Source organism: Actinomyces acetigenes (genome assembly GCF_031296635.1).
Classification (GTDB): Bacteria; Actinomycetota; Actinomycetes; order Actinomycetales; family Actinomycetaceae; genus Actinomyces; species Actinomyces acetigenes.
Map to the genome: position 1 here is coordinate 1 of NZ_JASPFC010000005.1, position 57,671 is coordinate 57,671.

Below are 57,671 nucleotides of genomic sequence, written 5' to 3' on the forward strand. Positions count from 1 at the left end.
CCCCGCGGGGGCCGCGGTGGTCGCGGTTCCACCCAGGGCGCCTTCGGGCGTGGTGGCGGCGCCCCGCGGGGACGCAAGTCCAAGCGGGCCAAGCGCCAGGAGTTCGAGCAGCAGAGTGCGCCGTCGATCGGCGGTGTCATCGTCCCGCGCGGTGACGGCTCCACCCCGGTGCGCGTGCGCCAGGGGGCCACGCTCACGGACCTGGCCGAGAAGATCAACGCCAACCCCGCGGCCCTGGTGACCGTCCTGTTCCACCTCGGTGAGATGGCCACGGCCACCCAGTCCCTCGACGAGGACACCTTTGCCCTCCTGGGCGCCGAGCTGGGCTACAACGTCCAGATCGTCTCGCCCGAGGACGAGGACCGCGAGCTCCTGGAGTCCTTCGACATCGACCTCGAGCCCGACGAGGACGACGCCAACCTCGTGCCCCGGCCCCCGGTGGTCACGGTCATGGGTCACGTCGACCACGGTAAGACCAAGCTGCTGGACGCCATCCGCTCCACCGACGTCGTCGCCGGTGAGGCCGGGGGCATCACCCAGTCCATCGGCGCCTACCAGGTGCGCGTCAACCTGAACGACGAGGAGCGCCCGATCACCTTCATCGACACCCCCGGTCACGAGGCCTTCACGGCCATGCGGGCCCGCGGTGCCGAGGTGACCGACATCGCCATCCTCGTCGTGGCCGCCGACGACGGCGTCATGCCCCAGACCGTCGAGGCCCTCAACCACGCCCAGGCGGCCAACGTGCCGATCGTCGTGGCGGTCAACAAGATCGACAAGGAGGGCGCCAACCCGGACAAGATCCGTGGCCAGCTCACCGAGTACGGTCTGGTCCCCGAGGAGTACGGCGGCGACACGATGTTCGTGGACATCTCCGCCAAGCAGCGTCTCCACATCGACGAGCTCCTCGAGGCAGTCCTGCTGACCGCGGACGCCGCCCTGGACCTGCGGGCCAACCCGGACACCGAGGCCCGCGGCGTGACCATTGAGGCCAAGCTCGACAAGGGACGCGGCGCCGTGAGCACCATCCTGGTCGAGCGCGGCACGCTGCGGGTCGGCGACCCGATCGTGGCCGGAAGCGCCTACGGGCGCGTGCGCGCCATGTTCAACGAGCACGGGGAGAACCTCACCGAGGCCGGACCCGCACGCCCGGCCCTGGTCCTGGGGCTGACCAACGTGCCCAGCGCCGGCGACTCCTTCATCGTCGCCCCCGACGACCGTACGGCCCGCCAGATCGCCGACAAGCGTGAGGCCGCCGAGCGCGCCGCCATGCTGGCCAAGCGCCGCAAGCGGGTCTCCCTGGAGAACCTCACCGACGTCCTCAAGGAAGGCAAGGTCGACACCCTCAACCTCATCCTCAAGGGCGACAGCTCGGGTGCGGTCGAGGCACTGGAGGACTCCCTGCTCAAGATCGACGTCGGCGAGGAGGTCGCCCTGCGCGTCATCCACCGCGGCGTGGGTGCCATCACGCAGAACGACGTCAACCTGGCCACGGTGGACTCCGCCGTCATCATCGGCTTCAACGTCCGGCCCGCCGAGCGCGTCTCGGAGATCGCCGACCGCGAGGGCGTCGACATGAAGTTCTACTCGGTCATCTACAACGCGATCGAGGACGTCGAGGCCGCCATGAAGGGCATGCTCAAACCCGTCTACGAGGAGGTCGAGCTCGGCACCGCCGAGATCCGGCAGATCTTCCGCTCCTCGAAGTTCGGCTCCATCGCCGGCTCTATCGTCCGCTCGGGCGTCATCAAGCGGGGCGCCAAGGCCCGCTTGGTGCGCGACGGCGTCGTCATCAACGGCGATCTGTCCATCGAGACGCTGCGCCGTGAGAAGGACGACGTCACCGAGGTCCGTGAGGGCTACGAGTGCGGTATCAACCTGGGCTTCAAGGACCTCGCCGAGGGCGACGTCATCGAGACCTGGGAGATGCGCGAGAAGCCTCGCGACTGAGAACGTCCGCGTTCATCAATGGTGGCCGGTCGCCCCGCACTGGGGTGGCCGGCCACCATCGTCAGTGACGGGCGCGCATCGGACGCCCACGACAATGCTCGAGCGAGATGAGGCCGTCAGATGCGCGCGTTGACGTCCTGGTACCCGGAGTCCTCGCGGGTTCCGCCCATGCCGTCACCGACCTCGCTGTAGTGACGGATCAACGTCACCGACCGGACCCACTTGATCATCTTGTACCCGTGGCTCGTCTCGCAGCGCAGGCGCAGCGGAGCGCCGAACATGCCCGACAGCGGCTCGTCATTGCGGTCCCAGGCCAGGATCGTGTCATCCTCGAGGGCCATGTCCAGAGGCAGGCACGTGTAGTACGGCTCGACCGGGCGCCCGTCGTGCATGTGCTGGGCCATGCCGAAAGACTCGAACATCTAGGGTCAGAAGGGGCGTCGTCGTGCCTTACTAACAGGGGCGAGGCACTTGCCGTGCGAGCAAATTGTGCTGTTCATTCTCGGTTCTCTGTAGGGGTCATGACGATGAGTTGTGATCAAGACTTAATACAGTGAGGCAAAGTTATGCTATCCGTACTTAAATAAGTAACGATAAAGTTGTTAAAATAGTTGATGTCGTCAGGATTGCGCCATTCTACGTGTTGAATATAGACGGAGAGAATCTAAGGAAATGGGGCTGATCGGTCGATATATCGACGGAGAAGTCCTGATTGGTTCCGTTAGTAAGCCTCGTGAGGCTTGTACGGTGGCTGTGACGACGCGGAAGACGTCCGCCGTCTCCTGAGATGTCCGGAGGTAATCTCATGTCATCGGCTGCTGCGGCTGAAGGGACGGATTCCCGGCGAGCCCGCCTCATCGGCAAGGGGTGGATCCAGGGCGTTGCTCTAGTCATGCTCTTCGGATTCACCGTCATGGGTCTACTGGCCTACCGCACCTACACCAATTCCATGCCTCAGCCGCAGAAGGTGGTCACCGAGAGCGGCGAGACCCTCTTCACGACACAGGACATCACTGAGGGGCAGAAGCTCTTCCAGGCCAGAGGTCTCATGGAGTACGGCTCCATCCTGGGGCACGGCGGCTACCTCGGTCCCGACTTCACCGCCGAGTACCTTCGCATGGAGGCCACGAGCGTCAAGGAACAGCTCGCCGCCCAGGGGGTCACCGACCCGGCGGCCGCGACCAAGGAGATGATGCGGACCAACCGCTACGACCCCTCCACGGGAACTCTGGTATGGACCGATGAGCAGGTCAAGGCCTACAACGAGGCCGTCAGCCACTACGCCAAGATGTTCGGGCCCGATGCCCGCAGTCACGGCCTCAAGCCGGATCTCATCACCGATCCCGTCCAGGTCAAGCAGGTGACAGCCTTCTTCGGCTGGACCGCCTGGGGCTCGTCCGCGCAGCGTCCGGGCCACGACTACTCCTACACGAACAACTGGCCCGCCGAGTCCCTGGTCGGCAACGCGCCCACCGGCGACCTCATGATCTGGTCGGTCCTGTCGCTGATCGTCCTCATCGGTGGAACCGGGGCCATGTTCGCCATCTACGGCCGCTGGAGCCAGAAGATCGGCTGGCACTCCGAGGAGGCCCCGGCCCTGTCCTTCCGACAGCCCGAGGAGGTTGGGCTGACCAAGTCGCAGCGGGTGGTGGCCTGGTACGTCTTCACCATCGCCGCCCTCTTCCTCGTCCAGACGCTCCTGGGAGCCCTGGCCGAGCACTACCGGGCCGACGTGCTGTCCTTCTTCGGCTTCGACCTGGGCCGGCTTCTGCCCTTCTCCCTGGCGCGCACCTGGCACGTCCAGCTCTCCTTGTTCTGGACCGCCATCGGGCTGCTCGCAGCCGGTCTGTTCCTGACCCCGTTCATCGCCAGACGTGAGCCGAAGAAGCAGCACCTGCTGGTGTGGACTCTGTTCATCGCGGCCACGGTCGTCGTCGTCCTGTCCTGCCTGGCGGAGGGGGCCAGCCAGCACGGCCTGAGCTGGGCCAAGGGGCCGCTGTTCGCCCAGCAGTGGGAGTACCTCGACCTTCCCTTCGTCTTCCAGGTGCTGCTCACCGTGGCCCTATTCGTCTGGGTGTTCATCATCTGGCGCGCCATGCGCTCGCGCCTGAGCAATGAGCACGTGGCCAACATGCCCTGGCTGTTCATGTTCGCCGCCCTGGCGATCCCCGCCTTCTACGCCGTGGGGATGATGGCGCGCACCGGAACCCACGTCACCGTCGCCGAGTTCTGGCGCTTCTGGGTGGTGCACCTGTGGGTTGAGGACTTCCTCGAGCTGTTCACCACCGTCATGGTCGCCTACGTCTTCGTCCTGCTGGGCGTTGTCCGCGAGAGGATCGCACTGGGCATCATCTTCATGGACATCATCCTGTACTCCGCCGGCGGCGTCATCGGCACCATGCACCACCTCTACTTCTCCGGCACGCCGGTGGAGCACATGGCGCTGGGCGCCTTCTTCTCAGCCGCCGAGGTGATCCCCCTGACCTTCCTGACGGTGGAGGCCTGGGCCTTCATGCAGCTGGGCGCCAACCGCCACGGCAAGGAGGCCGGTCCCTTCCCGCACCGCTGGGCCGTCATGTTCCTCATGGCCGTTGGCTTCTGGAACTTCCTGGGGGCCGGTGTCTTCGGATTCCTGGTCAACCTGCCCATCGTGTCCTACTACGAGATCGGGACCGCGCTGACGGCCAACCACGCGCACGCCTCCATGATGGGCGTCTACGGCTTCATGGCGCTGGCGCTGGGGATGTTCGCCCTGCGCTACCTGGTGCCGGTCGACAAGTGGCCCGAGAAGCTCGCCAAGACCTCCTTCTGGAGCCTTAACATCGGTCTGGCCTGGATGTGCTTCGCCACCCTGCTGCCGCTGGGCATCCTCCAGCTGCGCTACTCGGTGGGCACGGGCTACTTCGAGGCCCGCCAGCTCACCTACGTCACCAACTCGGTCAACACGATCATCGAGTGGGGGCGGATGCCCGGCGACCTCATCTTCATCCTCGGCGGAGTCCTGCCCTACCTCTACATCGCCTTCCTGGGACTGAGGAACTGGCGCCGTGGCCGGACGGTAGACACCTTCGCTGAGGACGCCCTCTACGAGGAGATCCCGGGTGGGCGCAAGGCCTGGCACGGTGAGCGTGCGGAGCTGAACGACTGATGGACTCACCCGACCTGAGCGTGTGGCTCATCGCCGCCTACGCGCTCATCATGCTGGCCGCTGCGTGGGCCGTGGACGTCCTCGGCTCGCGTAGCGCCCGGCACTCGATGTCCTGGCGGCACTCGGACTTCATGTACCACGACGACGTCGACGGATGGAGATGCCACGAGGACCAGTGGCTGTGGCCCACCGCCTTCGACCCGGACAAGCGCGTCATCCGCTACGAGGGTGCCCACGCGATCTGCGGGCGCTGCCCGTCCAAGGACAGCTGCTCACCCACCCCCGGCCCGCGGGAGATCACCCGGCCCGTCGACCCGTGGCCCTACTCCGACGCCGGACGCTTCCACCGCGGCGTGGGTCTGGTCATCGCCTGCGTCGGTGTCTTCATCCCGATGCTGCTCATGGTGGCCTTTCACGCCACCGGAGACCTCATCGTCCTGGGCACGACTACCGTCGTCGTCATCGTCGTCGGAGTCCTGCCGCTGGCCCGTCATCTGTGGAGCACCCCCGATAACGCGCCCGCCCACCTGCCCCACGTCGGCACTCAGGAGTACCGGGAGGCCGAGGCGGCTCGTCGCTCGGCGAGCGTAGGTCCCGTCCCCGTGTCGATCAGCACACGCCCCTCGGGCTACCGCTCAGTGCGTGAGGCGGCTGAGGCGATCGCCGCCGCTCAGGCGCGTGCGGCCGCAACGGGGCGCACCGTGCGTGTCTCCTTCCTCGCCGACTCCGACGGTGCCAGGAAGGCGGACAGCGGGACTGCAGCCTCCGCGGAGCCGGAGCTGCGTCGCGTCACCGCCCTGCGTACCCGCAAGCGAGTCCCGGCCGCCATGGCCGAGCCCGGGTCGGATGGCTCCCGCGGCGGGGCCCGGCGCTCATGGTCCTCGGCGTGGAATGAGGCCACCGACACCACAAGCAGATGATTCGACCCCAGTCCTGAGCCACCTCGCCCCATCTTCCTGAAGGATCCTCCATGACTACTTCCACCACCGCCATCGTGGCCCTGGCCGTCCTCGTCCTGCTCGCTCTGGTCCTCTCGCTCAAGATCATCACCCAGTACGAACGGGGCATTGTGTTCAGGCTGGGGCGCCTGCGACCCGTCTACGAGCCCGGCCTGCACCTGGTCGTCCCCTTCCTTGAGCGCCTGGTACGGGTCGACACCCGAGTGGTCACCCTGACCATCCCGCCCCAGGAAGTCATCACGGAGGACAACGTTCCAGCGCGCGTCAACGCCGTCGTCCTGTTCAACGTCACCGACCCGGTCAAAGCCGTCATGGCAGTGGAGAACTATGCGATCGCCACCTCCCAGATCGCGCAGACCACACTGAGGTCCGTTCTCGGGCGGGTCGACCTGGACACCGTGCTCGCCCACCGCAGCGCCCTGAACGCCGACCTGCGCGACATCATTGAGAACCTCACCGAGCCCTGGGGCGTGGAGGTCAGCGTCGTCGAGATCAAGGACGTCGAGATTCCCGAGCAGATGCAGCGGGCCATGGCCCGTGGAGCTGAGGCCGAGCGTGAGCGCCGCGCCAAGATCATCAACGCCCGCGGTGAGCTCCAGGCCTCTGAGGAGCTGCGCCAGGCGGCGGACACGCTCTCGAAGTCACCGGCCTCCCTCCAGCTGCGCTACCTGCAGACCCTCCTGGAGCTCGGTGCCGACCAGAACTCCACGGTCGTCTTCCCCCTGCCGATGGACATCATCGGACCGCTCCTGGAGCGCTTCGGCCCCCAGGCCGGCCTGCCGGAGGCTAACGAGGACGAGGACGGCGAATGAGCTGGCGCACTGCGTCGCCGATGAAGACCGCGACCGCCGCCCACACCAGCACCATGGCCGCCCAGCGGGCCGGAGAGATTCGCTCATGGAAGGCTCCCCAGGCCAGCAGGAACTGGATGGTCGGAGCGATGTACTGACTCATCCCCACCACCGACAACGGCACACGCCGAGTCCCGGCGGCGAAGAGCAGCAGGGGCACCGCCGTGACCGGGCCGGCCACCACGAGCAGCGCCATCATCGGCCAGCCCTGACCAGGAGCCTGCCAGGCCGACTGACCCTGCCAAGCCATGTGGCCCAGGTAGGCGAGCGCGGCTGGAGCCACGACGGTGCTCTCCACCGTCAGCCCGGTCAGAGCGTCCACATCAGGCCCGAGCTGCTTCTTGACCAGCCCGTACAGGGCGAAGGAGAAGGCCAGCGCCAGGGAGATCCACGGCAGCGAGCCCTGAAGCAGCACGAGAAGGGCCACTCCGGCGCCCGCCAGCGCGATCGAGACCCGGTGTGCGGGGCGCAACCGCTCATGCAGCACCAGTGAGGCCAGGGCCACCGTCACCAACGGGTTGATGAAGTAGCCCAGGGCGGCGTCGGCCGTGCGCGCGCTGTTGACGCCGTAGACGTAGACGAGCCAGTTGACCGAGACCAGCAGCCCACAGACGGCCAGCATCCCCAGCAGGCGCGGTGAGCGCACCACGTGGACCAGCTGCGCCCAGCGGCGCCGCAGCGCGGTGAGCATCAGGCAGGTCACGAGCGTCCAGAGGATCCGGTGACCGATGATCTCCACGCTGCCGGCGGCCGAGAGGAGGTGGAAGTAGAGGGGGAAGACGCCCCACAGGGTGTAGCAGCCGATGACCAGAGCCATCCCAGTGCTATCGAGCGTCCCTGACGCCGAGGTCGCCGCGGCGTCAGGAAGGGCCGGTGGCGTAGCGGTGGGGCCGTCTTTCGAGGAGGATGCACCGGGGGAGGAGCTCATTGTGATCTGTTCCTGATCCGTTCGCGCTCGGGGATGGCTGCAGTGACCGTGTCGCCGCTCCGCGTAGCATAGTGAGGCGCACTGGACCGCCTCGGAAGGGTTCGCTCTTTCTCGGGCGAGGACGGCGCGCCGATCGGTCCCGATCGCTCAGCCCCGGGCTTTACAGGCCCGGACCCCGCACATGAAGGAGCTCCGCCATGGCCGACGCCGCCCGCGCCCGCAAGGTCGCCGACCGTATTCACGAGACGGTGGCCCGTCTCCTTCAGGGGCGCATCAAGGATCCGCGCCTGGGCTTCGTCACCATCACCGACGTCCGCGTCACCGGGGACCTCCAGCAGGCCACCGTCTTCTACACCGTCTACGGTAGCGATGAGGAGCGGGAGGAGACGGCCAAGGCGCTGCGCTCAGCCAAGGGACTCATCCGCTCCGAGGTCGGCAAGGCGCTGGGTATCCGCCTGACCCCCTCACTGTCCTTCCAGCTCGATGCCCTTCCCACCACCGCCAAGACCCTGGAGGACGCCCTGGCTCAGGCCCGGGTGCGCGACGCCCAGATCGCCAAGGTCGCCGAGGGGGCCACCTACGCCGGTGACGCCGACCCCTACCGCCACGATGAGGAGGATGAGGAGGCCGAGGACGGCGACCGTGAGGCCGAGGAGGTCGACCAGGAATCCGCAACGGACGCCGAGGACCTGTGACGGCCTCCGAGCGGTTAGATCTGGTGCACAGGACGGGCCCCGATAGCGGCCACGAACACGCACGTCGTCGCCCCGACGTCCCCCGCGGCGCGGTCACGGCCGCCGACGGGGTCCTCGTGGTGGACAAGCCCCAGGGACTGACCAGCCACGACGTCGTCGGCGCCACCCGCCGCCTGGCCGCCACCCGCAAGGTGGGGCACGCCGGCACCCTCGACCCCATGGCCACCGGCCTGCTGCTGCTGGGCATCGGGCGCGCCACCCGCTTCCTCACCTACCTGGTGGGGGCCGACAAGACCTACGAGGCCACCGCTCGCCTTGGGGCGGAGACCACGACGGAGGACGCTGACGGGAAGATCACCGCGACCCGCGGCTGCCGGATCGAGGACCTGCCCGAGGACCGCCTCCAGGAGGCGCTCACCGCCCTGACCGGGCCGATCCAGCAGGTGCCCAGCGCCGTCTCCGCCATCAAGGTCGACGGCGTGCGAGCATACCAACGCATCCGTGACGGGCAGGACGTCGAGCTGCGGGCCAGACCCGTCACCATCCACGAGCTGCGCCTGACCGGAGAGCCCCGCAAGGCGATCGTCGACGGTGACGGCGCCTGGGGCGACGGCTCAGGGACGGTGGAAGCTGTTGACATCGACATCCTGGTCTCCTGCTCCTCCGGCACCTACGTGCGCGCCCTGGCCCGCGACCTGGGGCGGGCACTGGGCTGCGGAGCTCATCTGACCGCGCTGCGGCGCACCGCAGTCGGCCCCTTCGATATCGACGAGGCCCACACCCTGGCGGACCTGTCCGCCCAGGTCGAGGCCGACGCCTCGGCCCCCGAGCCTCACGGGGTCACCACGGTCCCGTTGGAGGAGGTCGCCCGGCGCTGCTTCGAGCGGCTGGTCCTCAGCCAGGACGAGGCGCACGCACTGCGTTACGGCCGGCCTCTCGACGCCGCGGTCCTGAAGCGGGCCGAGGCACCCGAGACCCGGTGGCCGCAGGCCTCCCCGGGGGCGGCTGAGCAGCGTGTCGTGGCCGGATTCGCCTCCGGTGGGCGCCTCGTGGCACTGTTGAGGCACCAGGGTCCGCGTGCGCGCCCGGTGCTGGTCCTGGACCCGGCCTGAGACGCGTACACGGGCCACCGGCCAGTCCGGCGCGAGCACACTCGATGAGCACCATTTCGTGAGGAGACATGATGAGCCAGACCGGCGGATGCCGCTGCGGATGCGGCGGGCACGGCAAGCGCAATGAGCAGGACGAGCGGGCCGCCGCTCCCGCAGTCGCCCAGCCGGTGGGTGAGGGCTACCGGCCCGAGCCCGCGCAGACCTCCTCGGAGGCCATCGACGCCGTCGCCATCGCCTCCGCGGTGACGACGGCGCTGGGGGCGGGGGCGCCGCAGGGCGTCACTCCCGGGCACAAGGCCGGCAACCTGCTGGGCCTGCGCGACGTCTCCGCGCCCACCTCGAGCGGCGGCGGCTGCGGCTGCGGAGGCCACTGACCCGGCCCCGTCACACGCTGCGGCGCTGGAGGGCCTCGGTGATCGTCTCCAGGCGCGAGGGCCCCTTGACCGCCTCGTACCTGCCCAGGGAGAGGTCCTCCATGATTCGCCCGTCCACGAGCACCAGGACCCGGTCCGCCCGGGCCGCCACCTGGGAGTCGTGGGTGACCATGACCAGAGTCGTTCCCGAGGCGTGAATCTCCCCGAGCAGGTCGAGGATCTGCAGGGCGGTGGTGGAGTTGAGCGCACCGGTGGGCTCATCGGCGAAGACGATCCCGGGGTCGTTGATGAGGGCCCGGCAGATGCTGGCGCGCTGCAGCTGGCCGCCGGAGACCTCGGTGACGCCGCTGGCGGCCAGGTCGGCGATCCCCATGCGCTCCATGAGCTCCTCCCCACGCGACGTGACCTCTGAGCGCGGACGCAGACCCGCCAGGAACCCGGGCAGGACGATGTTGTCCAGCAGGCACAGGGTGGTCATGAGGTGCGCCTGCTGGAAGACGAATCCGAAGCGCGTCAGTCGCAGCGCCGCCAGCTCCTTCTCATTCAGGCTCGTGATGTCAGTACCGCCCAGGAGCACCGAGCCGGCATCGGGCCGGTCCATGCCGCTCAGGCAGTGCAGGAGGGTGGACTTCCCGGACCCGGAGGGGCCCATGATGGCGACGAACTGCCCCTGCTCGACCTCCAGGTCGAGGTCTCGCAGGACGGGGGAGTGGTAGCTCTTGGACAGGTGCCGGGCCCGCAGAGCGGGTTGTCCGTCGCCTGCGGGGCCGGCCGGCTGTGCGACTGCTGAGCCGGTGCGCGGTGGGGTGGAGGCGCGCATTGTGTCTCTCCTTACTCGTTACTCGCCGGTGGTCAGGGTTATGGTCAGGGGCATGGCGCGCAGGCGCGTGAGGGCCAGAGCGACGGCGCCGGCGACGGTGGCCAGCAGCGCCGCGGGAAGAGCCAGCCCCACTAGCCACGGGTTCGGTAGGAGCTCGAGGTCGGGGGCTCCGCGCGTGGCCATGAGCGCCCCGATCGTGGAGCTTCCCAGCGTGAAGGCTGCCAGGAGTCCCAGCGCGATACCGGTCAGGGCCAGGACGCCGAAACGGATGAGGTACTGTCCCGCGATGTCTCGTCGGGTGGAGCCCAGTGCCATGAGGACACCGATCTGAGGCCGCTCCCTCGAGACGATGAGCACGGTGAACAGCACCGTGATGAGGAAGGACAGCCCCAGTGCGATGACGCAGGCCATTGTGGTGATGAGTCGGACCTGGGAGCCGGTGGCCCCGAAGAACTGGGAGGCGTACTGGTTCATGCCGATCGCCTGAACTCCCGGATACTCCTGCCGCAGGTCCCGGGCGACGGCACTGGCCTGGTCGGAGGAGCGGAAGTTGGCGTAGATGATCTGCCACAGGGCGGGAGCACCATCGTCGAAGGTGGCCTTGGCGGTTTTCCCGTTGTTGGTGATGTCTTGGTAGACGCCGGTGACCGTGAGGTCCTTCTTCCCGTCGGCGGTCTGGACGGTGACGGTGGATCCTTCCTTAGCGCCTGTGACCTGGGCCTGGCTGTAGGACAGAGAGATCTCGTCGTTCGTGGTGGGGCCGTGCCCGGAGAGGTACTTCATGGGGAAGGCCTCGTGGTCCCCGATATCGATGAGCACCGTTTCCCAACCGCCGGCGGTCGTGGCCATCTTGTAGCTACGGCGCAGTATCGTGGCGTGCCGGGTGACGCGAGGGTCGGAGTCGATCCTCTTCTCCACAGTGGCCAGGTCCTGAACCCCGGAACGCACGTCGATGCGCAGATCTGCTTGGCCGGCTCCCAGATAGGTGGCGATCTGCGGGTTGCTCAGAGTGGTGGCGACATTCGCCGGCAGCACCATGGTGAGGGTGCACAGAGCCAGGACGCCGAGCAGCAGAGCGTTGGAAGGACGCAGCGCCTCACGCGCGCCAAGCCACACCTGGACCGGAAGACGGCGTAGCCCCGACAGCCTCCAGCGTTGCCGGCGCGGGCGCAGGGAGGCGCTGGTGCCGCTGCGCAGGGCCTCAATGGCCGAGATGCGTCCGATGCGTCCCAGAGCCAACCAGGTGAAGCCGATGACTCCGAGGGTCAGGACCAGAACTGTGAGGATGGGCGCCCCTACGCTCCAGAGGGTTGTCGGAGGCCGACCCAGATAGAGGGTTGTTGGGGTCTCCAGGGCGGCGGCCAGGGGCTGGCCGGCCGCGTAGCCCAGGGCTGCCCCCAGCGCTGACAGAGCCAGGTACTTGACCACGTAGAGACGGCGTATCCGGCTCAACGGCGCCCCGATCGCCTTGAGCACGGCGATCTGCGCCAGGTCCGTCTCGATGGCCGCCAGGGCCGCGTAGCGCAGGGCGAGAATGGCGACAACGGCCAGAACGATCGCCACCACCAGGGCCACGGCCACGATGAGCATGACGTTGAGTGAGTTCATGAACTGGATCATCGAGGCGCTGATGCTGACGCCGGTGCTGGGCAGGCCCGCCTCCTCGTAGGCGTCGATGACTCTGCCGGGACGGGCGGAGTCGGTCAGGGTGAACTCGATGAGGTACTCGGGCTCAGTGAGCCGCTGCTCCAGAACGGAGAAGTCCTCAGGTGAGACCACGAGGCGCTTGGAGGGGATCATGGCGGCATTCATCTCGGCGTCGCGCGCGAAACCCACCACAGTCAGCGTCGTCGTCCTGCCTCCGGCGGTGACGGTGACGGCGTCACCGACGTCGGCGGCCTTGATCACCCGGTAGTGGATCGGCAGGACCACCTCCCCCGGCCCCGGGTCCACGGGGTTGCCGTCGTCGTCGAGCAGGAGGTCGAAACGCTTGGGGGAGGTGACGAAGGCGGGCTCGTTGTAGGACTCGGACTGGTTGACGCCGTTGATAGACAGCTCCTGGCGCGCCACCGGCAGGGTCCTGATGACCTCGTGGTCGGTGACGTCACTGCGCGCCTCAGCCCAGTGGTCGATGGCCTGCAAGGTGTTGTCGTCGATCCGGCCGGTGTGCATCTGCACCAGGTCCGGCAGCCTGGCCCGCTGGGAAAGCCGGTGCGTTGCCGACAGGCTGTCCACGACCAAGGACGTTCCGGCCGACATCAGTGTGGCCGCCAGGGCGATGAGGGCGGTCAGGGTGGCGGCCACAACGGCGCCGCGCGCCAGGTCCGCCTTGAGAAGTCGCATCAGCATGACAGCATGCCTCCTTGGGGGCTCTCTCCGGCCTCGCGGCCTCTTTCCCAGATGCGGGAGCGGTTCTCGACGTTATTCGACTGACAGTCGGTGCTGAGAATAGACCGACGGTCGAAACGCGTCAAGGCGTGTCGAGGCGGCCGGGTCGCATTCGGCGCCGCCTCCGTGGCAGGGTTGTCCCGCACAAGCGCCTCTCCCGACCCGGCGGGGCGGGCAGGGGTGTGCGGGTGCGGATGCAGACAGGGGCGCGGTGCGCCCCGCGGGCCGATGAGAGCAGGGACAGCGACAGTGGAGGTCTGGTACGGCGCCGAGCAGGTGCCAGCGAACCTGAGCGCTCCGGGAGGACCGGGTTCCGTGGTCACCATGGGCATCTTCGACGGCGTCCACCGCGGGCATCAGGCGGTCCTGGGACGCGTCGTCGAGCTGGCCCACGAGCTCGCCCGCGGCGGTCGGCGGCCCCTGGCCGTCGCGGTCACCTTCGACCCCCACCCTCGTTGCGTCCACCAGCCGGGCCTGGACCTCCCTCTCATCACCTCCCTGACCGACCGCCTGGCCTCCCTGGAGGACCTCGGCCTCGACGCGGTCCTGGTCATCACCTACACCCTCGACTTCGCCGCCCAGAGCCCGCAGAGCTTCGTGCGCACCTGGCTGGAGGGTCTGCTCGGTGCCCGCGCGGTCGTCGTCGGGGACGATGTGCGTTTCGGGTGCCACAACTCCGGGGACGCCGCCACCCTGGAGCAGCTCGGTCGCGCCGACGGCTTCGAGGTCGAGATCGTCTCGAAGATCCGCTCCGACGAGGGGAGGCGCTGGTCCTCGACCTGGATCCGTCAGTGCCTCAAGGACGGGAACATGGGGCAGGTCAGCCGGATCCTGGGCCGTCCCCACCGGCTGCGCGGCGTCGTCGTGCGGGGTCTGCGCCGCGGCCGCGAGCTCGGGTTCCCCACCGCCAATCTGGAGGCCGCCACCGCCGGCGTCGTGCCGCCCGACGGGGTCTACGCCGGCTGGCTGATTCGCGGTGGTGGAGACGGGGGCGGCGTCCAGCGGCTGCCCGCCGCGATCTCGATTGGCACCAATCCCACCTTCGACGACGTCCCCCAGCGCACCGTCGAGGCCCACGTCCTGGGGCGAGCCGACCTCAACCTCTACGGCGAGGAGGTGGGGATCGAGCTCGTCGAGCGCCTGCGCCCCATGCTCGCCTTTGATGGGCTCGATGCGCTCCTGGTCCAGATGCGCGCCGACATCGAGGACACCGCCCGGATCCTGGACGTCCCGGTCCCCGAGCCGATCCGTCCCGAGGACGTCACCGCGCAGTAGCTCCGGTGGGCACGCCGAGCCTTCGGGGAGGGCCCGCCGTCGGAGCCTGACCGCCGCATCCCGCTTCAGGCCTGTCACTGTGCCGGTTCACACAGCCTCTGGCGCGATCGGAGGGATGCGGCGCTGGTAAGGTTGGCGGGCCGTCGATCGGCCACGGATACCTCATGCCCGGGAGAACCTGCCCCGGCGCTCCGTGCAACGAGACCCGAAGGAGTCCGCATGTCGGTTACCGCAGAGCGCAAGCAAGAGATCATCGCCGAGTACGCCACCCACGAGGGTGACACGGGCTCCCCGGAGGTCCAGGTCGCTATCCTCACCGAGCGCATCTCCAACCTCACCGAGCACTTCAAGGGCCACGCCCACGACCACCACTCGCGTCGTGGCCTCTACCTGCTCATCGGTAAGCGCCGTCGCCTGCTCGACTACCTCATGAAGGAGGACATCGAGCGCTACCGCGCCCTCATCGCCCGCCTCGGCATCCGTCGCTGAGTGCGCTGACAGCCTCGAGCCGTGCGGCCCGGCCCCTCTGGAGAGGAGCCGGGCCGCACGGCGTTTGAGTTTGAGAGGCGCTTCGTCCGCGCTCAGAAGCAGTGAGGCGGAGAGCGCCTTGATGTCGTCTCGGGGCGCGGGGCGCGTGCCCGCTTCGTCTTGCCGTTGGCCACCGCTTTGTCACGATCAGGCGAGGCCGATTCGGGAAGTCATCGGTTGCGCGCGTCCCATCTCACGCGGCACCCGGCGGCGCTGATCGGCATCATGAGGCCGCGCACGATAGAATCTGCGCGGCTGTGCCCTCGTGTACTCGCCGGCTCATTGATGCTCTCCCAGCGTGCGAGCCGGCCAGGAGTACGCAGGTGGCGCAGTCCGCCCCTGGGAAGAGACCCGGGGAGCGGCCGGCCCCGTCGGTTTTCGGTGGTGGCCTCCGGAACCGCGCTCGCGCCGTTGGATCATGGAGATCTGCGTGTGGCTGGACTCGGCTCCGTGGGCCTCGATCGAAGGCCACGGACCCGGCACGACGATCGCGAGAAAGAGACTTCATGTTCATTGACGACCCCGAGGTCACCGCCGCCGAGGCAGTGATCGACAACGGCTCCTTCGGCAAGCGAGTGGTGCGCTTCGAGACGGGCCGCCTGGCCAAGCAGGCCGCTGGAAGCGCCATGGCCTACCTCGACGGTGAGACCGTCGTCCTGTCCGCCACCACCGTGGGCAAGCACCCCAAGGACCAGTTCGACTTCTTCCCCCTGACTGTGGATGTCGAGGAGCGTCAGTACGCCGCCGGCCGTATCCCCGGCTCCTTCTTCCGCCGTGAGGGCCGCGCCGGCACCGCCGCCATCCTGGCCTGCCGTCTCATCGACCGTCCGCTGCGCCCCTCCTTCGTCAAGGGCCTGCGCAATGAGGTCCAGGTCGTTGAGACCGTGCTGGCCATCCACCCCGACGACGACTACGACGTCCTGGCCATCAACGCCGCCTCCATGTCCACCCAGATCGCCGGCCTGCCCTTCTCCGGGCCCGTGGCCGGTACCCGCCTGGCCCTTATCGACGGGCACTGGGTGGCCTTCCCCCGCTATTCCGAGCAGCAGCGCGCCACCTTCCAGATGGTGGTGGCCGGCCGCGTCCTGGAGTCCGGCGACGTCGCCATCATGATGGTCGAGGCCGGCGCCACCGAGCACGCCTGGGAGCTCATCAACGCCGGGGCCGTGGCCCCCACCGAGGCCGTCGTCGCCGAGGGCCTGGAGGCCGCCAAGCCCCACATCAAGGCCCTGTGCGAGGCCCAGCTCGAGGTCGCCCAGCACGCCTCGAAGCCCACCGCCGAGTTCCCCCTCTACCTGGACTACACCGACGAGCAGTACGACGCCGTCGAGAAGGCCGCCGAGGCCCACGGCCTGGCCGCCGCCATCGCCACCGAGGGCAAGCAGGCCCGCGACCTGGCCACCGACGCCGTGCGCGACGAGGTCCTGGCCGAGCTCGCCGAGTCCTTCCCCACCGAGGAGGACACCAAGGCCCTCAAGGCCGCCTTCCGTTCCGTGACCAAGAAGATCGTGCGCCACCGCACCCTCACCGAGGGCGTGCGCATGGACGGTCGCGGCCTGAAGGACATCCGCACCCTGGCCGCCGAGGTCGAGGTCCTGCCCCGCGTGCACGGCTCGGCCATCTTCGAGCGCGGCGAGACCCAGATCCTGGGCGTGACCACCCTCAACATGCTGCGCATGGAGCAGCAGGTGGACGACCTCTCCCCGGTCACCCACAAGCGCTACATGCACAACTACAACTTCCCGCCCTTCTCCACCGGCGAGACCGGCCGCGTGGGCGCCCCCAAGCGCCGCGAGATCGGCCACGGCAACCTGGCCGAGCGGGCCCTTGTGCCGGTCCTGCCCACCCGCGAGGACTTCCCCTACGCGATCCGCCAGGTCTCCGAGGCCCTGGGCTCCAACGGCTCGACCTCCATGGGTTCGGTGTGCGCCTCCACCCTGTCCCTGCTCAACGCCGGTGTGCCGCTGCGCGCGCCCGTGGCCGGTATCGCCATGGGCCTCATGCATGAGGTCATCGACGGCGAGACCAAGTGGGCCACCCTCACCGACATCCTCGGCTCCGAGGACGCCTTCGGGGACATGGACTTCAAGGTCGCCGGAACCCGTGACTTCATCACTGCCCTCCAGTTGGACACCAAGCTCGACGGCCTGCCCTCCGAGGTGCTGGCCGGCGCGCTCGGCCAGGCCCGTGACGCCCGCCTGTTCATCCTGGACGTCCTGGCCCAGGCCATCGACGCCCCCGACGAGATGGCCCCCACGGCCCCGCGCGTCCTGGCCGTGCGCATCCCGGTGGACAAGATCGGTGAGGTCATCGGTCCCAAGGGCAAGATGATCAACCAGATCCAGGAGGACACCGGCGCGGACCTGACGGTCGAGGACGACGGCACCGTCTATATCGGCGCCTCCGACGGCCCCTCGGCTGAGGCCGCCCGCGACGCCGTCAACGCCATCGCCAACCCGCAGATGCCCGAGATCGGCGAGCGCTTCGTGGGCACCGTGGTCAAGACCACGACCTTCGGCGCCTTCGTCTCGCTGACCCCCGGCAAGGACGGCCTGCTCCACATCTCCCAGATCCGCCGGCTCGTCGGCGGCAAGCGCGTGGAGAACGTCGAGGACGTCCTCAACGTGGGGGACAAGGTCCAGGTCGAGCTGGCCGAGATCGACCAGCGCGGCAAGCTGAGCCTGCACGCGGTCCTCACCGACGAGCAGCTCGCCGCCGAGGCCGAGGGCAAGGCCTCCCGTGAGGGCGGCCCGCGCCGCGAGGCCAAGAACGAGGACGGCGAGCAGCCGCGCCGTGAGCGCCGTCCGCGCCGTCGCCGCATGCGCAGCGCCGAGTCCTCCGAGGAGGAGTGAGCCCCGTTCAGCGGCCCTAGCCCACTGACGCATCTCCCCGGTGTCCCCGTTCGGTCCTCTGGGCCGGGCGGGGACACCGCCGTCATCGGGCAGGGCGTTCGCTGCGCGCGGCAGGACGCGGCCTGGTGCGGGAACGACAGTGGGCCCGCTAGCCCGCTAGTCTTCGCGGGTGACCAACCCAGACATGCGCGCCGGCTCAGCCCGGCCGGCGGCCTCTCAGCCCTCCTCGACCCCCGCGACCGGGCAGTCCTCGAGCCCGACCGACTACGCCGAGGTGGATCTCGGGCGCGGGCGGCCCGGCCGTGACGGCACCGAGCTGACCCTGCACGATGACGGTGCGCTCACTCGCCGCTCCGTCCTGCCCGGTGGGGTACGCGTCATCACCGAGTCCGTGCCGGGGCTGCGCTCGGCCTCGATCGGTATGTGGTTCGGTGTCGGCAGCCGTGACGAGGTACCCGGTCAGGAGGGGTCCACCCACTTCCTGGAGCACCTGCTGTTCAAGGGCACCGCCACGCGCGACGCCCACGACATCGCCGAGGCCTTCGACATGATCGGCGGGGAGTCCAACGCCGCCACCTCCAAGGAGCACACCTCCTACTACGCCCGCGTGCTCGCCCCGGACTCCATGTCGGCCCTCGACGTGCTCGCCGACATGGTGACCTCCTCCCTCCTGGAGCCCACCGACGTCGAGACCGAGCGCGGCGTCATCGTCTCCGAGCTCGCCGACGCCGCCGACGACCCCGCCGACGTCGCCCAGGAGGCCTTCGCCCGCGCCGCCTTCGGTGAGGACACACCACTGGGCCGACCCATCGGCGGCACCAACGAGACCGTCACCGCGGTGCCGCGCGACGCCGTGTGGGAGCACTACAAGCGCACCTACGCCTCCGACACCCTCGTGGTGGCGGCCGCCGGCGCCGTCGACCACGACGAGGTCTGCGAGCGGGTCCTGGCCGACCTGGCCACGTCCGGCTGGGACGCCTCGCCCGACGCCGCCCCGCGCGAGCGCCGCTTCGAGATCGAGCCCTTCGCGCCCCTGGACGTCCACGACATCACCGTCCCGCGCGAGAGCGAGCAGAGCCACCTGTACCTGACCTGCCAGGGCATCGCCGTGCGCGACGAGCGGCGCTGGGCCATGAGCGTGCTCACCACCATCCTGGGCGGGGGCATGTCCTCACGCCTGTTCCAGGAGGTGCGTGAGAAGCGGGGCCTGGCCTACACCACCTACGCCTTCGACACCTCCTACGCCGGTGCCGGAGCCTTCGGGCTCTACGCGGGCTGCGCCCCCGGCGACGTCGACGAGGTGTGCGCCGTCATGATCGGCGAGTTCGAGAAGCTCGCCGAGCGCGGCGTCACCGAGCGGGAGATGATGCGTGCCCGCGGTCAGCTGCGCGGGGCCATGGTGCTCGGGGGAGAGGACTCCCTGGCGCGCATGGGTCGCCTGGGGCGGGCCGAGGTCGTCACCGGGCGCCTGCGCTCCATGAGGGAGAACCTGCGCCGCCTGGAGGCCGTCACCCCTGAGGAGGTCCAGGAGATGGCCGCCTGGCTGGTGGAGCAGAAGCGCGCCCGCATCCTCGTGGGCCCGGTCGACTGACGGTAGCCGACAACCGACGGGGCCCATGGACCCGTTCATGGAGCACCGCCGGAGCCAGAAGAGGGGCACCAACAGGCTGATTCCAGTCGTTGTCCCCAGGTGATGACGGGCTCGGGCAGGCTGTTGGTCAGCGGCGGAAGCCGAAGGCGGCACCGATGAGCTGATCGAAGGCGCGGTCGGGCAGGATCCGGCGCGCGGCGATGAGGGGCCCCGCCATGAAACCCACGGCGTAGCGGGTCCGAGGGTGACGGGCGGTGACGATCTTGCCGATGGTGCGGGCGATGACCACCGGCGGGGAGAAGCGCCGCTGGTTCGACTCGCTGCGCATGGCTCCGGCCACAGCCCGGATCTGATCGGCGTAGGCGCTGCCCTCGGCTGTCGCCTCCAGGTGGTCGGCGGCGATCGACCACCAGGCGGTGCGGATCGCGCCGGGCTCGACCACGACGACGTCGATGCCGAAGGGGCGCAGTTCCATGCGCAGGGCGTCGCTCAGGGCCTCGACGGCGTACTTGGTGGCGTGGTACCAGCCGCCCAACGGTGTGGTCAGCCTTCCGCCGATGGAGGAGATGTTGATGATGGTGCCCGAGCCCTGGGCACGCATGTGCGGGCTCACCAGCTGGGTCAGGCGGGCCAGACCGAAGACATTGACCTCGAACTGGCGACGGGCCTCGTCGATTGGGACGTCCTCGATGGCCCCGTGGGAGCCGTAGCCGGCATTGTTGACCAGCACGTCGATGCGGCCGGTCTCCTCCAGGATGCGGTCCACGCCGGCGGTCATGGAGGCGTCGTCGGTGACGTCCATGGTCAGCGGACGGATGCCGTCGGTGGCCAGGGCCTGGAGGCGGTCGGTGCGGCGGGCCGCCCCGTAGACGACGTAGCCCAGTGCCTGGAGCTTGCGGGCGGTGTCCTCGCCGATGCCGGAGGAGGCGCCGGTGACCAGCGCGGTGCGGGTAGCACCGCGGTTCGCAGCGCTTGCGGGAAAGGTCTTGGTGGAGGCCGTGGGAACGCCTGTGGGCGTGGTGGTGGTCATCAGAGCGCTTCCTCTCGCTAACATGAATCATCGTTCAAGTACTATCGTGAATGCAGATTCATCTTCGTGCAACTGAGATGCTCGGCGCGGTATGGAACACGACGGGAGGATGAGGGGTGTGCCACGGGCGACGCATGACGCGGGCGAGCAGGCAGCGGTGCCAGCACAGGGCGCTACTTCGAGGCGCGCCGACGCGGTGCGCAACCGCACCGCCATCCTGGGGGCCGCCAGGCAGCTGGTCACCGAGCAGGGCACTGAGGTCGCCATGGGGGAGATCGCCCGGGTGGCCGGCGTGGCCGTGGGCACGCTCTACCGGCACTTCCCCAACAAGGCGGACCTGCTCGCGGCGGTCGTCAACGAGTACGTCGAGGCCCTGGCCGATGACGCCCAGGGCGCCTGGGAACGCGTCGAGGCGGGCCGGTCCGACGCCGACCAGGAGCTCCTGGGCTTCCTGGGACGGGCCCTGGAGATGATCTCCCGGAGCCATGCCGCCAAGAGTGTTGCTCGGGCGTTGGGGGCGGAGGTGGAGTACGCCGAGCCGGAGACTCGCGCCACCGAGGCGCTGGGGCGCCTCATCGAGGCGGGGCGCTCCAGCGGCCGGCTGCGACGCGACCTCACCGTCTCCGACCTCTACATCCTCATGGTCTTCTACCCCGGCGAGGGCTCCGCCGAGGTCCGGCGGCGCTGGCTGGAGCTCATCCGCCCCGGTCTGCTCGGGGACGGTCAGTAAGACGGCCCACGCCGTGGGCCGGCCAGTCGCTAGGGTGGGGCCATGACGATTCGCGTAGCTGTTGTGGGCGCCGCCGGGCGCATGGGATCGACCGTCTGCAAGGCGGTGGAAGACGCCGAGGGCCTTAAGCTCGTGGCCCGCCTGGACGTGGGGGACGCCCTCGACGCCGAGCACCTGGCGGGCGCCGACGTCGCCATCGACTTCACCGTCCCCAGTGTCACCGAGGCCAATGTCCACGCCCTGCTCGACGCCGGAGTGGACGTCGTCGTGGGCACCACCGGCTGGACCGAGGAGTCCTACGGGCGCGTCCGCGAGCACCTGGCCCGCCCCGAGGCCGCCGGCCGCAGCGTCCTCATCGCCCCGAACTTCGCCCTGTCCGCCGTGCTGGCCATGAGCTTCGCCGCGAAGGCCGCCCCCTACTTCGAGTCCGCCGAGGTCATCGAGCTCCACCACCCCAACAAGGTTGACGCGCCCTCGGGCACTGCGGTCGCCACCGCCCAGGGCATCGCCGCGGCCCGCGCCGAGGCGGGCCTGGGTGCCATGCCGGACGCCACCCAGGCCGACCCCGACGGCGCTCGCGGGGCGGTGGTCGACGGCGTCCACGTCCACGCCGTGCGCCTGCGGGGGCTGACCGCTCACGAGGAGGTCGTGCTGGGCAACCCCGGTGAGCAGCTGACCATCCGCACCGACTCCTTCGACCGGGCCTCCTTCATGCCCGGCGTAGTCCTCGCCGTGCGACAGGTCTCCAACCACCCCGGCCTGACCATCGGCCTGGACGCCCTGCTCGACTTGTAAGTTTAGGGGTCGACTTCCTATCGTAGTTTGCGCTCTTTCTTTGATGCGTGGCTCAAAAGATGACGCCGTTCAAACGCAGAATGCGGGAGGATGATTCTCAAATCCTCGGATAAGGCATGGAGAAAATATTGCCGTTCATACCCGAGTAAGGTTGCTGGCGGTTTAACTATAGTAATATGGTCACTTCTGGGTTTCAGTCAGATCTGCGGCGCTCAGTCGTAGGTAATGATTATGGTGGCGTACTCACTCTCGGCTCTCAAGGATCAGCGCAGTAAGCACTTGATGGATCCTGCACAGACTGCTTGCGGATCATGGGTGTTGTTCTTGATTGCCATCAGCGGTGTCGTTCCTACCTTGCTTTACAAGGAGGACGTGCTCACGCCGATATCGACCGCTGTGTGATCGATGTCATACGCGTGGCTACCTCTGTATTGGATTGGGCAGTTACTATAATATCATGGTTTCTTCTGGATCGTCTTTTTCCAAATCAGCCTGCGAGGCTAGATTCCTTGATGCCTTGGTCAGCGACACGTCATGGGTGTATCGAAGAGTTGAAAAGGTAACTGTGTTGGATCAGGAGCGCACCGTGCGGCGGGTGTCGCTAGATCTCGATTTAGTCAGTTTACGAAAAATTGCGTCTCAGTGTGGGCTGTCATCTCAGCCAGTACTCCCGGTTCCGTTGTTTGTTTGGCGTCGGGAGGCAATGGTTGAATTTGATGCGGTGGAGTCGAACACGCCTATCTCATTGAGGTGGGGGGAGATGGATGTGTCGCCGTGGGACCTCATAATTGCTTCGCGCCTGATGCCGGAACAATCTAGCGGAGCAAGTGAGCTGGATGAATGCATAGAGTCTGTTAGTGGAAAAATCAATACTCGAATGAAGCAGGATCGTGGAGGTTCGTTAAATTCTCCTTCGGGCTTGCCTGGAAGTGGCGAAAGTTCGGGTCAAATTGACTCGATGATTGAATGTGCGGCAGAGAACTACATTGCTACCGTAAATCTTGATGTGTCGGGTGCGTCTGAACACACTATTGTAAAGTATTCCATTACGACTGCTGTGTCAAGTTCTCCGAATGCCATGAGTGAGAGAGTCCGACCCGAGGACGGTGATGGGGAGCGCCGAAGTTCTTCATGTGAACGGAGCCAAAAAAAGGAGCGTCGAGGATTTCGTCTGCTGTGGAGGCGAAAAGAACGGTATGCAATGAAGCTGGGAAATATTAAAGGACAACTTCATTTCCTGCTTCCCTCATTTCCCTGCGCGCGGGAGCATTATGTTAAAATAATGTGCCCTGACGGCGTGGATTTTGCGGATTCTATGGTTCTTGAGGTCAGCGATTCTTGTCGTCATTCGCCAGTCAAAGCAACGATGACCCCTGAGCAGGCGATCGTGTCACATAGGGGGGAATCTGGCCTGCTGATAAGTGATCAAAAGTATGTCATATCAAAGTCAAGTGACTTGTATTTGGGGGTGAGAGTTTCTAATCCAGGACTTGAGCGAGCTCTTATTGTTACTAGTATTCTAAATTTGGTGATTTGCTTCACTGTATTTTCTCATCTCGTAACCCACAAGATCGATGCGTCCTATAATGTCGCTGCTTTGATTACAGTTAGCTTAGCGGCGTGGTCTATTTTCTCATCGTTCGAGAAGATTGAAAAAGGGCGTGTTGTCCCCGTCGGGCTGCTGGCGAGCCTGAGGAGTGCTGTTGATCTTTCGTTTTTATTCTTGCTGGCGGCGAATGTGTTTTATATGGCCAACCTGTTCCTTCTGGCGATGATCGCAATTTTGATTGTGTTGGCCACAGTAGGATATGCACTTGTGATGTTATGTCGGATGCGTATTCAGAGGCATTTGGCATCAGATGCGATGAGCGAGGGAAAGGTTCGTCCCGATATTGTGTTTAGCTAGGGTGGTAAGGTATGGGTATTAATGATGTGGCGGCCCACCTCGTCCCTCTGGAGGAAGTGAAGACGAGATCTGTATTCTTGGATGTGTGTACGACTGGGCCTAAAGATATGTTTTCGGCTTATGGCTACGAGTCGGCAGTGCTGGCTGGGTATGTTGATGAGTTTGGGCACTGTGTGGGTGTCGGAGATGGGGATGTTGCTGATGTGACGTCTTTACTTCGGTGTCTGATGTCTCAAAGAAAGTTAGGGGTGGTAGCGGAAATTACTGCCCCTGCGGGTGTTTTCAATGCCATGTCCGAGCTCTCTGAATGTTCTGTTTCCTTGGTTTTGCGTCCATGGATCTGGCTATGGCATGAGGATGGGGCGGAGTGTTGCGAAGTGCTCCAAGAACCGGACGTCTCTGACTATTGTGATATCTCTGAGATAGATCCCAAGAAATGGTGTTCTGATATTGAAATAGTGCTTCGCTGTGCGTTTCCGTCGGCATCAGTATGGCCGCGTGATTCAAACGCTCTATGTTGGTTTGGGGCGTTCGAGCGAACGGGTCGCATGATCGCCGTCGTTTGTGTCGACTCGCCTTGGATCGGCGAGTGCCCGAGAGTGGCCTCGTTGGCTGTGCTCCCCGATGCCCGTGGGAAGCATGTGGGAAGCGCACTTCTCATTCGCGCTGCAAAGGCGGCGGAGAAGTTGTCGGGAGTTTCGGGGCGTCGCGTTGTTGAAGTCTCCGCATATGTGGAGGAGGGTCGAGTTCTCTCCCTGTATAAAAGGCTAGGATTTCAGCGAGGTGCGTACGTCGAAACAATTCGAGTTTCGGGTGGTAGTGATGTGTGATCTTGAAGGTTATTCAAAGGGGTGTCTGGCGCGCCTTTTTGTGTGGCGTGGTTGGGTTCCTTCTCTGTGCCGGCGACTTCTTAGTGGCCTTTCTTGCGCAGGTGAACTCGCGACGCCTTACTGGAATTTGGTCAAATGAGGCTTATTCGTAGGGCTAGCCGACGCCAGCATCTGCACAGGTCACAGAACCTTCAATGGGTGCGTGAATAAGTCTCAATGAATGCGGCTGGATTCACAGCGAGGCCGCCCAGCAGTCCTCTGTGATGCCCTCGCCGACACCGAGCACCCGGTGCGCCCCGGTGGGTGCCATGCCGACCGAGGACAGGAGCCGGCTGACCGACTGATCCCCGCGCACCGCCCAGGCCACGAGCGCCCTGGCGCCATCCTGCCGGGCCAGGTCCACGGCCGCAGCCAGGAGCCGGGAGCCGTGCCCGCGGCGCTGACTGGCCGGCTCCACGCCCAGGGCCGTGACCTCCACGGCCCGTACCCCGGCCTCGTCGACGTGCCCCTCGGCGTCCATGGACTGGGTGGGGGCCAGGCCCAGCAGACCCACCACCGTCCGGCTCGCAGCATCCGCCTGGGCGGTGGTGGCCACCAGGACGTGGTGCTCGGGTGAAGGCGGCTCAGTCACCGCCGTCTCCCAGCCCGCCGCGATGACGGGGGCGGCGATCATCGCCCGCACGCCCTCGGGCAGCGGGGCACTGTGCTCGGCGGTGTGGCCGGCCTCCAGGGAGGCGAGCATGGTGGCGGCCTGGACCTGCCCGATCGCCGTCAGGTCCGCCGCCCTAGCAGGGCGCACGAATCCCCCTGGTGCCTGGGAGTCGTCGTGATCATGCAGGTCATGAGTGCCGGGGGAGTGCTGGTGAGGTGCGCGCGTGTTCAGGTCGGAGCCGAGTCCGGCCAGCGGATCAGCGCCCAGAACAGAGTCGTCCCGGCTGCCGGAAGGCGAGAAGCTTGCGGGGGTCGAGGAGTCCATGACTCGAGCCTAGGACCTTGTGCATATCGGTGTCGGAGGCCCGGGCGCCGTGGGCACAAGGCCTGGAGAATGCTCGGTGGCAAGGCGCGTGGCGGGAAAGTGTCCGAATGGGACGACTTTGACTGGAGCGTTTCACGGAGCCAGATTGCGTTTGTGCAGGTCGGAGGGGTTCCGACCCAGCAGTGGTGAGGGCCGGGGACTTCAAAGTCGTCCCATTCGGACATAATCGGCCTGTAGTCTGTCCGCTGCCCGCCTATCTGACAGATCGTGAGAACGCATCTTCCGTACGCCCGGTCCGCGTTAGGGTGGCGCCATGAGCGCAGCCCCCTCCCGCAGCTTCGGTTCCGTCGGCGTCGCCATGGTCACCCCCTTCACGCCCAGTGGGGAGGTCGACTTCGACGCCGCTCGTGCCCTGGCGGTCAGCCTGGTCGATGACGGCGCCGACCTGATCCTCCTGTCAGGCACCACCGGTGAGTCCCCGACCACCCACACCCCGGAGAAGCAGGAGCTGATCCGTCAGGTCAAGGACGCCCTGGCCGGGCGCGCCATGGTTATGGCCGGCGCCGGCTCCAACGACACCGCCCACGCGGTGCGCATCGGCGTGGCCTCTCAGGAGGCCGGCGCCGAGGGCCTGCTCATCAACGCCCCCTACTACAACCGCCCCAGCCAGGAGGGCGTCTACCGGCACATCAACGCCGTCGTGGAGGCCACCGACCTGCCCGTCATGGTCTACGACATCCCCGGGCGCACCGGCGTGAAGATCACCGAGGAGACCCTGGCGCGCCTGGCCGAGAACCCCCGCGTCAAGGCCGTCAAGGACGCCACCGGTGACGTCGAGCAGGGATTCCGCCGCATGGAGTCCACCGGCCTGGAGTACTACTCCGGTGACGACGGCCTCAACTTCGCCTGGCTCACCCACGGCGCCTCCGGCGTCATCTCCGTGGCCGCCCACGCCGATGCCCACTCCTGGCGCCAGATGATCGGCGCCGTTGACGCCGGGGACCTGGCCAGCGCCCGCACCCTCGCCCGGAGCCTGCGCCCCTTGGTCCACGCCATCATGGGTGGCGGGCAGGGGGCCGTCATGGCCAAGGAGGCCCTGCACCTCCAAGGACGCCTGCCCAGCCCTTCCCTGCGCCTTCCCCTGGTGCGCGCCGAGGAGACCGAGGTCGCCGCCCTGCGTGAGGTCCTGGTCGCCTCCGGGCTGCTCTGAGAACTAGCAGGGCGCGCCCGCGATGCGCATGTGGTCGCTGCACCCGAGCCACCTGGACCGTGCGGGCCTGGTGGCCTGCTGGCGCGAGACACTCCTGGCCCAGGCGGTCCTGGCCGGACGCACCCGCGGCTACCGTAACCACCCCCAGCTCGAACGCTTCCGTGCCGCCCCTGATCCGGTCACCCCGGTGGTGGCGGTGGGCGCCTACCTGTGGGGGCTGCGCGAGGAGGCCGTCTGGCGCGGCTACCGCTTTGACACCACCCGTATTGACGTCCCTGAGCCGGAGTGCGTCGGCGTCAGCCTGACGGTCACCGAGGGGCAGATGGACCTGGAGCGCAGGCATTTGGAGGCCAAGCTGGCTGGACGTGCCCCCGAGCTCCTGCCCCTGCCGGAGCGGCTTGAGGCGCACCCGATCTTCCGGGTCGTCCCCGGCGACGTCGAGCCCTGGGAGCGGGCGCTGGCCCTGTAAGCCCCGGGTGGGCTCAAAGGCGACCGGTACCGCGGCTGCTCAGCCCTCTTCCGCGGCTCTTTCAAGCACCCGCTCGCGCACGACGCGACGCAGGATCTTGCCGATCTGGGAGCGCGGCATCTCCTTGACGATCTCCAGGCGGTGCGGCAGCGCGTAGCGCGGGACCGTCCGCTCGGCGTGCTCCCGCACCGCCTCCAGGGTCACCGACCCCGGCGCGGTCCCCTCGGCGAGAACCACGGCGGCGCACACGAGCTCGCCCATAGCGCCGTCGGGAAGCCCCACCACGGCGACGTCGGCCACGCCCGTCATGGAGCGGATCGCCGTCTCCACCTGACTGGGGTAGATGTTGAAGCCGCCGGTGAGGATCAGCTCGCGCTTGCGGTCGGCCATCCACAGGAAGGAGTCCTCCCGGCGCACGATGTCGCCCGTGCGCAGCCACCCTCCTGGCAGGATCGCGGCCTGCGTGGCCGCCTCGTCCTCCCAGTAGCCGGCGAAGACCTGGGGGCCGCGCACCAGCAGCTCGCCCGGCTCGCCGTCGGGAACCTCCCGGTCGGGGTCCGGGTCCTCGGGGTCCACGACGCGCACGTCCGTGGACGGGAAGGGCAGCCCCAGAGCGCCCAGGCGGCGCGAGGGCCCCATGGGCGTGCCCGCGACGATCGGGCTCGTCTCGGTCATGCCGTAGCCCTCGATGAAGAAGCCGCCGGTCGCCTTCTCCCATCGGGCCCCGACCTCCGGCGGCATCGGGGCCGCCCCGCACACTCCGTAGCGCAGGGTGCCAAGGTTCGTGCCCCGCTTCTGAGCGCCGTCGAGGATCCGCTCGAACATGACCGGCACGCCGACGAAGAAGGTGAAGGGGCGCCGCTCGTGCGCCGCGAGCACCTGACCCACCGAGAACTTCGGCAGCATCACCTGGGTGGCGGCCTTCTGCACCGCGCAGAAGAGGTTGAAGGTCAGCCCGAAGGCGTGGAAGAAGGGCAGCAGGCACAGGAAGTTCTCCCCGCCCTCGTGCAGCATCGGCACCCAGGCGATGGCCTGGTTGGCGTTGGCCCGCAGATTGGTGTGCGTGAGCATCGCCGCCTTAGGTGTGCCGGTCGTCCCGCCGGTGTGCAGCAGGACCGCCACGTCGGAACCGGCCGGGTAGGGGAAGCGCGAGGGGATCCGGTGAGCGCCAGCCACCTCCTTGTCCCAGGAGCGCACCCCCGCAGGCAGGCTCTGGGCCCGGAAGGCGGCCCGCTGCTGGCGGGCCCGCTCCACCGGGAGACGCAGCGCGGCGCGCAGGCGCACCGGCATCGCTGCTGACAGATCCACGCTGAAGACCGTGCGCCCCTGGAGCACGTCGCCGGAGCGCGAACCAGCGGCCGCATCCGTGACGAGATCGATGCCCTTCTCCCACACGATGACGACCCGGGCCCCGTGAGCATCCAGCTGGGAGCGGATCTCCTCGGCGGGCGCCAGCGGATTGTGCTCGGCCACGACCGCACCGATGCGCAGCGCCCCGTAGAGGGCCACGGCGTGCTGCGGACAGTTCGGCATGATGAGGGCCACCCGGTCGCCCCTGTGCACCCCCGAGGTCCGCAGCACCTGCGCCGCCCGCTCCGAGGCCTCCAGCAGCTCGCGGTAGGTCATGGCCGCACCCAGGAAGTCGATGGCGACCCGGTCGGGGTAGAAACGCGCCGCCGTCTCCAGCAGCTCGCTGAGCGGCGCATCAGGAACCTCGATCGCCGCGGGGATACCGGGCTGGTAGTGCGGGCGCAGGTAGTGGCGGTGGTCCTGGGTGGCCTGCGGTGGCGAGGCGGCGGCGTTGGTCGTGCTGTCAGTCATGTCTGTGGAGTCGAATCGGGCTGTGGGTGGGAGCAGTCGGGTGATCTGGAACGGCTGCGATCTGAAGTCGGGCCCTCAGCGGGAAGCTGTGTTGTTATGCGGCCCGGCCTTGCCGTCCTGGCCGCCCTCCTGCTGACCGCCGTCCTTGCGCTCACCCCTGCCGGGGAAGTGCTCGACGATGGACACGGCCGCCGCCGTCGCCGCCCCGGAGGCGGCCTCCCGGGCCGCCAGGAGCTCGTCGCGCACCACGCGCCGCAGCACCTTGCCGATCTGGGAGCGGGGCATCTCGGTCAGGATCGCGATCTGGCGCGGCAGGGCGTAGTTGGACAGGTTCTTGGCCGCCCACTCGCGCACCTGCTCCAGGGTGACCGTCTGGCCCTCCTTGGGCAGGATCGCGGCGACGACGGACTCGTTGCCGGCCTCGGCCGGCAGCCCGACGACGGCGACCTCCTCCACCTGCGGCATCGAGCGGACCGCTGCCTCCACCTCCGTGGGGTAGATGTTGAAGCCCCCGGAGATGATGAGCTCTTTGCGGCGGTCGGCGATGACGTAGAAGCCGTCTGCCTCCTGGCGCACCAGGTCGCCCGTGCGCAGCCAGCCCCCGTCCAGCAGCACCTCGGCGCTCTCCTCGGGGTTGTCCCAGTAGCCGGAGAACACCTGAGGGCCGCGGGCCAGCAGCTCGCCGACCTCCCCGGGGGCCACCTCGCGCTCGACGTCCTCAGGGTCCACCAGGCGCACCTGCGTGGAGGGGTAGGGCACCCCCAGGGTGCCGGGACGACGTGCCGGCGAGATCGGGTTGCCCAGGATGATGGGGGAGGACTCGGTCATTCCGTAGCCCTCGATGATGGTGCCGCCGGTGGCCTCCTCCCAGGCCTGGGCCACCGCCAGCGGGTTGGGGGCCGCCCCGCACACGGCGATCTTGCAGGAGGACAGGTTCGTCCCCGTGGCCCGAGCCCGGGTCACCAGACGGTCGAACATGACCGGCACCCCGGGGAAGAAGGTGGCCGGGCGCCGCTTCCAGGCGGCCAGCACCAGGTCCGCCCCGAACTTGGGCAGAACCACCTGGGTGGCGGCCAGCCCCACCGCGCACAGCAGCGACAGGGACATGCCGAAGGCGTGGAAGAAGGGCAGGACGGCGTAGAAGGTCTCCTTGCCCGCGCTCGTGGTGCCAGACGCCCAGGCCAAGGACATCTCGGCGTTGGAGCGCAGGTTCTCATGGGTCAGGCACACAGCCTTGGGCGTGCCCGTCGTCCCGCCGGTGTACAGCAGAGCCGCCGCCTCCGAGACGCTCGGCAGGGGGAAGCCCGTGGCCAAGGGGATGGCGGAGGCGGCCAGGTCGTCCCAGGAGCGCACCCCGGCAGGGATCCTGCCGCGCAGCTCGCGGCGCTGAGTGCGGGCGGCGGCCACCGGCAGCCTCAGGGCCAGGCGGCTGCGCAACGGAAGATGACGGGACAGGTCCACCGAGTACACGCTCAGACCTCCCAGGCCCGCCGCCTCCAGGGAACCCACCGCCGCCACGAGGCGCTCGAGGGTCTTCTCCCAGGCGATGATGACGCGCCCGCGGTGAATGTGGAACTGCTCGCGCAGCTGGGCGGCGGGCGCCAGTGGGTTGTGCTCGGCCACGATCGCCCCGATGCGCCAGGCCGCGTAGGCCACGACCACGTGCTGAGGGCAGTTGGGAAGAATGACCCCGACGACGTCCCCGCGCCCGACCCCCAGGCCCCGCAGGGCCTCCGCGGCCCGCGCCACCTGGGTCTCCAGCTGGGAGTAGGTGGTGGTCGCGCCCAGGAAGTCCAGGGCCACCCGGTCCGGGAAGTCCCGGGCGGCGTCGCGCAGCATGCAGGACAGGGGCTCTCTGACCGCCGGGATCGTGGAAGGCACCCCGGCCTGCCGGTAGACGGATTGAAGGACCTCATCGTCAGAGGCGTCCAAGCCGGCCACCGATGCGGTGTCGTGCGTGAGTGCGGGTGCCGACGTGCGCGAAGCACTCATGGGTCTTCCCCCTTGTCTGTCGTGAGCCTTCCCCTGACAGGGAGGGCCTCGTCCGCCACGGGTGCCGCCCGGTACGACGACGAGAACTCAGGAACAACCGTAACCTACGGTGGCGTAACCTGCGTGGTTGGTGGCGGTGACGGCCGTGTGCGATCCGGCTCACCGGCCGGAGGAACGCGGCTCCAGGCCCCGGGGCAGAGGCCGACGACTGACCACCCGCAGGCGGCGCGTGGGGCGAGTCATCGCCACGTACAGGTCGCCTGCGCTGCGCTCACCGACGTCAGCCGGGTCCACGAGCACCACGACGTCGAACTCCAGCCCCTTGGACAGCACCGGGTCGACCACCAGCAGCCGCGAGCGCAGCACGTCGCCTCCCGGAGCCTCCATTGCCGCAGCCAGGCCCGGGTCCTCGCGCAGCAGCGCCTCAGTGCGCCCGGGGGAGGGGGAGATGACCGCGATGCGTCCGACGCCGGCACCCACCTGCTCATCCAGGCGGGCCGACTCCTGGGCGACGACCTCACGCAAAAGACTCGCCCAGGCATCGGGCTGGGCGCCCTGAGGGGACTGCGACAGGTCGGTGACCTCCAGACAGCCGGGCAGGTCGCGCACCGAGCGCACCGGGTAGACCGGCGGGTGGCCCAGGTGCGTCACCGTCTGCTCAGCCACCTCCATGATCGTGGCCGGCGTGCGGTAGCAGACGCTGAGCGCCTCCTCGCACAGCGGGGTCGAGCCTGCGCGCGAGCGCCCCGACTGGCGGCCCTGCCGCGAGCGGGAACGGGCCCGGTGACGGGACTGCGACCGGGACCGGCCCTGGGCCTCCGCGGTATCCTCAGCCGACGCCGTCCCCAGGGCGGTGAGCACCTCGCCCCAGCTGCCGGGGGCGTGGGGGCCCGAGTACTGGGCCAGGTCTCCCACCACCGTGAAGGAGCGCACCGGGCAGCGACGTGCCAGCGCCCGCCAGGCCATGGTGCCCAGCTCCTGGGCCTCATCGACGACGACGTGCCCGTAGGTCCACGTCCGATCCGCCCGGGCCCGCTCGGCCAGAGTGAGGGTGGGGCCGCCCTGGGAGACCCGGTCGGCCAGCATCTCGGCGCTGACCATCCCGCCGCCCAGCTCCTGGGACTCGATCGCCTGGGCCGCGTAGGCCACCAGGTCCTCGCGGCGGCGGGCCTCCAGGCGGGCGCGCCGGGCCTGGGCGTCCTCACTGGGGCCCAGCAGCTCGGCCAGCTCGTCAATGAGCGGGATGTCCGCCGCACTCAGGGCGCTTCCCGGCTCACGGTGCAGTAGCGCGCGCTCCTGCTCGCTCAGGGACGGCGCCACCTGCTCCAGGAGGGCGGGCCGGCTCCACAGCCGCTCCAGCAGCCCCTGGGGCGTCGTCGGCATCCAGCACAGGTTGATCTCCCGGCGGGCGTCGCGGGCGGTACGGATGTCCTCCCGGATCCAGGCGCGCGTGTCAGCATCCGAGGCGTCCTGGTTCGTGGCCGCCGCGTACTGGTCGGTCAGGCGCTCCAGGAGCCAGATCACGAAGGCCTCACGGGCCAGGTTGTGGGGCTTGCCGCCCCGGCGGGCCCGGGAGGCCGCCTCACGCACGTCGTCGGGTCTCAGCGACAGGCGCACACCCTGGACCTCGATCTCACGGGGAGCATCCGGGACGCGCTGCAGGCCCCGCACCGCCCGCTCCAGGGCCTTGACCCACACGGAGCGCCCCTTGAGCTCGGCGACGCGGGCGTCCTCCTGCGCCGTGGCCCGTACCCCGGGAACCAGGTCGCCGATCGTCGTGGAGACCACCCCCGTCTCACCCAGGGAGGGCAGGACCTGCTCCACGTAGCGCAGGAAGGTGCGAGACGGCCCCACCAGGAGCACGCCGGAGCGTTCCAGGCGCTCGCGCTCGGAGTAGAACAGGTAGGCCACCCGGTGCAGCGCCACCGCCGTCTTACCCGTCCCCGGGCCTCCCTGGACCACGAGCACACCGCGTCCCGAGGAGGTGACGACCCGGTCCTGCTCGGCCTGGATCGTGGCCACGATGTCACCCATGCGGCCGTCGCGGGCGCTGGACATCGCGGCGATGAGCGCCCCCTCGCCCTGCAGGTCCCCGGCGGCCACGGCGGCCCCGGACGAGCCGGACGGGGCCTCGCCGGCCTCCAGGGCGGCCAGGTCCAGGACCTCGTCCTCCACCCCGAGCACCTGACGGGCCCGGGTGTCGATGTGTCGCCGGCGCACCAGCCCCATGGGGCGGGAGGCCGTGGCCTGATAGAAGGCCCGGGCAAGAGGGGCGCGCCAGTCCAGGATCACCTCACGGTGCTGAGCATCCTGCAGGCCGATACGGCCCACGTAGTGGCGCCGCCCCCCGTCAGTGACCGGGGAGGAGCCACCCGTACCCCGGCCGGAGCCGGTGGCGGAGGCCTTCCCCGAGGGCCCAGAGTCCGGCGCGTCATCGGCTGACCCGCTCATGTCCATCCGCCCGAAGACCAGACGGTCCTCGACCCCCTCCAGGGAGGAGACCAGTGACGAGTAGTGCACGGCGTAGGCGTCCCGCTCCCCGCGGGACTGGTGGGTGCCGCTGACGCCCTGGGCCTCGGTGCGGGCAAGGGAGTGACGGGCCTGAGCCAGCTGACGGTCCAGCTCGCTGTAGGCGAGGTCAACGACAACCTGCTCACCGCGCATCTCGCGCTCGCGGACACTGCCCGCATCTTCCTCCACCCGCGACGGCGCCTCCTGCTGGGAGTGCGGTGGGCGAGAGGGGATCGTCTGACTCACAAGGCCTCGCATCGGTTCTGGTTCTGGCCGGCTGGCGCGTGGGGCGCGCTGGTCGGCTCTGGCTGACGCTGACGGGTACTGGGGTCGGTGATGGCTTCAGTACGGTCGACCCATTATTCTCCTGCTGACGCCCCGACGGGGACGCCGAGGGCGAACAAGGCGCCCGAACCCGGCGCGGGCGGGAACATCGACAATCCAGAAGGTGTTGGCAGGAGTGCCCAGGACGCTAACCGCTGTTCCCGGGCACTCACCCGGACGAATCCTGATAAAACGCCGAATCGCGTCACTGAGCCGAGGTCACTCGACATTGCTCGACCAGGAAGCGACTCAGACGGGATCGCACCGGGCGCTGAACCCAGACCATGCTGAGACCATTGCACGACACGGACACGCCCTCCCCGGCGCCGTCGGTCTCGTTCGCCCGTCAGGGCGGGCGAGCGCACCAACGGACCGATGCTGCGGGAGGATGAATCAGACCAGACAGGAGGAGACGGGCTTGTGAGACCACTGTTCACCATCCAGCACCCCGCGGATCAGCCGATCTCCCCGAGGGTCCTCATCCACCACTTCGAGGGCGCCATGGACGCGGGCAACGCCGGCGCCCTGGCCGTCGACCAGCTGCTCATGACGCTTCCCAGCGAGCGTGTCGCCACCTTCGACATCGACGCCCTCGTGGACTACCGCGCCAGGCGTCCCACGATGACCTTCGTCCACAACAACTACTCCTCAGTCATCATGCCCGAGCTGGTCCTGGACCTCCTCCATGACGACGACGGCGAGGACGTCCTCCTGCTCCACGGCAGCGAGCCGGACTACCGCTGGGACGAGTTCGTCGGAGCCGTGGCCCACCTGGCGGTCTCCATGGGCGTGAGCCAGGCCGTCGGCATGAGTGGCATCCCCATGGCCGTACCCCACACGCGCCCGACCTACGTCCACCACCACGGCAGCCAGCCCGACCTGCTGCCCAACCAGCCCGAGCTCTTCGGGCACGTTGAGCTGCCCGGGTCGATGTCGGCCTACCTCGAGCTGCGTCTGGGTGAGCTGGGCCTGGACTCCCGGGGAGTCTCGGCCGCGATCCCGCACTACGTGGCCCGCGACGAGTTCCCGCAGGGAGCCTCGGCGCTGCTGACCGCCATCGTGCAGGCCACCGGCCTGGCACTGCCGGTGGGGGACCTCGAGGCCGCCGCCAGCATCAACCGCGCCGAGATCAACGCCGAGGCCGCCCAGCAGCCGGAGGTCAGCGCCGTCGTCTCCGCCCTGGAGGCCCAGTACGACGCCATGGCCCCCAGGATCGCCATCGATGAGGTCGACACGTCCGCGCCGATCCTCAACCTGCCCAGCGCCGAGGAGATCGGTGCCCGCCTGGAGGCCTTCCTGGAGGCCAACGACTCCGGGGACCTGGGGCCCCAGGGCTGGAACCCCGGCCACGGGGGCTGAACGGCACTGGGCGGTGCTGGGAGGCCCCGAGCCGGCTTCGCCGGTCAGCCGTCTCATACGCCTCATACGGGGGCTAGTCGCCCTTGGGTCGCGGAACCGCTGCGTCGTCGAGCGACCAGGTGCGCACCGGCAGCGGCAGACGGCGCACCGCGCGCTCGACCTCCTCGAGCTCGCCCGCCGTGAAAGAGGTCTGGCGGGCCACCAGCACCAGGTTGCCCCGACGCCGGCCACGCACCGCAGCGGGGTCGGCGACGATGACTGCGCGGGAGACGTCCCCACCCAGGGCCCTGGTGAGCGCCGCGATCTCAGCGCCGGCCCGGGCGCGCGGCATGGAGGCGGTGTTGACCAGCAGCAACCCGTCAGGCGCCAGCGCCCTCAGGCAGGAGTCGAGGAACTCCTGGCTCCTGCAGGAGGCCGGCACACTCCCGCCGTCGAACACGTCACGCACCGCAACGTCCCACTGGCCGGGCCGCAACCCTGTGACCACCTTGGCGGCGTCACCGACCCGGATTCTCAGCCTGGGGGATCGGGGCAGGTCGAACCAGGTCCGCACCTGGCTCGCGAGAATCTCATCGATCTCGACGGCGACCTGCTGGGAGCCGGGGCGGGTCACGTCCCACGCCCTGGCCAGGGCGCAGCCCGCCCCGCCCAGGTGGAGCGCCCTGAGGGGGCCGCCCTCGCCGCGCAGCGCCGTGAGCACCGCGTCCATCTGCTGGTGGTACTCGAAGTCCAGGTGGGAGGGGTCGCGCAGGTCCAGGAAGGAGGACTCCGCGCCATCGAGCATGAGGAGGATCCCGGTGTCTCGCGCCACGAGCTCGGCCGTGGCCAAGGAGGTGCGCACCGGGCCCTGGGGCAGGCCGGTCAGCGCCGGGGCCCCGGAGGTCCTGCGTCTACGTGTCACAGCCCCACGGTAGCCTGAGAGGAGCGCGGGCGGACTCCTCCGGTCCCGTCAGCCGGTGAACCTGCCGCGGTCGTCGAGGAGGTGGAGATGAGCAGGGCGCCCCGTTCCCAGGCCGCGCGCCGGTCCTGGGGGGACGATGACTCGGCCACCCCCATCATCCACGTCGACATGGACGCCTTCTTCGCCTCGGTCGAGCTCCTCGAGCACCCCGAGCTGGCCGGCTGCCCTGTCATCGTCGGCGGCCGAGACGGCCGGGGCGTCGTCTCGGCCGCCTCCTACGAGGCCCGAGCCTTCGGCGTCTCCTCGGCGATGTCCATGGCCGAGGCCTCCCGCCGCTGCCCCCAGGCCGTGGTCCTGCCCGTGCGCCACGGCCTCTACTCCCGGGTCTCCGCCCAGGTTATGGCCGTCCTGGCGGAGGTCACCCCCGTCCTGGAGAAGGTGAGCATCGACGAGGCCTTTCTGGACGTGACCGGGGCCAGGCGCCGCATGGGCTCCCCGGTGACCATCGGCCGCTGGATCCGCGCCGAGATACGCCGGCGAGTGGGCGTTCCGGCCTCCGTGGGCATCGCCTCCACCAAGTTCATCGCCAAGCTCGCCTCCTCCCACGCCAAGCCGGACGGACTGCTCCTGGTGCCGGCCGCCTCCACGCAGGACTTCCTCAACGTGCTGCCGGTCGGAGCGCTGTGGGGCGTGGGCACCCGGACCCAGGAGATCTTGGCCAGGTGGGGGATCCAGGACGTGCGCACCTTGGCAGGCACCGACGTGCGCCGCCTGGAGAAGATCCTCGGCCGGGCCGCAGGACACCACCTGCACGAGCTCTCCCACGGCGTCGACCCCCGCCGGGTGGAGCCGGTGCGCGAGGAGAAGTCGGTGGGCACCGAGACCACCTTCTTCGAGACCCTCACCGAGCGGGAGCACGCTCGGCGGGTCCTGCTGGACCAGACCCACCAGTGCGCCGCCCGCCTGCGCGCGGCGGACCTGCGCTGCCGTGTCGCCGTCCTCAAGGCCCGAGGGGCCGACTTCACCACCGTCACCCGCTCACGCACCCTGGCCACTCCCACCGACCTCGCCCAGGACATCTGGGAGACCGTCTCCTTGCTCTACTCCGCCCTGCCCACGCCGCCCGGCGGTTTTCGCCTCCTGGGGGTACGGGTCGAGGGGCTGCTGCGCCCCGACGACGGTGTGCAGCTCCTCCTGGACGAGGACCCGCGGCGCGGCGCCTCCGAGCGGGCCGCCGACGCCGTGCGCCGCAGGTGGGGCGCCGACGCGCTGGCCCCGGCCAGTCTTCTGCCAGAAGACGGCACCACCAAGGCGCCGCTCGGCCAGCAGGGGCGACGCGGGCGAGGTCCTCGTCGATCCGAGCAGGAGAGCCGACCTGCGTCCCGGCCAACCTCCACGGAGAGTTTCTCCTGAGCCGTCACAGCGCTTATCCTGGCAACTACGGCGCAGATCCCCGGCCCCGCCCGGAAGCAAGGAGCATGATGGCACTGTCAGAGCGAGAACAGCAGGTCCTGCGAGACCTGGAATCGCAGCTCCATGAGGATGACCCCGAGCTGGCTCAGACCTTCCAGCGTCAGGAGCGTCGGCTCTCACGGCCCTCGCCCCGCCACATCGGTGGCGGTGTGGCCCTGGTCCTGGTCGGCCTGGCGCTTCTCATCGCAGGGGTCTCAGTGCCCCACAACCTCCTGTCCATCCTGCTGGGGGTCGCGGGCTTCCTCGTGGCCGTCGGCGGGGTGGCACTGGCACTGACCCGGGTCGAGAGCACGACGAGCCCACGTCAGTCCGCGGCAGGTCGAGACAAGCCCGCCAAGGGTGCCAACGGCGGGAAGAGGCGTTCCTCCTTCATGGACCGCCAGTCAGAGCGCTGGGATCGCAGGCGCGACTCAGAGGACTGACCAGTTCACACCAGCCCCCTCCTCCCTCTCAGCTCCACCCGCATCCCCGCGCCCCTCAGGCCGCGTCAACGCACGCCGATCCCCATCTCCCTCCACCACCCCCACTTCCCTCCACCACCCCACTTCCCTCCCACCGGCACTGCCTCACAGGTCCTGTCTCCAACGCTCATCCGTTCGAGACAGGACCTGAGCGTCTGGAGGGGCCGATCAGCCCCCGGCGGACCTCGCGAGGTCGGGACAGAATCCTGAGAATCTCAAGGAACTCATCGGATTCGAAAGAGTTGTCTCAAGAGCGGCGCGGCTCTGCTCCTACCTCTGCGCAGAGGCTCTGAGTCCCACCCGAACTCTGCATGCAGGCCGAGTGGACTCTGCTTTTTTCCTGGATATCCACCACGCCGAGGAAGGTGGTGGTGAAGGCCTCCCTCCACTCGCCCTCCACCTCCCTCCACTCCGTGTGAGGAGGCAGTGAACTTCGGTTATTCCAACGAAAAGTGAGAGGCCTGGATGGGTGCTTCGTCGTCGGCGATATGCGGTTGTGATGCTCTCGAGGAGGAGGGGTGGGAGAAAAGGGAGGGAAGTGGAGTAAGGTGGGGCGCACGGGGTCGTCGAGGGGAAGGAGGTGGCTCATGTTCCTGGGGACGCATGCACCCAAGCTGGACGAGAAGGGCCGTCTCATCCTCCCGGCGAAGTTCCGTGAAGAGCTTGCGGGCGGTGTGGTCCTGACCCGAGGTCAGGAGCACTGCCTGTACGCCTTCACCGCCGCCGAGTTCGAGCGCATGTACGCCCAGCTGCGTGAGGCCCCCCTCGCTCAGAAGCAGGCGCGTGACTACGTGCGCGTCATGCTCTCGGGGGCGGACTCGCAGATCCCGGACAAGCAGGGGCGTATCACGCTGCCGGCGCCACTGAGGGCCTACGCGGGCCTGAAGAAGGACCTGGCGGTGATCGGAGCCGGCGCCCGGGTGGAGATCTGGGACTCCGAGTCCTGGAGCACCTACCTGGCCGCCCAGGAACAGGTCTTCGCCGACACGGCCGAGGAGATCATTCCCGGCTTCTTCTGACCCCGCGACCTTGTCGACAACTGAACAACACCCGACGGACCGCACGCAGACGCCAACAGAGCTCTGGTGAACCATCTCGTGAGGTCTCCGCCCGATGTCGAGTCCGACGCCTCTTCCCCGGCGCCGGAACCACGGGAGGAGTCCTGGCGAGGTGGCCGCCTCCCGGTCTGTCGGGGGAGCGTCAGATATCGAAGACCTATCAGCAACTGAGTGCCAGTCGGGTACCCGGTCCAGCACCAGAAAGGAGTACGCCTCATGACCAGCTCACAGGCGCAGGCATCCGCTGCCGACGCCGTTGGCCGGCACGAGCCGGTGCTCCTTGAGCGCTGCCTGGACCTGCTCGCCCCCGCCATCGAGGGTGCTGCTGACAGTGCGTCGACGGCAGGCCCGGCCCAGCCAGTCATGATCGACTGCACCCTGGGCATGGGGGGCCACACCGAGGCCGCGCTCGAGCGCTTCCCGTCCCTGAAGGTCGTGGGCATCGACCGCGACCCTGAGGCGATCGCGCTGGCCTCGGCGCGCCTGGCCCGCTTCGGGGACCGTTTCATCGCGGTTCAGACGACCTACGACGCCGTCAGCCGGGTGGCTCGTGAGCACTCCGCTCGTGCTGAGGGAACCGTGGACGCCGTCCTCATGGATCTGGGGGTCTCCTCCCTCCAACTCGACGAGGCCTCGCGGGGCTTCTCCTATGCCCGCCCGGCACCTCTCGATATGCGCATGGACCAGGGCTCGGGAATGACCGCCCAGGACTTGCTGGAGACTGCCGACGCCGTCGAGCTCACCCGCATCCTGCGCACCTACGGCGAGGAGCGCTTCGCCTCGCGCATCGCCGCCGCCATCGTGCGTCGCCGCGAGTCCGGGCAGCCGGTGGCCAGCACCCAGGAGCTGGCCGAGCTCGTCCGTCAGTCCGTGCCCGCAGCGGCTCGGCGTAGCGGCGGGCACCCGGCCAAACGGACCTTCCAGGCGCTGCGCATCGCCGTCAACGCCGAGCTCGACGTCCTGGAGCGGGCCGTGCCCCGGGCTCTCAACAGCCTGCGCGTGGGAGGACGCCTCGTGGTGGAGTCCTACCAGTCCCTGGAGGACCGCATCGTCAAGCGGGCGCTGGCCCACGGAGCCACCTCCCGGGCGCCCCAGGACCTGCCGGTCGTCCCCGAGGCGGACCGTCCCTACCTGGAGCTGATCACCAACGGCGCGGAGAAGGCCGATGCCCGCGAGCTCGACCACAACCCCCGCTCAGCACCAGTGCGACTGCGGGCAGCCGCCCGCCTGCGTCCTGCCGACCAGGCTCCTTCGCCGCAGGCGCCTGCGCCCGCCGGCGGTCGGGGACGGGACCCCGGGCACCGGAGCGGTCAACGCACCACGCGCCGACGCCACCACAGCTAGGCGGCCCCGCCGCTCCAGATACCCGCGGACCGCCCCAGGCGGTCAACGATCCCACTGCACCATCGTCCATCCACACCAGTCCAGCTACGCCACAGGGAAGGCACATTGATGAGCGCCACTGCTACTGCTCGAGTCACCCGCCCGATCGCGACGCGGCGCACCGCCCAGGCAAGTGGTTCCACCAGCACCCAGGGGCGCACGGAGGCGGGCTCGGTCAAGCGACCCCAGCTGCGCGTCGTCAGCGGTGCCTCCCGGGCCACCTCATCATCCCTCCCCTTCCTGACCGTCATCATCCTCGTGCTGGCCGGGGCCCTCGTCACCTCGATGCTCCTCAACGCCAAGATGGCTGACACCGCCTACCGGATGAAGGAGAAGCAGATCGAGCTCAATGTCGCCGAGGACCACGTCGAGACGCTGCGCACCCAGGTGCAGGAGGCCTCGGCGCCCGACGCGCTGGCCAGCCGCGCCAAGGACCTCGGGATGGTTCCCGCCGCCGCCCCCGGCGTCGTCGACGTCAACAAGGGGCAGCTCACCGAGGGGACCCCCGCCCACGCCGCCAAGAGCGGGAAGTAGGCGCCTGTGAATCCCTCGCGTCGTCAGGCGCTCCAGCTCGGGGGGCTGCTCGTGTTCACCGCACTGGCCGGGCGCACCGTCTACGTCCAGGCGGTCGAGGGGCCGGAGCTGGCCCAGAAGGCGAAGGCCGAGCGCACGGTCACCTGGGTCAACCGAGCCCCCCGCGGCGACATCACCGGACGCGACGGCACCGTCCTGGCCTCCTCTGCGGTCAGCTACGACGTCGGCGTCAACCAGTCCGCCATCGCCCAGTACGAGCGCACCGAGATGCGACTCAACGAGTCCACCGGCGTCAATGAGAAGGTCGTCGTCGACTACGGGGCGACTGCGGTCGCGGCCCAGCTCGCCCCGATCCTCGACGTCGATCCCCTCGAGCTCGGAGCCAAGCTCGTGGGAAACCGGAGCTACGAGGTCATCGCCCAGGAGGTCTCTCCCGACACCTGGCGCAAGATCAAGGCTCTGGACATCCCCGGGGTCGAGCCCGACCAGCGCACCCGACGCACCTACCCGGCCGGGACCGTGGCCGGCAACGTCCTGGGCTTCACCCACGAGGGCGAGCACAACCGCGAGCTCATCGGGGCAGCCGGGCTGGAGCTGACTCAGAACAAGCTCCTGACGGGAACCGACGGCAAGGGCAGCGAGGAGGTCGGGCGCAGCGGCGTCATCATCCCCACCGGTGAGCAGGAGGACGAACCGGCCAGGCCCGGTGTCACGGTGCGCACCACCCTCAACCCCGACCTGCAGTCCATTGCCCAGGAGACCATCGACAAAACGGTTGCCGCACAGCACGCGGACTGGGGCATCGTCATGGCCATGGAACCAGCCACCGGCAAGGTCGTGGTCCTGGCCGACTCCAACTCGGTCGACCCCTCCGATCCCTCGGCCACATCCGAGGAGAACCGCACCGCCCGCAGCGTTCAAGCCGTCTTCGAGCCCGGAAGCGTCGGAAAGGTCGTCACCTTCGCCGCCGCTCTGGAGGAGGGGGCCGTCAAGCCCGAGGACACCTGGACCATCCCCTACACCTGGACCTCGGCCAACGGACAGACCTTCAAGGACTCCCACGAGCACGAGACCCAGACCATGACCACCGCCGGGGTCCTGGCGGAGTCCTCCAACGTCGGCACCGTGCAGATCGGCGAGAAGCTCGCCGACGACGTCCGCTACAAGTACATGAAGCGCTTCGGCTGGGGACAGGCCACGGGCGTCGAGATGCCGGCGGAGTCCGACGGCATCCTCTACCCGCCCAGCTCCTGGGACGATCGCACCCGCTACACCACCATGTTCGGGCAGGGCGTGGCCTGCACCACTCTCCAGTCCCTCCAGGTACTGGCCGCCGTGGCCAACAAGGGCGTGCGCGTGGCCCCGCGCGTCATCGACGCCTGGATCGACGCCGACGGCAAGCAGACCCCCCAGAAGCGCCCCGAGGGGGTGCGCGTCATCTCCGAGGCGACGGCCAAGACCCTCACCGAGATGCTCATCGGCGTCACCCAGGAGGGCGGCACCGCCGAGTCCGCCTCCATCAACGGCTACCTGGTGGCCGGCAAGACCGGAACCACAGAGATCCTCACCGACGACTCCACCGTGGCCTCCTTCGTCGGCTTCCTGCCGGCCCGCGACCCGGTGCTGGCCATCGCGGTCATCGTCAACCGGCCCGAGGGAATCTATGGAGGCACCGTTGCCGCCCCCGTCTTCCGGGAGGTGGCGCTGGCCGCCATGCAGGCGCTCAACATCGCCCCGGACCCGAGCGTCGTGGCGGCCCGGGCCGCTCGCAACGGCGCCGGGGGAGAGCGGGACGCGAACCAGTGAGGTGGCCTATGAGGTAGACAGCGTGACCACCAGCACCTCGGCGAAGTGAGCCGGAGGGGCTCTTGTGGAACATCGACAGTGGAAGGTCGCGATAGATTGAGGAACTATGAGCAACCACGCCTACGAGTCGGCCGCCGCCCTACGGCCGAGCTCTAATGGTCCCGTCCCCATCAGCACCTTGAGCGAGCGCTTCTCCCTGGCTCCCGCCTCAGCTGAAGATGCCGCCGCCCTCAATGACCTGAGCATCCTGGGGGTCAGTGTCGACTCCGGCGACACCGCACCGGGAGAGCTCTTCGTGGGACTGCCCGGTTTCACCGTCCACGGCGCCCGCTTCGCCGCCGAGGCGGCCGCCTCCGGTGCCGTTGCCGTCCTGACCGATGCCGACGGCGCCCAGATCGTCCACGAGTCCGCTCCCGGAACCCCGGTCCTCGTGCACGACGACCCCCGTGCCGTCGTCGGCCCTCTGAGCGCCGAGGCCTACCACCACCCGGCACGCGGACTGATTACCACCGCTGTCACCGGCACCAACGGCAAGACGACCACCGCCTACTTCCTCGACGCCATCCTGTCCGCCCACGTCGGCGCCTGCATGGTGGCCGGAACCGTCGAGCTGCGCGTGGGGGAGCGCTCCGTGGAGTCCCCGCGCACCACCGTCGAGGCCCCCGTCCTGCAGCGGATGATGGCCCTGGCCGTGGAGGACGGGGTCGGCGCCGCCTCCCTGGAGGCCTCCAGCCACGCCATCGTCCTGCACCGGCTCGATGGGTTCGTCGTCGACGTCGCCGGCTTCACCAACCTTCAGCGCGACCACCTCGACTTCCACAAGACCATGGAGGGCTACCTGGAGGCCAAGGCACAGCTGTTCACCCCCGAGCACGCCCGCCGCGGCGTGGTCTGCGTCGACGACCAGTGGGGCGCGGCCCTGGCCGCTAAGGCCCCCATTGAGATCGACCGCGTGCGCGCCTACCCCGGGGACACTCCCGCCGACTGGTGGGTCGGTGACGCCGCCGTCTCCCTGACCGACTCCGCCACCACCTTCACTCTCCACGGGCCCGACGGCGAGCACATCGAGGCCTCCTGCCCCCTGCCCGGACTCGTCAACGTCCAGAACGCCGCCCTGGCCCTGGTCATGGCCATCCGTGCGGGGGTACCCGCCGCCACGGCCACAGCCGCCCTGGCCGGTGCCCACAACATCCCCGGCCGGATGCAGCGCATCAGCCAGCGCGACGGCCGACGCGGCCTGTGCATCGTCGACTTCGCCCACACCCCCGACGCCATGGAGCTGGCCCTCAAGGCCGTGCGCCCCATCACCCCGGGGCGCCTCATCGTGGTCTTCGGCTCCGACGGCGACCGCGACCAGGGCAAACGGCCCATGCTGGGTGAGGTGTGCGCTCGCCTGGCGGACGTACTGGTCGTCACCGACGAGAACCCCCGCAGCGAGGACCCCCAGCTCATCCGCAACGCCATCCTCGACGGGGTGCGCGGCGTGCGCCCCGACCTGAAGGACGTCGAGGAGATCACCACCTGGCGCGGCGACGCCGTGCGCCGGGGGGTCGAGCTGTGCGGACCCAACGACACCGTCATCGTCACCGGGAAGGGGCACGAGCCCTTCCTGGAGATGGCTGGGGAGTTCATCCGCTACAACGACGCGCCCGTGATGGCCGAGGCCGTCGAGAAGAAATGGGGACGGGCATGAGGCTCAGCCTGAGTCAGATCGCAGCCGCCGTCGGCGGCAGGCTCATCGGCCCGGACGCGCCCGTGACCGGACCGGTCGTCACCGACTCGCGCCAGGCCGCCGAGGGCTCACTGTTCATCGCCGTTCACGGTGAGCGCACCGACGGCCACGCCCACCTGGGATCGGCCGGGGCCCTGGGTGCCGTCGGAGCCATCGTCTCCGACCTGGAGGCCGCCCGCAGCGGGCTGTCCCAGGGGCAGGCCGAGACGCCGACCATGGGTCTCGTCCTCGTGGAGGACACCGTGACGGCCCTCGGCGCACTGGCCCGCACCCACCTGGAGGGGCTGCGCCGGAGCGCAGCCGAGCGCGGTGAGCGTCTCACCGTGGTGGCGATGACCGGCTCGGTGGGCAAGACCACCACCAAGGACCTCACCCGTCAGCTCCTGGCCGCCTCCGGACCCACGGTGGCGCCCCGGGCCAGCTTCAACAACGAGATCGGTCTGCCGCTGACCGTGCTGGAGGCCGACGAGTCCACCCGCTACCTCGTCCTGGAGATGGGGGCATCCGGACCCGGGCACATCGCCTACCTCACCGACATCGCCCCCCTGGACGCGGCCGGGGTCCTCATGATCGGGCACGCCCACATGGGCGGTTTCGGCTCCATCGAGGGCGTCGCCGCGGCCAAGGCCGAGATCATCGCCGGCCTGCTGCCTGAAGGGACCGCCGTCCTCAACGCCGACGACGCCCGCGCCGCCGCCATGGCCGAGCTCGCGCCGGCACGCGTCCTCACCTTCTCCGCTCAAGGGCGACAGGCCGACTTGAGGGCTGAGAACGTGAACCTGGACGCGGCCGCCCGAGCAGCCTTCGACCTCCACCTGCCCGGGCTCGCCGAGCCCCGACGCGTCCAGCTGGCCGTCGCCGGTGCTCACAACGTGTCCAACGCCCTGGCCGCCGCCGGCCTGGCCCTGGCCGCAGGACTGGACCCCGAGCTCGTTGCCGACAGGCTCGGCTCGGTGAGCATTGAGAGCCCCCACCGCATGGATGTGTCGGAGCTCGGTGGGGATCTTCTCCTTATCGACGACTCCTACAACGCCAACATCGACTCCATGACGGCGGCGCTGGCCGTGCTGCCGGCTCTGGCCGGGGGGCGACGGCGCGTCGTCGTGATTTCCGAGATGCTCGAGCTGGGGGAGTCCTCGGCGGCCGATCACGCGCGCACCGGAGAGCTAGCGGCCCAGGCCGGAGCCGCTATGCTCATTGGTATCGGCTCCACCCAGGAGGCACTCGAGGCGGCCAGGGCGCGAGGGGTCGAGGTGGTCGGCTTCGATGATGCCGCGACCGCCATCTCCCAGATCGACGCCCTGCTGTGCGACGGCGACGCCGTCCTGGTCAAGGGCTCCAACGGTTCGGGCGCCTGGCGCCTGGCCGACCACCTCAAGGAGGTTCGTCCCCGATGACCGCCATCCTCATCTCCGGCGTGGTCGGACTGGTGGGCACCCTGCTGGGGACCCCCCTGCTCATCCGCTACCTCCACGCCAAGGAGTACGGACAGTTCATCCGCCAGGACGGGCCCCAGGGACACTTCACCAAGCGCGGCACGCCGACCATGGGCGGCCTCGTCATCATCATCTCCACCGTCCTGGGCTACACCCTGGCCAATCTCACCCAGCTGCGCACACCGCGCGCCTCCGGGGTCCTGCTGCTCTTCCTCGTCGTCGGACTCGGGCTCATCGGATTCCTGGACGACTTCGAGAAGATCTCCAAGCAGCGCTCCCTGGGGCTGAGGGCGTGGCAGAAGATCGTGGGGCAGGCGATCATCGGCGTCGGATTCTCGGTGGCGGCCCTGCACTTCGCGGACCGCAACGGACTCACCCCCGCCTCCACCCGGATCTCCTTCGCCCGGGACTCGGCGATCAACCTGGCCTTCGCCGGCAGCGTCGTCGGGCTCATCCTGTTCATCCTGTGGGCCAACTTCCTCATCACCGCCTGGTCCAACGCCGTCAACCTCACCGACGGACTCGACGGACTGGCCGCCGGCGCCTCGGCCATGGTCTTCGGCGCCTACACGCTCATCGGTGTGTGGCAGACCAACCAGTCCTGCAACTACGGTCACGAGACCATGGTCCCCACCACCTGCTACCAGGTCAGGGACCCGCGAGACCTGGCCATGATCGCCGCCGCCCTCATGGGGGCCTGCTTCGGCTTCCTGTGGTGGAACGCCTCACCGGCCAAGATCTTCATGGGCGACACCGGGTCCTTGGCCCTGGGCGGGGCCGTCGCAGGACTGTCGATCCTGACCCGCACCGAGTTCCTCGCCGTCATCCTGGGCGGACTCTTCCTGGCCGAGGTCATGAGCGACATCATCCAGATCGTCTCATTCAAGTCAACAGGCCGACGCGTCTTCCGCATGGCTCCCCTGCATCACCACTTCGAACTGGGAGGATGGACCGAGGTCAATGTGGTGATCCGCTTCTGGATCATCGCCGGCCTGTGTGTCATTGCGGGACTCGGTCTCTTCTACGCCGAGTACCTGCGCCAGCTCATCTTCGGATGAACCGGGATGCTCGGGCCGCCGTGACCCGACCCCTTGAAGCAGTCTTTTCCTGCCGGCAACTCCGTCAGGAGCAGTGAGAAACCAGGAGCGTGAACCCGCACCGTGACCAGTCCGACTGAAGTCCCCGGTGAATCGCCCAGCGCCGTCACCGGCCTTGGCAGGTCCCTGAGCGACCAGCTCGACGGCGCCCATGTGGCCGTCGTCGGACTGGGGCGTACCGGGCGCGCCGTCGTCGATGCCCTGGCTACGCTGGGGGCCCGCATTCACGTCTTCGACAGCCGTGAGTCCTCCATCGAGATGCTGCACACCCCCGTGGCCTCCGCCGCGGTCGCCGACGCCGAGGCCACCGCGGCCGCCCTGGCGCAGTCCCCGGCGCGGCTCCTCATCGTCTCACCCGGGGTCCCGGCCACCGGCCCGATCCTGCGAGGCGCCGCGGCAGCGGGCATCGAGACCTGGAGCGAGGTCGAGCTGGCTTGGAGGATCCAGCAGGACTCGTCACGCCCGCACGTCCCCTGGCTGACTGTCACAGGAACGGACGGCAAGACCACCACGGTCAGCATGCTCTCGGCGATCCTGACGGCCCACGGGCTCACGGCCCCGGCTGTCGGCAACATCGGCACCCCCGTCATTGAGGCGGTGCTGGCCGGCAGCGCCGACGCCCTGGCCGTGGAGCTGTCCAGCTTCCAGCTCCACACCACCAGGACCCTGGCGCCCCTGGCCTCGGCCTGCCTCAACCTGGCCGCCGACCACCTCGACTGGCACGGAGGGCTGGAGGCCTACGCCCAGGACAAGGCCCGCGTCTACCGCCGCACCCGGCTCGCCGCCATCTACAACCTCGCTGACGCCGCCACCGAGGACATGGTCCGCCAGGCCGACGTCGTCGAGGGCTGCCGAGCCATCGGCTTCACCCTGGCTGCGCCGGGGCTGGGGCAGGTCGGCATGGTCGAGGACCTGCTGGTCGACCGCGCCTTCCACGCCGAGCGACGTTCCAGTGGTGTCGAGCTGGCCACCACCGCCGACCTGGCTCACCTGGCTCCTGGGCGGCGCGCCCAGAACCTGCCCGCGCACCTGTTGGCCGACGCCTTGGCGGCCGCCGCGCTGGCCCGCGCAGCCGGAGTCGATCCGGAGGCGGTCGCCTCCGGGCTGCGCGCCTATAGCCCCGGGGCCCACCGGATCGTCACCGTCGCCGAGGCGGATGGTGTCACCTGGGTCGACGACTCCAAGGCCACCAACCCGCACTCCGCCGAGGCCGCACTGACCTCCCTGCCGCGGGGGACCGGCGTGTGGATCTGCGGCGGCGACACCAAGGGCGCCCAGTTCTTCGACCTGGTCCGCACGGTGCGCCCCCACCTGCGCGGCGCAGTCGTCATCGGCAAGGACCAGAACGACATTCTGGCGGCCCTGGAGCGGGAGGCCCCCGGCCTTGCCCTCACCCGCGTCAGTGACGGCAGCGCCGAGCAGGTGAGCGCCGCAGCGGTGGAGGCCGCCGGCGCCATGGCCCGCAGCGGCGACACCGTCATACTGGCCCCGGCTTGCGCCTCCTGGGACCAGTTCACGTCCTACGCCCAGCGCGGCGACCTGTTCGCCGCCTGCGCCCGGGCCTACACCCAAGACGATGGCGCCCGGGACACGGACGCCTCCGGCGACCGGGAGCAGCTGTGAAGACCGGGTCCACCTCGGCCACCGCTGCCCGCTCGTCGAGCCCCTCCTCGTCAGGATCCTCGCGGGCATCCGGAGGTCCGTCACGGGGGACCGGTGCCGACCACAAGCCGGAGCGGACCGCCCCCCGCAGGGGCGCGGCCACCTCGTCCAGGCCGTCCAGGCCGACCGGGAAGCCCTCCGGCTCCCGGCCCACGGGAGCCGGAGGCCACCTGGGTGGCGCCTGGCGCAAGCGCCTGGCGCGCTGGGGCGAGCGGCTTTCGAGACCCTGGGACGGCGGGGCCCCCCAGCCCGATGGCGTCCCCGAGGATCGTCGTCGGCGTCCCTCCGGCGGGCCGGACTCCACCCAGGGCTCCGAGCAGGTGACCCTGACCTACTACTGCCTGCTCGTGTCCACCCTGGTGCTGGAGACCTTCGGACTCATCATGGTCTTCTCCGTGCAGTCAGTGACCGTTGCCGCCACCGGCGGCAACGCCTTCACCGACTTCGCCAAGTACCTCATCTTCGCCGCGGTGGGGACACTGGGCATGGTGGGCGTCTCCCGCATCCCGCTGTCCTGGTTCCCGCGGATGGCGTGGGTGCTCCTGGCGCTGACGATCGCCATGCAGTGCCTGGTGTTCACACCCGTGGGCGTCAACGTCTACGGCAACCGCAACTGGATCCAGGTCCCAGGGGTCGGCACCGCCCAGCCCTCGGAGTTCATCAAGGTGGCCCTCGCCCTGGTCCTGGGCACCCTGGTGACCTGGTACGCGGACAGGCGCCCTCGGGACCGGGTGTGGGCGGCGGGCTGGGGCGGTGTCGGCGCCGCGATCCTGAGCGTCCTAGGCGGACAGGATCTGGGAACCGTCATCATCCTGGTGATCATCGTCGCCGGTGCCCTGTGGGTGGGGGGAATGCGCAAGCGCTGGTTCGCCCTCCTGGGTGTCGGCGGCATCGCCATGTTCGCGGCCGCCTCCATGCTCAGCGCCAACCGGCGCGCCCGGATCACCGCCTGGATCCATCCCGAGGGCGCCGACCCCATGGGCGTGGGCTACCAGCCCAAGCACGGGATGTGGGCGCTGGGGACCGGGGGCTGGCTCGGTGTGGGGCCGGGATCCTCGCGCCAGAAGTGGGGCTACCTCACCCAGGCGGACTCCGACTACATCTTCGCCGTGCTCGGTGAGGAATTCGGGCTGGTGGGCACGCTCGTCGTCATCGCCCTGTTCGCCGGCATCGGAGCCTGCTGCCTGCGGCTCATGAGACGCCACACCTCCCTGTACGTCGTGGCCACAACCTCGGCCATCGGTGCGTGGATCGTGGGGCAGGCGATCATCAACATGGGGGTCGTCACCGGTGCGCTGCCGGTGCTGGGCGTCCCCCTTCCCCTCGTCAGCCGTGGAGGCACCGCACTGGTGTCGGTCCTCCTAGCCATCGGGGTGCTTCTCGCCTTCGCACGCCATGAACCTGGTGCGCAGGAGGCCCTGTCCACGAGTCCCGGGGCGCTGCGTCGTTCCCTGGCAGTTATTGTCCCAAGGAGGAACCGTGCCCGAGACAAGTGAGAGCGCAAGCTCGCCCCAGCAGGAACGTCCCAGCGGCTCGGAGCGGCCCCGGCCATTGCGGGTACTGCTGGCCGGTGGAGGCACCGCCGGCCACGTCAACCCGTTGCTGGCCACGGCCGCGGCCCTGCGTGACCCGGCCCTGGGCGGTGACCCTGACACGCAGATCCTCGTCCTGGGGACCGCCGAGGGACTGGAGAAGCGACTGGTGCCCGAGGCCGGCTTCGAGCTGGCCCTCGTCCCCAGAGTCCCTCTGCCGCGGCGCCCCAGCGGTGACCTGCTGCGCCTGCCGCACCGGCTGGGAAAGGCGATCAGCGCGGCCACGGAGGCCATTGAGACGGTCAGTGCCGACGTCGTCGTCGGCTTCGGCGGCTACGTGTCGACCCCGGCCTACCTGGCCGCCAGGAAGGCCGGAGTGCCGGTCGTCATCCATGAGCAGAACGCCCGCCCGGGGCTGGCCAACCGGCTGGGGGCCTCCTGGGCACAGGCCGTCGCCCTGACCTTCGCCTCCACACGTCTCAAGGCCTCCAAAGGACGCACCGAGGTCACGGGGCTGCCGCTGCGCCCGGCCATCGCCACCCTGGTGTCGCAGCGGGCCACGAGCGAGGGGACCCACCGGGCCCGCGCCGAGGGTGCGCAGGCTCTGGGGCTCGACCCCGACCTGCCCACGCTGCTGGTGACGGGCGGATCCTTAGGGGCCCAGCACCTCAACGAGGTCCTGAGCGAGTCGCTGGGCTCCCTGCCCGCCGGACTGCAGGTGCTGCACCTGACCGGTAAGGACAAGGACGCCCCGGTGCGCGCCGCCCTCGAGGCGGCAGTGGCCTCCGGCGCAGCGGAGGACCTCTCCGAGCGGTACCACGTGCTCGACTACCTGACCACGATGGAACAGGCCTACGCCTGCGCCGACGGGGTCCTGTGCCGCTCCGGCGCCGGTACCGTCGCAGAGATCACGGCCCTGGGGCTTCCGGCACTCTACGTCCCTTTGCCGATCGGCAACGGGGAGCAGCGTCTCAACGCCGCTGACGTCCTGGCCTCCGGGGGCGGGCGCATGGTGCTCGACGCCGACCTGAAGCCCTCGGACATCCTTGACTTCGCGATGCTCATCTCCGACCCTGAGCGGCAGGCCGCCATGGCCCGGGCCGCGGCCTCCACCGGCGTCCAGGATGCGGCGGCCCGCCTGGCCGCCCTCATTCAGCAGTGCGCCTCCATCCATGACACTCCCACTGATGAGGAGAACGCGGCATGACCGCCACGACAACCCAGGACAGCTCCCACACTGCCGGCCGGCCGGCCGGCGCCGATCAGCGCACGCTGGCAGACAGGACCTTCCATCTCATTGGCATCGGGGGAGCGGGGATGAGCGTGGTCGCCCAGCTGCTCGCCGCCCGCGGTGCCCGGGTCACGGGCTCCGACGCCCACGGCGGTCCCGCCTTCGACCACCTGGCCGACCTGGGCATCACGACCCACCTGGGGCACGACGCCGCGAATGTCCCCCAGCGCAGCACGGTCGTGGTGTCCACCGCGATCAAGGAGACCAACCCCGAGCTCGCCCAGGCCCGGCGGCGGGACCAGGAGGTCATCCACCGGTCTCAGGCGCTGGCGCTGGCCGCTCAGGGCCTGGACTTCGTCGCCGTGGCGGGTGCGCACGGCAAGACCACGACCTCAGGCATGCTCGCCGAGGCCCTCACGGACGCCGGCGCCGACCCCTCCTTCGCCATCGGCGGAGTCGTGCGGGCGCTGGGCACCGGGGCCCACCTGGGCCGCGGTCCCGTCCTGGTCGCCGAGGCCGATGAGTCCGACCGCTCCTTCCTCAACTACTCCCCACGCGTGGAGATCGTCACCAACGTCGAGCCAGACCACCTCGACAGCTACGGCACCGCGGAGGCCTTCGAGGCGGCATTCGTCGACTTCGCTCACCGGCTGGTGCCCGGGGGCCTGCTGGTCGCCTGCGCCGCCGATGCCGGCGCACTGCGCCTGGCGCAGCGCGCTGCAGCCGATGGCCTGCGCGTCGTCACCTACTCCTTCGCAGGCCCCGAGACCCTCCCCGGCGGGGTGCTTGTGGGGGAGGGACACGTCCACCTAGACATTCGGGAACGTGGGGCCTCATCCACTCGGGGGCTGCTGACCCTCACCACGGCGACCGACCGCGAGCCCGCCGGCGGCGTGGGTGAGGAGCCGCATCACGGCCCGGTGGAGCTGGTGCTGGCCGTGCCCGGGGACCACGTGGCCCTCGACGCCGCCGGTGCCTGGGCCGCGGGCATCGAGCTCGGCGTCGAACCGGCCCGGATGGCCCGGGTAATGGGGGCCTTCGGGGGGACGGGCCGGCGCTTCGAGGACCGGGGAGAGGCCGACGGCGTGCGCGTCATCGACGACTACGCCCACCACCCCACGGAGATCGAGGCCCTGCTGCGCACGGCGCGGGGCGTGGCCCAGGAGCGCGGCGGTCGGGTCCTGGTCCTGTTCCAGCCGCACCTGTTCTCCCGCACCAGGGTCTTCGCCGACCGCTTCGGACAGGCGCTGGCCCTGGCCGACGCCGTTGTCGTCACCGATGTCTACCCCGCCAGGGAGACTCAGGCGGACTTCCCCGGTGTCACCGGGGACACGGTCGCCCAGCGGGTCCCCGGCGGCACAGCCAGGTTCGTCGCCGAGCGTCTTGAAGCCGCGCACGCGGTGGCCGACCTGGCGCGCCCCGGCGACCTGCTGCTGACAGTCGGCGCCGGAGACGTCACCGAGCTCGCTGCCACGGTACTGGCCGACTTGGCGGCCCGCGAGGGCGGTGCAGCCCCCTCGCCCGCGGACCTGGACGAGCGGGCATGAGGAAGCCCTCGGCCCCCCGTCCCGAGCGCTCCAACCGCGCTCAGGACGTCCCGGCCCGTATCCCTCCGCGCCGTTCGGGTCCCCGGCGTCCGCGTCCCACCCGCTCGGCGCAGGGACCGTCTGCGGCGAGTACCCCGACGGATCAGGGGACCGAGCAGGCCGGGCCTCCGGCCCCCGCCAACCTGCCCCGGAGCGCTTCCGCCTCCAGGGCTCCCAAGGCCCCGGGTGGAGCCGCTGGGGCGCCCTCGCGACCCAGGCGTCCGTCGACGTCGAGGGGCGCATCCAGCCCCTCGACGGTTTCGCGTCGCGGCGGCGAGGACACCAAACGCACCAGCCCCCGTCAGGAGTCCTCCAGCCCCGACGCGGCATCGAGCACCGAGCTGACCGTGTTCGGCCGTCGGCAGGTGGCTCTTTCCAGAGGAGACGACCGGGTCGTCTCCACCGGGCTGGCCGATCGTCTCAAGGAGCGTCAGGACGCCTTGCGCCGGTTGCGGCTGCGACGGGTGGTGAGGGTCTCCGTCGTGGTGCTCGCCATTGTCCTGACGGTCTGGGCCCTGACCTTCTCACCCCTCCTGGGTCTGCAGACTCAGAGGATCTCCGTGGCAGGATCGGACGGCAGCGTCTCGGATAAGCAGGTCCGCGAGGTCCTGGCCGCCTACGCGGGTGACTCGTTGCTGCGGCTAGACACCGGCCGGCTCTCCACCCAGGTCAGCGACAAGCTGGTCCGGGTGCGCCGGGCGCAGGTGACCAGGGCCTGGCCCCACGGGCTGCGGGTGCACTTGACGATGCGCGTGCCGGTGGCCACCGTGCAGGACTCGGAGGGCTACCAGGTCCTCGACAACGAGGCCGTGGTCCTCGAGCGGGTCCCCGAGCCTCCGTCGGGCCTGGTGAACATCGTGCCCGACCCCGCCGTGCAGGCATCAGGGCCACAGAGGATCTCCGCCAAGCAGGTCGCCGCCGTCACCCAGGTGGTGGGTTCCCTCACGCCTGAGACCCTGGCCCAGGTGAGCAGCGGCAGCGCCACTGAGGCGGGGCAGGTCACACTGACCTTGTCCAGCGGGGCCAGCGTGGTCTGGGGGAACAACCAGGACAACCAGCTCAAGGCGCGCGTCCTGGCGACTCTCATGACCACCACCGCGTCCATCTACGACGTCTCCTCGCCGCATCGCCCCACCACACGATCCACCGACGGAGCGACCACGACCACCGCGGCGCCGTCGCCGACGTCCTGAACGTTCTTCTGCTCGGCCGCTGCTCGACGAGCCCAGGGACGGCGGGACGCGCAGCAGCACGTGACCTCAGCCCTTCAGGTTTATTGCAGGTATATTGCAGCGATATAGCAGGGAATCCGCAGGCAACTGCACACGAACACGCCGGGCTTCAATGCGATACGAGGTCCTGGAAGTCTCATAGCGTTAGGCCAGTCGTTCAGAGAATGACATAAGTATTGACCTTAACTTGAGGTTGAGGTTTGAGGGGAGTCCTCGTCAGAGGGCTCATGACGAAACTCGCGGAGGGGACGCCAGTGGTCGAGAGCATGGCTGTGGACGACTCACAGCACTACCAGGCAGAGATCAAGGTCGTCGGTGTCGGCGGCGGCGGCGTCAATGCCGTCAACCGCATGATCGAGGCCGATCTGCGTGGCGTGGAGTTCATCGCCGTGAACACCGACGCCCAGGCGCTGCTCATGTCCGACGCTGACGTCAAGCTCGACGTCGGTCGGGACCTGACCCGAGGTCTGGGAGCGGGAGCCGACCCGGCGATCGGCCGCAAGGCCGCCGAGGATCACGAGTCCGAGATCCGTGAGGCCCTCGACGGCTCGGACATGGTCTTCGTCACCGCGGGTGAGGGGGGCGGCACCGGCACCGGCGCGGCCCCCGTCGTCGCTCGCCTGGCCAAGAGCATTGGTGCGCTGACCATCGGTGTGGTCACCCGTCCCTTCTCCTTCGAGGGCCGCCGCCGCTCGGCCCAGGCCGAGGACGGTGTCCAGGCGCTGCGCGAGGAAGTCGACACCCTCATCGTCATCCCCAACGACCGCCTCCTGCAGATCGCCGACAAGAACATCTCCGTGGTTGACGCCTTCAAGCAGGCCGACCAGGTTCTTCTTCAGGGTGTCCAGGGCATCACCGAGCTCATCACCACCCCCGGTCTCATCAACGTCGACTTCAATGACGTCAAGTCCGTGATGCAGGGCGCCGGCAGTGCGCTCATGGGCATCGGCTCGGCCACCGGTGAGGGACGCGCGATCACGGCCACCGAGGAGGCCATCGCCTCGCCGCTGCTGGAGACCTCGATCGACGGCGCACACGGCGTGCTGCTCTTCTTCCAGGGCGGTTCCGACCTGGGCCTGTTCGAGATGAACGAGGCCGCCAACCTGGTGCGCGAGGCCGTCCACCCCGAGGCCAACATCATCGTCGGAAACGTGGTCGACGGCGCCCTGGGAGACGAGGTGCGGGTGACGGTCATCGCCGCCGGCTTCGACTCCGAGCCGGTCGTCGGTGGCCTGGTCGATCCGATGACTCGGCTGTCGCGGGCCGCCGCTGTGCCGCCGGTGCCCTCCTCCCCGGTGGATGACCTGCCTCCGGCCCCCGCTCCTCGCGGTGGCGCCCATGCCGCCCAGAACCCGGTGACTCGTCCGGTCCCGCTGGCTCCTCCGCCCTCCTCCTCTCCGGCGGCCGCGGCGAACCTGTCGGAGGTCAGTGCGGCCGAGGCCCTCTCCTCGGGGGGTATGCCGGCCTATGTGGATGAGTCCTATGGCTCCTACGGCTCGGTGCCGGCGCAGCACTCGGTCTCCGATCTTGAGGTTCCTCAGGTGATCGGGGTCGACGCCGACGACGACGGCATCGATCTGCCTGACTTCCTGCGCTGAGCGGCATCGCTGCCCGGGGATGCGGCAACATGTGCGACACCGGTGCCGTTGAGATCTCGGACCTGATCGAGGTGGATCTGGGCCCGCGGGCTCGCGGGTACTTCACTACCCGCGGCCTGCGGGCCCGTCCCGTCCTGGCCCCGGAGGGTGGCGCTCAGGATCGGGGGGCCGAAAGCGGGGACGAGACCGCCTATGGCGGGTGGAACCTGGCACTCCACGTCGGAGACGACCCGCAACGTGTTCATGGTCACCGTCGTCAGCTCGAGGGGCTGCTCGGGCTCGAGCGGGGGCGTCATCTGGCCTGGATGAACCAGATCCACTCGGCCGTCGTGGCCACGGCTCAGGTTGACGAGGTGCCCGAGGCGGATGCGCTCGTCCTGGACTCCCGGACGGCCGGGGCGCCCGCGGGCTGCTGTGTTCTCGTGGCTGACTGCGTCCCCGTCCTGCTGGCGTCCCGGGACGGCGCTCTCACCGCCGCCGTGCACGCCGGACGGCGAGGCATGCTCGACGGTGTCGTCCCCGCCACGATCGAGTTCCTTCAGCGCGGCGGAGTGGAGCCGGCGGATCTGTGGGCCGCCGTGGGCCCGTCGATCTGTGGCTCCTGCTACGAGGTCCCCGAGGACATGCTCGCGCTGTCCGCGCAGCGCGAACCGGCGTGCGCCTCGCGCACATCGTGGGGCACGCCCGGCCTTGACGTCGCGGCAGGTGTGCTCGCCCAGCTCGAGCGCGCCGGTGTTGGTCACATCAGTGCTGGTCAGTGGTGCACCTATGAGGACCCTCGTTTCTTCTCCTTCCGGCGTGACGGAGTGACAGGACGCCTTGCCGGCATTGGAGTTCCGAGGTAAGCCCCAGTGCACTGAGTACCTCCTGGGCGTGACCTTCCTGAAACCTGAGGTTGGGGACACGCCGAGGTGAGGTCCCCGTGCGGTGTCGTAGGGGCGGATACCGTCGCAGCACATCCGGAACGCAGGGGACCGGACGAACCAAGGAGCGATAAATGGGCGCGCTGCGCAGTATGACCAGTTTCCTCGGCTACTCGGAGCCGGAGGAGGAGACCTACGAGGACAGCTATGAGGCTGCCGACGCCGGTTACGCCGTGCAGGAGCACGAGCAGGACTACAGCGACGAGGGGTACGAGGACTTCTCCGCCCCGGCTGCGCCCGATCCCGTTGTCGCCGCCCCGGATCTTCGCCGTATCGTCACGGTTCACCCCTCGACCTACAACGAGGCCAGGATCATCGGAGAGTCCTTCCGCGACGGCGTCCCCGTCATCATCAACCTCACCGGTATGAGCGAGTCCGACGCGCGCCGCATGGTGGACTTCTCCGCCGGCCTGGTCTTCGGGCTGCACGGCGCCATCGAGCGCGTCACCCCGCGCGTGTTCCTGCTGACCCCGGCCAGTGTGGAGATCGACGGCGGTGAGGTCGCCGAGGCTCGCGGCCGCTTCTTCAACCAGAGCTGAGCTGACTCGTAGGTGAACCTCGTCTCCGCAGTAGCCGGGATCCTGTCGAGCATTCTGAGCCTG

General features: G+C 69.0%; 45 protein-coding genes and 1 pseudogene (1 of these 46 running past the window's edge). 36 read left to right on the forward strand and 10 right to left on the reverse strand.

Going from position 1 to position 57,671, the window contains the following annotated elements; translation table 11 throughout:
• Positions 1-1,950 (forward strand): translation initiation factor IF-2 (gene infB / locus RIV14_RS02855; RefSeq protein WP_309324834.1); only part of this gene is annotated, 1,950 nt, incomplete at its 5' end.
• Positions 1,951-2,066: 116 nt separating this feature from the next.
• Here the strand turns inward: infB and RIV14_RS02860 are convergent.
• A pseudogene (locus RIV14_RS02860) lies at positions 2,067-2,372 on the reverse strand (molybdopterin-dependent oxidoreductase); the annotation flags it as partial.
• Between the two features lie 383 nt (positions 2,373-2,755).
• On the opposite strand from RIV14_RS02860, the gene RIV14_RS02865 reads away from it, so the two are divergent.
• The 3 genes from RIV14_RS02865 to RIV14_RS02875 are packed head-to-tail and all read left to right on the forward strand — an operon-like array spanning position 2,756 to position 6,869.
• Positions 2,756-5,098 carry a nitric-oxide reductase large subunit gene (locus RIV14_RS02865; RefSeq protein WP_075372776.1) on the forward strand — a complete coding sequence of 781 codons (2,343 nt, stop codon included), beginning with the start codon at positions 2,756-2,758 and terminating at the stop codon, positions 5,096-5,098.
• Positions 5,098-6,018 (forward strand): hypothetical protein, encoded by a 921-nt coding sequence (locus RIV14_RS02870; protein ID WP_075372775.1) that lies wholly within the window; start codon positions 5,098-5,100, stop codon positions 6,016-6,018. The genes RIV14_RS02865 and RIV14_RS02870 overlap by 1 nt, the downstream gene beginning before the upstream one ends.
• A gap of 50 nt (positions 6,019-6,068) precedes the next feature.
• A complete protein-coding gene (locus tag RIV14_RS02875; RefSeq protein ID WP_075372774.1) occupies positions 6,069-6,869 on the forward strand; it encodes a slipin family protein in 801 nt (266 codons plus the stop codon).
• Here the strand turns inward: RIV14_RS02875 and rarD are convergent.
• Positions 6,844-7,836, reverse strand: coding sequence for an EamA family transporter RarD (rarD, locus tag RIV14_RS02880; protein ID WP_075372773.1), 993 nt, complete (start codon positions 7,834-7,836; stop codon positions 6,844-6,846). The genes RIV14_RS02875 and rarD overlap by 26 nt on opposite strands.
• Positions 7,837-8,033: 197 nt before the next feature.
• Between rarD and rbfA the strand changes: the two genes are divergently transcribed.
• The 3 genes from rbfA to RIV14_RS02895 all read left to right on the forward strand — a co-directional run bounded on the left by rbfA (position 8,034) and on the right by RIV14_RS02895 (position 10,017).
• Positions 8,034-8,531, forward strand: a complete 498-nt coding sequence (rbfA, locus tag RIV14_RS02885; RefSeq protein WP_075372772.1) for a 30S ribosome-binding factor RbfA — start codon at positions 8,034-8,036, stop codon at positions 8,529-8,531.
• On the forward strand, positions 8,528-9,643 hold the full coding sequence (gene truB / locus RIV14_RS02890; RefSeq protein ID WP_081381856.1) for a tRNA pseudouridine(55) synthase TruB: 1,116 nt from the start codon (positions 8,528-8,530) through the stop codon (positions 9,641-9,643). The genes rbfA and truB overlap by 4 nt, the downstream gene beginning before the upstream one ends.
• A 71-nt stretch (positions 9,644-9,714) precedes the next feature.
• Positions 9,715-10,017: a hypothetical protein gene (locus tag RIV14_RS02895; protein WP_075372771.1), complete on the forward strand. Its 303-nt coding sequence runs from the start codon at positions 9,715-9,717 to the stop codon at positions 10,015-10,017.
• A 10-nt stretch (positions 10,018-10,027) separates the two neighbouring features.
• Here the strand turns inward: RIV14_RS02895 and RIV14_RS02900 are convergent, their stop codons facing one another.
• The gene (locus tag RIV14_RS02900) at positions 10,028-10,837 is read right to left on the reverse strand and encodes an ABC transporter ATP-binding protein (protein WP_075372770.1); all 810 of its coding nucleotides are present in this window, start codon (positions 10,835-10,837) and stop codon (positions 10,028-10,030) included.
• 18 nt (positions 10,838-10,855) lie between these two features.
• Positions 10,856-13,186: an ABC transporter permease gene (locus RIV14_RS02905; protein ID WP_075372769.1), complete on the reverse strand. Its 2,331-nt coding sequence runs from the start codon at positions 13,184-13,186 to the stop codon at positions 10,856-10,858.
• A gap of 288 nt (positions 13,187-13,474) precedes the next feature.
• On the opposite strand from RIV14_RS02905, the gene RIV14_RS02910 reads away from it, so the two are divergent.
• From RIV14_RS02910 to RIV14_RS02925, 4 genes are all read left to right on the forward strand, one after another.
• On the forward strand, positions 13,475-14,500 hold the full coding sequence (locus tag RIV14_RS02910; protein WP_075372768.1) for a bifunctional riboflavin kinase/FAD synthetase: 1,026 nt from the start codon (positions 13,475-13,477) through the stop codon (positions 14,498-14,500).
• 219 nt (positions 14,501-14,719) lie between these two features.
• Positions 14,720-14,989, forward strand: coding sequence for a 30S ribosomal protein S15 (rpsO, locus tag RIV14_RS02915; RefSeq protein WP_010613637.1), 270 nt, complete (start codon positions 14,720-14,722; stop codon positions 14,987-14,989).
• Positions 14,990-15,534: 545 nt separating this feature from the next.
• Entirely contained in the window at positions 15,535-17,880 is a 2,346-nt protein-coding gene (locus RIV14_RS02920; RefSeq protein ID WP_075372767.1) for a polyribonucleotide nucleotidyltransferase, read from the forward strand.
• Positions 17,881-18,064: 184 nt separating this feature from the next.
• Positions 18,065-19,471 carry a M16 family metallopeptidase gene (locus tag RIV14_RS02925; protein ID WP_075372812.1) on the forward strand — a complete coding sequence of 469 codons (1,407 nt, stop codon included), beginning with the start codon at positions 18,065-18,067 and terminating at the stop codon, positions 19,469-19,471.
• A gap of 127 nt (positions 19,472-19,598) precedes the next feature.
• On the opposite strand, the gene RIV14_RS02930 is transcribed toward RIV14_RS02925, so the two are convergent.
• Complete coding sequence (locus tag RIV14_RS02930; RefSeq protein WP_075372766.1) at positions 19,599-20,501, reverse strand: oxidoreductase; 903 nt, start codon at positions 20,499-20,501, stop codon at positions 19,599-19,601.
• A 118-nt stretch (positions 20,502-20,619) separates the two neighbouring features.
• On the opposite strand from RIV14_RS02930, the gene RIV14_RS02935 reads away from it, so the two are divergent.
• The 4 genes from RIV14_RS02935 to RIV14_RS13705 all read left to right on the forward strand — a co-directional run bounded on the left by RIV14_RS02935 (position 20,620) and on the right by RIV14_RS13705 (position 24,762).
• Positions 20,620-21,231, forward strand: coding sequence for a TetR/AcrR family transcriptional regulator (locus tag RIV14_RS02935; RefSeq protein ID WP_075372765.1), 612 nt, complete (start codon positions 20,620-20,622; stop codon positions 21,229-21,231).
• A 42-nt stretch (positions 21,232-21,273) separates the two neighbouring features.
• The gene (gene dapB, locus RIV14_RS02940) at positions 21,274-22,026 is read left to right on the forward strand and encodes a 4-hydroxy-tetrahydrodipicolinate reductase (RefSeq protein WP_075372764.1); all 753 of its coding nucleotides are present in this window, start codon (positions 21,274-21,276) and stop codon (positions 22,024-22,026) included.
• 457 nt (positions 22,027-22,483) lie between these two features.
• Positions 22,484-23,932: a hypothetical protein gene (locus RIV14_RS02945; protein ID WP_143223521.1), complete on the forward strand. Its 1,449-nt coding sequence runs from the start codon at positions 22,484-22,486 to the stop codon at positions 23,930-23,932.
• Positions 23,933-24,222: 290 nt separating this feature from the next.
• The gene (locus RIV14_RS13705) at positions 24,223-24,762 is read left to right on the forward strand and encodes a GNAT family N-acetyltransferase (protein WP_428978860.1); all 540 of its coding nucleotides are present in this window, start codon (positions 24,223-24,225) and stop codon (positions 24,760-24,762) included.
• A 232-nt stretch (positions 24,763-24,994) separates the two neighbouring features.
• Here the strand turns inward: RIV14_RS13705 and RIV14_RS02950 are convergent, their stop codons facing one another.
• A complete protein-coding gene (locus RIV14_RS02950; protein WP_075372762.1) occupies positions 24,995-25,738 on the reverse strand; it encodes a GNAT family N-acetyltransferase in 744 nt (247 codons plus the stop codon).
• Between the two features lie 313 nt (positions 25,739-26,051).
• On the opposite strand from RIV14_RS02950, the gene dapA reads away from it, so the two are divergent.
• On the forward strand, positions 26,052-26,948 hold the full coding sequence (gene dapA / locus RIV14_RS02955) for a 4-hydroxy-tetrahydrodipicolinate synthase (RefSeq protein ID WP_075372761.1): 897 nt from the start codon (positions 26,052-26,054) through the stop codon (positions 26,946-26,948).
• A gap of 22 nt (positions 26,949-26,970) precedes the next feature.
• Positions 26,971-27,417: a pyrimidine dimer DNA glycosylase/endonuclease V gene (locus tag RIV14_RS02960; protein WP_081381854.1), complete on the forward strand. Its 447-nt coding sequence runs from the start codon at positions 26,971-26,973 to the stop codon at positions 27,415-27,417.
• Positions 27,418-27,456: 39 nt separating this feature from the next.
• On the opposite strand, the gene RIV14_RS02965 is transcribed toward RIV14_RS02960, so the two are convergent.
• From RIV14_RS02965 to RIV14_RS02975, 3 genes are all read right to left on the reverse strand, one after another.
• Complete coding sequence (locus RIV14_RS02965) at positions 27,457-29,238, reverse strand: AMP-binding protein (protein WP_075372760.1); 1,782 nt, start codon at positions 29,236-29,238, stop codon at positions 27,457-27,459.
• Positions 29,239-29,313: 75 nt separating this feature from the next.
• Positions 29,314-31,230 carry an AMP-binding protein gene (locus tag RIV14_RS02970; protein ID WP_075372759.1) on the reverse strand — a complete coding sequence of 639 codons (1,917 nt, stop codon included), beginning with the start codon at positions 31,228-31,230 and terminating at the stop codon, positions 29,314-29,316.
• Between the two features lie 159 nt (positions 31,231-31,389).
• Positions 31,390-33,999: a HelD family protein gene (locus RIV14_RS02975; RefSeq protein ID WP_075372758.1), complete on the reverse strand. Its 2,610-nt coding sequence runs from the start codon at positions 33,997-33,999 to the stop codon at positions 31,390-31,392.
• Between the two features lie 486 nt (positions 34,000-34,485).
• On the opposite strand from RIV14_RS02975, the gene RIV14_RS02980 reads away from it, so the two are divergent.
• Entirely contained in the window at positions 34,486-35,424 is a 939-nt protein-coding gene (locus RIV14_RS02980) for a PAC2 family protein (RefSeq protein ID WP_075372757.1), read from the forward strand.
• A 73-nt stretch (positions 35,425-35,497) separates the two neighbouring features.
• Here the strand turns inward: RIV14_RS02980 and RIV14_RS02985 are convergent, their stop codons facing one another.
• Positions 35,498-36,325: a spermidine synthase gene (locus RIV14_RS02985; RefSeq protein ID WP_256699308.1), complete on the reverse strand. Its 828-nt coding sequence runs from the start codon at positions 36,323-36,325 to the stop codon at positions 35,498-35,500.
• A gap of 87 nt (positions 36,326-36,412) precedes the next feature.
• Here RIV14_RS02985 and dinB point away from each other — a divergent pair, with 87 nt between their 5' ends.
• The 18 genes from dinB to RIV14_RS03075 form a co-directional block, all read left to right on the forward strand.
• Positions 36,413-37,738: a DNA polymerase IV gene (gene dinB, locus RIV14_RS02990; RefSeq protein WP_075372756.1), complete on the forward strand. Its 1,326-nt coding sequence runs from the start codon at positions 36,413-36,415 to the stop codon at positions 37,736-37,738.
• Positions 37,739-37,806: 68 nt separating this feature from the next.
• The gene (locus tag RIV14_RS02995) at positions 37,807-38,220 is read left to right on the forward strand and encodes a DUF3040 domain-containing protein (RefSeq protein ID WP_075372755.1); all 414 of its coding nucleotides are present in this window, start codon (positions 37,807-37,809) and stop codon (positions 38,218-38,220) included.
• A gap of 626 nt (positions 38,221-38,846) precedes the next feature.
• Positions 38,847-39,278, forward strand: coding sequence for a division/cell wall cluster transcriptional repressor MraZ (gene mraZ, locus RIV14_RS03000; protein ID WP_003786301.1), 432 nt, complete (start codon positions 38,847-38,849; stop codon positions 39,276-39,278).
• Positions 39,279-39,533: 255 nt separating this feature from the next.
• Entirely contained in the window at positions 39,534-40,661 is a 1,128-nt protein-coding gene (rsmH, locus tag RIV14_RS03005) for a 16S rRNA (cytosine(1402)-N(4))-methyltransferase RsmH (RefSeq protein WP_075372754.1), read from the forward strand.
• 108 nt (positions 40,662-40,769) lie between these two features.
• On the forward strand, positions 40,770-41,234 hold the full coding sequence (ftsL, locus tag RIV14_RS03010; RefSeq protein ID WP_075372753.1) for a cell division protein FtsL: 465 nt from the start codon (positions 40,770-40,772) through the stop codon (positions 41,232-41,234).
• A gap of 6 nt (positions 41,235-41,240) precedes the next feature.
• Entirely contained in the window at positions 41,241-43,040 is a 1,800-nt protein-coding gene (locus tag RIV14_RS03015) for a peptidoglycan D,D-transpeptidase FtsI family protein (protein ID WP_075372752.1), read from the forward strand.
• Between the two features lie 106 nt (positions 43,041-43,146).
• A complete protein-coding gene (locus RIV14_RS03020; protein WP_075372751.1) occupies positions 43,147-44,733 on the forward strand; it encodes a UDP-N-acetylmuramoyl-L-alanyl-D-glutamate--2,6-diaminopimelate ligase in 1,587 nt (528 codons plus the stop codon).
• Complete coding sequence (locus RIV14_RS03025; protein ID WP_075372750.1) at positions 44,718-46,169, forward strand: UDP-N-acetylmuramoyl-tripeptide--D-alanyl-D-alanine ligase; 1,452 nt, start codon at positions 44,718-44,720, stop codon at positions 46,167-46,169. The genes RIV14_RS03020 and RIV14_RS03025 overlap by 16 nt, the downstream gene beginning before the upstream one ends.
• Complete coding sequence (mraY, locus tag RIV14_RS03030) at positions 46,166-47,266, forward strand: phospho-N-acetylmuramoyl-pentapeptide-transferase (RefSeq protein WP_070662174.1); 1,101 nt, start codon at positions 46,166-46,168, stop codon at positions 47,264-47,266. Before RIV14_RS03025 ends, mraY begins: the two co-directional genes overlap by 4 nt.
• A 102-nt stretch (positions 47,267-47,368) precedes the next feature.
• The gene (gene murD, locus RIV14_RS03035) at positions 47,369-48,928 is read left to right on the forward strand and encodes a UDP-N-acetylmuramoyl-L-alanine--D-glutamate ligase (RefSeq protein WP_178387882.1); all 1,560 of its coding nucleotides are present in this window, start codon (positions 47,369-47,371) and stop codon (positions 48,926-48,928) included.
• Positions 48,925-50,463: an FtsW/RodA/SpoVE family cell cycle protein gene (locus tag RIV14_RS03040; RefSeq protein WP_075372749.1), complete on the forward strand. Its 1,539-nt coding sequence runs from the start codon at positions 48,925-48,927 to the stop codon at positions 50,461-50,463. The genes murD and RIV14_RS03040 overlap by 4 nt, the downstream gene beginning before the upstream one ends.
• Positions 50,447-51,706, forward strand: coding sequence for an undecaprenyldiphospho-muramoylpentapeptide beta-N-acetylglucosaminyltransferase (murG, locus tag RIV14_RS03045; RefSeq protein WP_075372748.1), 1,260 nt, complete (start codon positions 50,447-50,449; stop codon positions 51,704-51,706). Before RIV14_RS03040 ends, murG begins: the two co-directional genes overlap by 17 nt.
• Entirely contained in the window at positions 51,703-53,277 is a 1,575-nt protein-coding gene (murC, locus tag RIV14_RS03050) for a UDP-N-acetylmuramate--L-alanine ligase (protein WP_075372747.1), read from the forward strand. The genes murG and murC overlap by 4 nt, the downstream gene beginning before the upstream one ends.
• The gene (locus RIV14_RS03055; RefSeq protein WP_256699307.1) at positions 53,274-54,509 is read left to right on the forward strand and encodes a cell division protein FtsQ/DivIB; all 1,236 of its coding nucleotides are present in this window, start codon (positions 53,274-53,276) and stop codon (positions 54,507-54,509) included. Before murC ends, RIV14_RS03055 begins: the two co-directional genes overlap by 4 nt.
• 266 nt (positions 54,510-54,775) lie before the next feature.
• The gene (gene ftsZ, locus RIV14_RS03060; RefSeq protein ID WP_178387881.1) at positions 54,776-56,146 is read left to right on the forward strand and encodes a cell division protein FtsZ; all 1,371 of its coding nucleotides are present in this window, start codon (positions 54,776-54,778) and stop codon (positions 56,144-56,146) included.
• Between the two features lie 29 nt (positions 56,147-56,175).
• Positions 56,176-56,991 (forward strand): purine nucleoside phosphorylase YfiH/LACC1 family protein, encoded by an 816-nt coding sequence (locus RIV14_RS03065; protein ID WP_075372745.1) that lies wholly within the window; start codon positions 56,176-56,178, stop codon positions 56,989-56,991.
• Between the two features lie 152 nt (positions 56,992-57,143).
• Positions 57,144-57,608: a cell division protein SepF gene (locus RIV14_RS03070; protein ID WP_075372744.1), complete on the forward strand. Its 465-nt coding sequence runs from the start codon at positions 57,144-57,146 to the stop codon at positions 57,606-57,608.
• A 12-nt stretch (positions 57,609-57,620) separates the two neighbouring features.
• Positions 57,621-57,671 carry the start of a YggT family protein gene (locus tag RIV14_RS03075; protein ID WP_075372743.1) on the forward strand. It continues 246 nt past the right edge of the window, so the window shows 51 of its 297 coding nt (coding positions 1-51); it begins with the start codon at positions 57,621-57,623; its stop codon lies off the right edge, out of view.

Excerpts from the sequence above, each read along its gene's own strand:
- dapA (WP_075372761.1), top strand. The coding sequence starts at position 26,052 with ATGAGCGCAGCCCCCTCCCGCAGCTTCGGTTCCGTCGGCGTCGCCATG.
- ftsL (WP_075372753.1), top strand. The coding sequence starts at position 40,770 with ATGAGCGCCACTGCTACTGCTCGAGTCACCCGCCCGATCGCGACGCGG.
- ftsZ (WP_178387881.1), top strand. The coding sequence starts at position 54,776 with ATGACGAAACTCGCGGAGGGGACGCCAGTGGTCGAGAGCATGGCTGTG.
- RIV14_RS03065 (WP_075372745.1), top strand. The coding sequence starts at position 56,176 with ATGTGCGACACCGGTGCCGTTGAGATCTCGGACCTGATCGAGGTGGAT.
- rpsO (WP_010613637.1), top strand. The coding sequence starts at position 14,720 with ATGTCGGTTACCGCAGAGCGCAAGCAAGAGATCATCGCCGAGTACGCC.
- murC (WP_075372747.1), top strand. The coding sequence starts at position 51,703 with ATGACCGCCACGACAACCCAGGACAGCTCCCACACTGCCGGCCGGCCG.
- RIV14_RS02895 (WP_075372771.1), top strand. The coding sequence starts at position 9,715 with ATGAGCCAGACCGGCGGATGCCGCTGCGGATGCGGCGGGCACGGCAAG.
- rsmH (WP_075372754.1), top strand. The coding sequence starts at position 39,534 with ATGACCAGCTCACAGGCGCAGGCATCCGCTGCCGACGCCGTTGGCCGG.
- RIV14_RS13705 (WP_428978860.1), top strand. The coding sequence starts at position 24,223 with ATGTCCGAGCTCTCTGAATGTTCTGTTTCCTTGGTTTTGCGTCCATGG.
- dapB (WP_075372764.1), top strand. The coding sequence starts at position 21,274 with ATGACGATTCGCGTAGCTGTTGTGGGCGCCGCCGGGCGCATGGGATCG.
- RIV14_RS02975 (WP_075372758.1), bottom strand. The coding sequence starts at position 33,999 with ATGCGAGGCCTTGTGAGTCAGACGATCCCCTCTCGCCCACCGCACTCC.
- RIV14_RS03025 (WP_075372750.1), top strand. The coding sequence starts at position 44,718 with ATGGGGACGGGCATGAGGCTCAGCCTGAGTCAGATCGCAGCCGCCGTC.
- RIV14_RS02965 (WP_075372760.1), bottom strand. The coding sequence starts at position 29,238 with ATGACTGACAGCACGACCAACGCCGCCGCCTCGCCACCGCAGGCCACC.
- RIV14_RS03055 (WP_256699307.1), top strand. The coding sequence starts at position 53,274 with ATGAGGAAGCCCTCGGCCCCCCGTCCCGAGCGCTCCAACCGCGCTCAG.
- RIV14_RS02920 (WP_075372767.1), top strand. The coding sequence starts at position 15,535 with ATGTTCATTGACGACCCCGAGGTCACCGCCGCCGAGGCAGTGATCGAC.
- mraY (WP_070662174.1), top strand. The coding sequence starts at position 46,166 with ATGACCGCCATCCTCATCTCCGGCGTGGTCGGACTGGTGGGCACCCTG.
- rbfA (WP_075372772.1), top strand. The coding sequence starts at position 8,034 with ATGGCCGACGCCGCCCGCGCCCGCAAGGTCGCCGACCGTATTCACGAG.
- RIV14_RS03070 (WP_075372744.1), top strand. The coding sequence starts at position 57,144 with ATGGGCGCGCTGCGCAGTATGACCAGTTTCCTCGGCTACTCGGAGCCG.
- RIV14_RS02875 (WP_075372774.1), top strand. The coding sequence starts at position 6,069 with ATGACTACTTCCACCACCGCCATCGTGGCCCTGGCCGTCCTCGTCCTG.
- RIV14_RS02950 (WP_075372762.1), bottom strand. The coding sequence starts at position 25,738 with ATGGACTCCTCGACCCCCGCAAGCTTCTCGCCTTCCGGCAGCCGGGAC.
- RIV14_RS02865 (WP_075372776.1), top strand. The coding sequence starts at position 2,756 with ATGTCATCGGCTGCTGCGGCTGAAGGGACGGATTCCCGGCGAGCCCGC.
- RIV14_RS02970 (WP_075372759.1), bottom strand. The coding sequence starts at position 31,230 with ATGAGTGCTTCGCGCACGTCGGCACCCGCACTCACGCACGACACCGCA.
- rarD (WP_075372773.1), bottom strand. The coding sequence starts at position 7,836 with ATGAGCTCCTCCCCCGGTGCATCCTCCTCGAAAGACGGCCCCACCGCT.
- RIV14_RS02960 (WP_081381854.1), top strand. The coding sequence starts at position 26,971 with ATGCGCATGTGGTCGCTGCACCCGAGCCACCTGGACCGTGCGGGCCTG.
- RIV14_RS03020 (WP_075372751.1), top strand. The coding sequence starts at position 43,147 with ATGAGCAACCACGCCTACGAGTCGGCCGCCGCCCTACGGCCGAGCTCT.
- RIV14_RS02945 (WP_143223521.1), top strand. The coding sequence starts at position 22,484 with ATGGTTTCTTCTGGATCGTCTTTTTCCAAATCAGCCTGCGAGGCTAGA.
- RIV14_RS02905 (WP_075372769.1), bottom strand. The coding sequence starts at position 13,186 with ATGCTGATGCGACTTCTCAAGGCGGACCTGGCGCGCGGCGCCGTTGTG.
- RIV14_RS02995 (WP_075372755.1), top strand. The coding sequence starts at position 37,807 with ATGGCACTGTCAGAGCGAGAACAGCAGGTCCTGCGAGACCTGGAATCG.
- RIV14_RS02870 (WP_075372775.1), top strand. The coding sequence starts at position 5,098 with ATGGACTCACCCGACCTGAGCGTGTGGCTCATCGCCGCCTACGCGCTC.
- RIV14_RS02925 (WP_075372812.1), top strand. The coding sequence starts at position 18,065 with ATGCGCGCCGGCTCAGCCCGGCCGGCGGCCTCTCAGCCCTCCTCGACC.
- dinB (WP_075372756.1), top strand. The coding sequence starts at position 36,413 with ATGAGCAGGGCGCCCCGTTCCCAGGCCGCGCGCCGGTCCTGGGGGGAC.
- mraZ (WP_003786301.1), top strand. The coding sequence starts at position 38,847 with ATGTTCCTGGGGACGCATGCACCCAAGCTGGACGAGAAGGGCCGTCTC.
- RIV14_RS02900 (WP_075372770.1), bottom strand. The coding sequence starts at position 10,837 with ATGCGCGCCTCCACCCCACCGCGCACCGGCTCAGCAGTCGCACAGCCG.
- RIV14_RS02930 (WP_075372766.1), bottom strand. The coding sequence starts at position 20,501 with ATGACCACCACCACGCCCACAGGCGTTCCCACGGCCTCCACCAAGACC.